Source organism: Haloprofundus marisrubri (assembly GCF_001469955.1).
Taxonomy (GTDB): domain Archaea; phylum Halobacteriota; class Halobacteria; order Halobacteriales; family Haloferacaceae; genus Haloprofundus; species Haloprofundus marisrubri.
In genome coordinates this window covers 109,503-161,568 of record NZ_LOPU01000037.1, presented here as the reverse complement: position 1 = coordinate 161,568, position 52,066 = coordinate 109,503, and the positions used below count along the sequence as shown (strand labels likewise).

General features: G+C 63.4%; 49 protein-coding genes and 1 tRNA gene (1 of these 50 running past the window's edge). 24 read left to right on the top strand and 26 right to left on the bottom strand.

Annotated features, from left to right (window positions below):
* The coding region (locus tag AUR64_RS18445) for an O-acetylhomoserine aminocarboxypropyltransferase/cysteine synthase family protein (RefSeq protein WP_058583433.1) at nt 1–1,226 on the bottom strand (1,226 nt) is incomplete at its 3' end.
* Between the two features lie 240 nt (nt 1,227–1,466).
* Here AUR64_RS18445 and AUR64_RS20175 point away from each other — a divergent pair.
* On the top strand, nt 1,467–2,363 hold the full coding sequence (locus AUR64_RS20175; protein WP_082230852.1) for an ABC transporter permease: 897 nt from the start codon (nt 1,467–1,469) through the stop codon (nt 2,361–2,363).
* A 155-nt stretch (nt 2,364–2,518) separates the two neighbouring features.
* On the opposite strand, the gene metX is transcribed toward AUR64_RS20175, so the two are convergent.
* From metX to AUR64_RS18425, 3 genes are all read right to left on the bottom strand, one after another.
* The gene (gene metX, locus AUR64_RS18435) at nt 2,519–3,814 is read right to left on the bottom strand and encodes a homoserine O-acetyltransferase MetX (protein WP_058583431.1); all 1,296 of its coding nucleotides are present in this window, start codon (nt 3,812–3,814) and stop codon (nt 2,519–2,521) included.
* The gene (locus AUR64_RS18430; protein ID WP_058583430.1) at nt 3,811–5,103 is read right to left on the bottom strand and encodes an O-acetylhomoserine aminocarboxypropyltransferase/cysteine synthase family protein; all 1,293 of its coding nucleotides are present in this window, start codon (nt 5,101–5,103) and stop codon (nt 3,811–3,813) included. The genes metX and AUR64_RS18430 overlap by 4 nt, the downstream gene beginning before the upstream one ends.
* Before the next feature lie 105 nt (nt 5,104–5,208).
* Nucleotides 5,209–6,408 (bottom strand): pyridoxal-phosphate-dependent aminotransferase family protein, encoded by a 1,200-nt coding sequence (locus tag AUR64_RS18425; RefSeq protein ID WP_058583429.1) that lies wholly within the window; start codon nt 6,406–6,408, stop codon nt 5,209–5,211.
* A 168-nt stretch (nt 6,409–6,576) separates the two neighbouring features.
* Here AUR64_RS18425 and ligA point away from each other — a divergent pair, with 168 nt between their 5' ends.
* Nucleotides 6,577–8,640 carry an NAD-dependent DNA ligase LigA gene (ligA, locus tag AUR64_RS18420; RefSeq protein ID WP_058583428.1) on the top strand — a complete coding sequence of 688 codons (2,064 nt, stop codon included), beginning with the start codon at nt 6,577–6,579 and terminating at the stop codon, nt 8,638–8,640.
* Between the two features lie 47 nt (nt 8,641–8,687).
* Nucleotides 8,688–8,903 carry a hypothetical protein gene (locus AUR64_RS18415; protein WP_058583427.1) on the top strand — a complete coding sequence of 72 codons (216 nt, stop codon included), beginning with the start codon at nt 8,688–8,690 and terminating at the stop codon, nt 8,901–8,903.
* Between the two features lie 31 nt (nt 8,904–8,934).
* Here AUR64_RS18415 and AUR64_RS18410 read toward each other — a convergent pair whose 3' ends face one another.
* From AUR64_RS18410 to AUR64_RS18400, 3 genes are all read right to left on the bottom strand, one after another.
* Entirely contained in the window at nt 8,935–9,750 is an 816-nt protein-coding gene (locus AUR64_RS18410) for an ABC transporter permease subunit (RefSeq protein ID WP_058583426.1), read from the bottom strand.
* Entirely contained in the window at nt 9,747–10,673 is a 927-nt protein-coding gene (locus tag AUR64_RS18405) for an ABC transporter ATP-binding protein (RefSeq protein WP_058583425.1), read from the bottom strand. Before AUR64_RS18405 ends, AUR64_RS18410 begins: the two co-directional genes overlap by 4 nt.
* 119 nt (nt 10,674–10,792) lie before the next feature.
* Nucleotides 10,793–11,056 carry a hypothetical protein gene (locus tag AUR64_RS18400; RefSeq protein ID WP_058583446.1) on the bottom strand — a complete coding sequence of 88 codons (264 nt, stop codon included), beginning with the start codon at nt 11,054–11,056 and terminating at the stop codon, nt 10,793–10,795.
* A 449-nt stretch (nt 11,057–11,505) separates the two neighbouring features.
* Here AUR64_RS18400 and AUR64_RS18395 point away from each other — a divergent pair, with 449 nt between their 5' ends.
* Both AUR64_RS18395 and AUR64_RS18390 read left to right on the top strand, forming a co-directional pair.
* Nucleotides 11,506–13,251 (top strand): excinuclease ABC subunit C, encoded by a 1,746-nt coding sequence (locus AUR64_RS18395; protein WP_058583424.1) that lies wholly within the window; start codon nt 11,506–11,508, stop codon nt 13,249–13,251.
* 158 nt (nt 13,252–13,409) lie between these two features.
* On the top strand, nt 13,410–14,669 hold the full coding sequence (locus AUR64_RS18390) for a COG1470 family protein (protein ID WP_058583445.1): 1,260 nt from the start codon (nt 13,410–13,412) through the stop codon (nt 14,667–14,669).
* Between the two features lie 23 nt (nt 14,670–14,692).
* On the opposite strand, the gene AUR64_RS18385 is transcribed toward AUR64_RS18390, so the two are convergent.
* Nucleotides 14,693–15,166: an FxLYD domain-containing protein gene (locus AUR64_RS18385; protein ID WP_058583423.1), complete on the bottom strand. Its 474-nt coding sequence runs from the start codon at nt 15,164–15,166 to the stop codon at nt 14,693–14,695.
* A gap of 150 nt (nt 15,167–15,316) precedes the next feature.
* Here AUR64_RS18385 and AUR64_RS18380 point away from each other — a divergent pair, with 150 nt between their 5' ends.
* Nucleotides 15,317–15,526 (top strand): hypothetical protein, encoded by a 210-nt coding sequence (locus AUR64_RS18380; protein WP_155120660.1) that lies wholly within the window; start codon nt 15,317–15,319, stop codon nt 15,524–15,526.
* Nucleotides 15,527–15,641: 115 nt separating this feature from the next.
* Here the strand turns inward: AUR64_RS18380 and mdh are convergent, their stop codons facing one another.
* Nucleotides 15,642–16,556, bottom strand: a complete 915-nt coding sequence (gene mdh / locus AUR64_RS18375) for a malate dehydrogenase (RefSeq protein WP_058583421.1) — start codon at nt 16,554–16,556, stop codon at nt 15,642–15,644.
* 214 nt (nt 16,557–16,770) lie between these two features.
* Between mdh and AUR64_RS18370 the strand changes: the two genes are divergently transcribed.
* Nucleotides 16,771–17,409, top strand: coding sequence for an Sjogren's syndrome/scleroderma autoantigen 1 family protein (locus tag AUR64_RS18370; protein ID WP_058583420.1), 639 nt, complete (start codon nt 16,771–16,773; stop codon nt 17,407–17,409).
* A 25-nt stretch (nt 17,410–17,434) separates the two neighbouring features.
* On the opposite strand, the gene AUR64_RS18365 is transcribed toward AUR64_RS18370, so the two are convergent.
* The 4 genes from AUR64_RS18365 to AUR64_RS18355 form a co-directional block, all read right to left on the bottom strand.
* The gene (locus tag AUR64_RS18365) at nt 17,435–17,674 is read right to left on the bottom strand and encodes a hypothetical protein (RefSeq protein ID WP_155120659.1); all 240 of its coding nucleotides are present in this window, start codon (nt 17,672–17,674) and stop codon (nt 17,435–17,437) included.
* Between the two features lie 113 nt (nt 17,675–17,787).
* Nucleotides 17,788–17,952: a hypothetical protein gene (locus AUR64_RS20655; RefSeq protein WP_155120658.1), complete on the bottom strand. Its 165-nt coding sequence runs from the start codon at nt 17,950–17,952 to the stop codon at nt 17,788–17,790.
* Between the two features lie 74 nt (nt 17,953–18,026).
* Nucleotides 18,027–20,468, bottom strand: a complete 2,442-nt coding sequence (locus tag AUR64_RS18360) for a DEAD/DEAH box helicase (RefSeq protein WP_058583418.1) — start codon at nt 20,466–20,468, stop codon at nt 18,027–18,029.
* 100 nt (nt 20,469–20,568) lie between these two features.
* Nucleotides 20,569–20,811 (bottom strand): ferredoxin, encoded by a 243-nt coding sequence (locus tag AUR64_RS18355; protein ID WP_058583417.1) that lies wholly within the window; start codon nt 20,809–20,811, stop codon nt 20,569–20,571.
* Between the two features lie 147 nt (nt 20,812–20,958).
* Here AUR64_RS18355 and AUR64_RS18350 point away from each other — a divergent pair, with 147 nt between their 5' ends.
* The 3 genes from AUR64_RS18350 (at nt 20,959) to cgi121 (ending at nt 24,560) form a co-directional block, all read left to right on the top strand.
* Complete coding sequence (locus tag AUR64_RS18350; RefSeq protein ID WP_058583416.1) at nt 20,959–21,600, top strand: GNAT family N-acetyltransferase; 642 nt, start codon at nt 20,959–20,961, stop codon at nt 21,598–21,600.
* A 72-nt stretch (nt 21,601–21,672) separates the two neighbouring features.
* Entirely contained in the window at nt 21,673–24,069 is a 2,397-nt protein-coding gene (locus tag AUR64_RS18345; RefSeq protein WP_058583415.1) for an ATP-dependent DNA helicase, read from the top strand.
* Nucleotides 24,066–24,560: a KEOPS complex subunit Cgi121 gene (cgi121, locus tag AUR64_RS18340; RefSeq protein ID WP_058583414.1), complete on the top strand. Its 495-nt coding sequence runs from the start codon at nt 24,066–24,068 to the stop codon at nt 24,558–24,560. The genes AUR64_RS18345 and cgi121 overlap by 4 nt, the downstream gene beginning before the upstream one ends.
* A 16-nt stretch (nt 24,561–24,576) precedes the next feature.
* Here cgi121 and AUR64_RS18335 read toward each other — a convergent pair whose 3' ends face one another.
* Complete coding sequence (locus AUR64_RS18335) at nt 24,577–25,386, bottom strand: helix-turn-helix transcriptional regulator (protein ID WP_058583413.1); 810 nt, start codon at nt 25,384–25,386, stop codon at nt 24,577–24,579.
* 400 nt (nt 25,387–25,786) lie between these two features.
* Here AUR64_RS18335 and AUR64_RS18330 point away from each other — a divergent pair, with 400 nt between their 5' ends.
* Both AUR64_RS18330 and AUR64_RS18325 read left to right on the top strand, forming a co-directional pair.
* Nucleotides 25,787–26,992 carry an MFS transporter gene (locus AUR64_RS18330; protein ID WP_058583412.1) on the top strand — a complete coding sequence of 402 codons (1,206 nt, stop codon included), beginning with the start codon at nt 25,787–25,789 and terminating at the stop codon, nt 26,990–26,992.
* 152 nt (nt 26,993–27,144) lie between these two features.
* On the top strand, nt 27,145–27,924 hold the full coding sequence (locus AUR64_RS18325) for a hypothetical protein (RefSeq protein ID WP_058583411.1): 780 nt from the start codon (nt 27,145–27,147) through the stop codon (nt 27,922–27,924).
* Between the two features lie 176 nt (nt 27,925–28,100).
* Here AUR64_RS18325 and AUR64_RS18320 read toward each other — a convergent pair.
* A tRNA-Gln gene (locus tag AUR64_RS18320) sits at nt 28,101–28,173 on the bottom strand.
* A gap of 126 nt (nt 28,174–28,299) precedes the next feature.
* On the opposite strand from AUR64_RS18320, the gene AUR64_RS18315 reads away from it, so the two are divergent.
* Both AUR64_RS18315 and AUR64_RS18310 read left to right on the top strand, forming a co-directional pair.
* Complete coding sequence (locus AUR64_RS18315; RefSeq protein ID WP_058583410.1) at nt 28,300–28,875, top strand: IMP cyclohydrolase; 576 nt, start codon at nt 28,300–28,302, stop codon at nt 28,873–28,875.
* Nucleotides 28,876–29,050: 175 nt separating this feature from the next.
* The gene (locus AUR64_RS18310) at nt 29,051–29,710 is read left to right on the top strand and encodes a metallophosphoesterase family protein (protein WP_058583409.1); all 660 of its coding nucleotides are present in this window, start codon (nt 29,051–29,053) and stop codon (nt 29,708–29,710) included.
* A gap of 30 nt (nt 29,711–29,740) precedes the next feature.
* Here the strand turns inward: AUR64_RS18310 and AUR64_RS18305 are convergent, their stop codons facing one another.
* Nucleotides 29,741–31,087, bottom strand: coding sequence for a tryptophanase (locus AUR64_RS18305; RefSeq protein WP_058583408.1), 1,347 nt, complete (start codon nt 31,085–31,087; stop codon nt 29,741–29,743).
* A gap of 184 nt (nt 31,088–31,271) precedes the next feature.
* The gene (locus AUR64_RS18300; protein WP_058583407.1) at nt 31,272–32,450 is read right to left on the bottom strand and encodes an aspartate kinase; all 1,179 of its coding nucleotides are present in this window, start codon (nt 32,448–32,450) and stop codon (nt 31,272–31,274) included.
* Nucleotides 32,451–32,644: 194 nt separating this feature from the next.
* Between AUR64_RS18300 and AUR64_RS18295 the strand changes: the two genes are divergently transcribed.
* Nucleotides 32,645–33,103, top strand: a complete 459-nt coding sequence (locus tag AUR64_RS18295) for a hypothetical protein (RefSeq protein WP_058583406.1) — start codon at nt 32,645–32,647, stop codon at nt 33,101–33,103.
* Nucleotides 33,104–33,125: 22 nt separating this feature from the next.
* Here AUR64_RS18295 and AUR64_RS18290 read toward each other — a convergent pair whose 3' ends face one another.
* Nucleotides 33,126–34,247, bottom strand: coding sequence for an oxidoreductase (locus AUR64_RS18290; RefSeq protein WP_058583405.1), 1,122 nt, complete (start codon nt 34,245–34,247; stop codon nt 33,126–33,128).
* 92 nt (nt 34,248–34,339) lie between these two features.
* Nucleotides 34,340–34,795, bottom strand: coding sequence for a hypothetical protein (locus AUR64_RS18285; protein ID WP_058583404.1), 456 nt, complete (start codon nt 34,793–34,795; stop codon nt 34,340–34,342).
* Nucleotides 34,796–35,036: 241 nt separating this feature from the next.
* Here AUR64_RS18285 and AUR64_RS18280 point away from each other — a divergent pair, with 241 nt between their 5' ends.
* The gene (locus AUR64_RS18280; protein WP_058583403.1) at nt 35,037–35,396 is read left to right on the top strand and encodes a hypothetical protein; all 360 of its coding nucleotides are present in this window, start codon (nt 35,037–35,039) and stop codon (nt 35,394–35,396) included.
* Nucleotides 35,397–35,419: 23 nt separating this feature from the next.
* On the opposite strand, the gene AUR64_RS18275 is transcribed toward AUR64_RS18280, so the two are convergent.
* Nucleotides 35,420–37,270 (bottom strand): DNA-directed DNA polymerase II small subunit, encoded by a 1,851-nt coding sequence (locus AUR64_RS18275; RefSeq protein WP_058583402.1) that lies wholly within the window; start codon nt 37,268–37,270, stop codon nt 35,420–35,422.
* 288 nt (nt 37,271–37,558) lie between these two features.
* Here AUR64_RS18275 and AUR64_RS18270 point away from each other — a divergent pair, with 288 nt between their 5' ends.
* Nucleotides 37,559–38,266 (top strand): S26 family signal peptidase, encoded by a 708-nt coding sequence (locus tag AUR64_RS18270; RefSeq protein WP_155120657.1) that lies wholly within the window; start codon nt 37,559–37,561, stop codon nt 38,264–38,266.
* A 147-nt stretch (nt 38,267–38,413) separates the two neighbouring features.
* Here the strand turns inward: AUR64_RS18270 and AUR64_RS18265 are convergent, their stop codons facing one another.
* A complete protein-coding gene (locus AUR64_RS18265) occupies nt 38,414–40,054 on the bottom strand; it encodes a Cdc6/Cdc18 family protein (RefSeq protein WP_082230850.1) in 1,641 nt (546 codons plus the stop codon).
* A 1,362-nt stretch (nt 40,055–41,416) separates the two neighbouring features.
* Here AUR64_RS18265 and AUR64_RS18255 point away from each other — a divergent pair.
* From AUR64_RS18255 to AUR64_RS18235, 6 genes are all read left to right on the top strand, one after another.
* Nucleotides 41,417–42,058, top strand: coding sequence for an Era-like GTP-binding protein (locus AUR64_RS18255; RefSeq protein WP_058583400.1), 642 nt, complete (start codon nt 41,417–41,419; stop codon nt 42,056–42,058).
* Nucleotides 42,059–42,062: 4 nt separating this feature from the next.
* Nucleotides 42,063–42,446 (top strand): DUF2073 domain-containing protein, encoded by a 384-nt coding sequence (locus AUR64_RS18250; RefSeq protein ID WP_058583399.1) that lies wholly within the window; start codon nt 42,063–42,065, stop codon nt 42,444–42,446.
* A 3-nt stretch (nt 42,447–42,449) separates the two neighbouring features.
* Complete coding sequence (locus tag AUR64_RS18245) at nt 42,450–43,289, top strand: OapC/ArvC family zinc-ribbon domain-containing protein (protein WP_058583398.1); 840 nt, start codon at nt 42,450–42,452, stop codon at nt 43,287–43,289.
* Nucleotides 43,290–43,523: 234 nt separating this feature from the next.
* Nucleotides 43,524–44,993, top strand: a complete 1,470-nt coding sequence (locus AUR64_RS18240; protein ID WP_058583397.1) for an MATE family efflux transporter — start codon at nt 43,524–43,526, stop codon at nt 44,991–44,993.
* Nucleotides 44,994–45,097: 104 nt separating this feature from the next.
* Complete coding sequence (locus tag AUR64_RS21450; protein ID WP_425498495.1) at nt 45,098–45,187, top strand: hypothetical protein; 90 nt, start codon at nt 45,098–45,100, stop codon at nt 45,185–45,187.
* Nucleotides 45,188–45,204: 17 nt separating this feature from the next.
* On the top strand, nt 45,205–45,987 hold the full coding sequence (locus AUR64_RS18235; RefSeq protein WP_058583396.1) for a DUF7089 family protein: 783 nt from the start codon (nt 45,205–45,207) through the stop codon (nt 45,985–45,987).
* A gap of 131 nt (nt 45,988–46,118) precedes the next feature.
* Here AUR64_RS18235 and AUR64_RS18230 read toward each other — a convergent pair whose 3' ends face one another.
* Nucleotides 46,119–46,697 (bottom strand): DUF7090 family protein, encoded by a 579-nt coding sequence (locus AUR64_RS18230; protein ID WP_058583395.1) that lies wholly within the window; start codon nt 46,695–46,697, stop codon nt 46,119–46,121.
* A 124-nt stretch (nt 46,698–46,821) separates the two neighbouring features.
* Complete coding sequence (locus tag AUR64_RS18225; protein WP_058583394.1) at nt 46,822–47,271, bottom strand: DUF2391 family protein; 450 nt, start codon at nt 47,269–47,271, stop codon at nt 46,822–46,824.
* 131 nt (nt 47,272–47,402) lie between these two features.
* Between AUR64_RS18225 and AUR64_RS18220 the strand changes: the two genes are divergently transcribed.
* Nucleotides 47,403–48,083, top strand: a complete 681-nt coding sequence (locus AUR64_RS18220; RefSeq protein ID WP_058583393.1) for a class I SAM-dependent methyltransferase — start codon at nt 47,403–47,405, stop codon at nt 48,081–48,083.
* 27 nt (nt 48,084–48,110) lie between these two features.
* On the opposite strand, the gene AUR64_RS18215 is transcribed toward AUR64_RS18220, so the two are convergent.
* The 3 genes from AUR64_RS18215 to AUR64_RS18205 all read right to left on the bottom strand — a co-directional run.
* Nucleotides 48,111–49,244, bottom strand: a complete 1,134-nt coding sequence (locus AUR64_RS18215) for an ABC transporter ATP-binding protein (RefSeq protein WP_240479633.1) — start codon at nt 49,242–49,244, stop codon at nt 48,111–48,113.
* Nucleotides 49,237–50,964 carry an ABC transporter permease gene (locus AUR64_RS18210; protein ID WP_058583444.1) on the bottom strand — a complete coding sequence of 576 codons (1,728 nt, stop codon included), beginning with the start codon at nt 50,962–50,964 and terminating at the stop codon, nt 49,237–49,239. Before AUR64_RS18210 ends, AUR64_RS18215 begins: the two co-directional genes overlap by 8 nt.
* A gap of 73 nt (nt 50,965–51,037) precedes the next feature.
* On the bottom strand, nt 51,038–52,066 hold the 3' portion of the coding sequence (locus tag AUR64_RS18205; protein ID WP_058583391.1) for a thiamine ABC transporter substrate-binding protein. It continues 102 nt past the right edge of the window; 1,029 of the gene's 1,131 nt are visible here — the last part of the coding sequence; the start codon falls outside the window, past its right edge; its stop codon occupies nt 51,038–51,040.

Sequence of the window (52,066 nt, the reverse complement as noted above, 5' to 3'; positions counted from 1 at the left end):
ACGCCCGCCGCTTCCTGCTCTTCGGCGGTGAGTTGTTGGTGGGTCGTCGACGCGGGGTGGATGACGAGCGTCTTCGCGTCGCCGACGTTCGCCAGAAGCGAGGCGAGTTCGACGTTCTCGACCGTCGCACGCGCCGCGTCGTAGCCCTCGGAGAGGCCGAACGTAATCATCCCGCCGTAGCCGCCGTCCAAGTATTCCGAGGCCTCCGCGTGCGTCTCGTGCGACTCCAGACCGGGGTAGTTCACCCATTCGACGGCCGCGTGGTCGTCGAGATACTCGGCGACGATGTGGGCGTTCTCGCAGTGCCGGTCCATTCTCAGTGGAAGCGTCTCCAGTTTTTCGAGCGTCTGCCAAGCGTCGAACGGCGACTGTTGGTTGCCCAAATCACGCAGACCGCGGGCGATGGCGGCGTAGGTGAACGCGGCGTCGCCGAAGCGTTCGGCGAAGTTGACGCCGTGGTACGCCGGGTTCTCGGTGGCGATTTCGGCGTACTTCTCGGCGTACTCGGTCCACGGGAACGACCCTCCGTCGACCAACACGCCGCCGACGGTGGTCCCCGCACCGGTAATCCACTTCGTCGTCGACTCCCAGACGAGGTCCGCGCCGTGTTCGAGCGGACGGCACAGTGCAGGCGTGGCGAACGTGTTGTCGACGAATAGCGGCGCGCCGTTCTCGTGGGCGATATCGGCGATGCGTTCGATGTCGGGCGTCACCAGCGCCGGGTTGCCGATGGTTTCGAGGTGGACGTACGCCGTGTTCTCGTCGATAGCCTCCGCGTAGGCGTCGTAGTCGAGGGCGTCGACGAACCGCGTCGAGACGCCGCGGCGTTCGACGGTGTGCGTGAGGTAGGTGTACGTCCCGCCGTACAGCGCCGACGACGAGACGATGTTGTCGCCCGATTCGGCGAGGAGAAACGTCGCAAGGTCGAACGACGCCATCCCTGAGGAGGTGGCGACTGCGCCGACGCCGCCTTCGAGCGACGCGAGGCGCTCTTGGAGCATCTCGTTCGTCGGGTTCATCAACCGCGAGTAGATGTGGCCCGGTTTCTCCAGCGCGAACTGGGCGGCGGCGTCGTCGGCGTCGTCGAAGACGTAGGAAGTCGTTTGGTACAGCGGCGGGGCGCGTGCGCCCGTCGCCGGGTCGGGGTCCTGTCCGGCGTGGAGACTGCGCGTTCGGAAGCCGGGACTGTCGGATGCGTCGGGGGTGTCGTCGTTCTCCTCGGACATAGTGAGGTGTTGGCAGCCGACGTGGGTAAAACGGGGTGACGGAGACAGGAACTGCCAAGAGCTGTGACGGGGTGCGAGCGACAGCGTCGTCTCTGTCGAAACAGCCGGCCAGTTCAGTTCGACGAGGCTGTGCTGAATACAGAGGGTGTATGCAGCACCGGTCTCAAACGACGTTACTCAATTTCCCATGGATATCTCCGAACCCGAAATGATAAACAAAACACAACTCAGGTGTACTGTATGCAGTGGCCCCTCCTAGCTCGCACTGAATTCCAACTCTTGGTCCGCTCTAAGGGACAATGGCTGTTGTTCCCGGTTATACTGCTACTCGGACTTCTCATTGGGACCCCTCAACCAGAAGTGGCAGAAGCAATTGGTGCAACTGCAGTAATCGCTGGATTCCAAATCCCAGTAGCAGTCTTTGGAGGGTTTGGAGGGCTATTAGTGTCGTACCGTGCCGTATCGCATGGGCGTGAGTCGGGCCGTATCTTGCTTATTGGCTCACTTCCCTTTGCTCGGTGGGAAATCGTCGTTGGGAAAGTAGTGGGTCGTGCGGTAGCAGTTGCAGTACCGACGCTACTTGCAGTTGTTGTTGGGTATGGCGTTGGTGCGCTTGGTGGACGTGTGGCCTCACCAGTTGTGTTAGTTGGGTTTCTTGCTCTGTCTTTCTGCTATCTTCTGGTTACCGTTGGGATTGGAGTCACTCTCTCAACAGTCTCAAAATCTAGTCGACCTTCTGTTGCTGGTATCATTGTTTACTTTCTCACGTTGACGGTAGCATGGGTTGATCTCGTCTCACCTGTACTCTACCGCGAACTCACCGGGCGTTCAATTACTCCAATACATCCACCGGCAGATGTTGGTCTGTTTTTGTTACAGCGTTCGACCCCGTACGGTGCATTTTCTGTCGCCTCGAATTGGCTATTTGATGTCGGGAACTCAAGTGCGAGTTTCAATTCAGCGGTATTACAGTCACTTCCCAGAATCAATACGAATGCACTTTTGGTAAGCGATGCATTCGGCCCGGCTGTACCGCCGGTTCTCACAGAACCAGTCGCAGTACTGATCTTGAGCATCTGGTTAATTCTTCCCCTCCTCAGCGGGATCGTCTTGTTCAGCCGTGTCGATTTTGTTTGAAATGTCTAAAACTCTTGTCAGGAAGGGGTTCCTACGAGCCACAACTGCAGTCCTGCACATGCTCTCTGTATTCAGCACATAAACCCTCTCAGAGTCCGGGAAGTCCGGCAGAGCCACAGCGTAAAAATCGAGCAGCGACCCAAAGACCGACATCCTCACCGCGAAAAGAGACTAGAGTGAACGGGTGCGAACTCGGTGTCCGTCCCGCCGTCGCTCTCGACTGCCGTATCGGTGACGGCGCGTCCCTCGACGCCATCAGCGAGGAAGTCGGCGACAGGTGGTCCGACGTTCTCGGGTTCGACGAGGAAGGCGTCGTGGCCGTGGTCGGAGTCGACGACGTGGTGAGCGACCGGAATCTCGGAGGCGCGAAACGCCTCCGCGAGCGACTCGGACTGTTCGGTCGTGAAGTGCCAGTCGGCGGTAAACGAGAGGAGAAGGGCTTCGCCCGCGAACGCCGCCAGCGCGTCGGCGTCCGAGTCGTACCCCTCCCGAAGGTCGAAGTCGTCCATCGCCCGCGTGAGGTACAGATACGAGTTGGCGTCGAAGCGGTCGACGAAGTTGTCGGCGTTGTAGTCGAGATACGACTCCACGTCGCGGTACGGGAAGAACGACGCCGCCGGGTCCGTGGGAAACGTCTCGCGATGGGCGTCGCGGCCGGCCGACCGTCTGCCGAACTTCTGGGCCATCGACGACTTCGAGAGGTACATCACGTGGCCCAACTGCCGCGCGAGCGCTAGCCCGTTCTCCGGCCCCGGTTGTCCGTAGTAATCGCCGCCGTTCCAGTCGGGGTCGGTCGTGATGGCACGGCGTGCAACGGCGTCGAGTGCGAGACACTGCGGGTCGAGACGGGCGGCGGCGGCGACGACGACGATTCGAGTGGCGTCGTCGGGGTAGCGCCGCGCCCAGTCGAGCACGTTCATCCCGCCGACGCTGCCGCCGACGACGGCGTGAAGGCGGCCGACGCCGAGAGCGTCCAAGAGACGGCGTTGTGCGCGTGTCCAGTCGCCGACGGTCACGGGGGGAAAGTCGGTCCCCCACGGGTCGCCGTCGGGACCGTCGCTGGCGGGGCCGGAACTGCCGTAACAGGAGCCGGGAACGTTCGCGCAGACGACGTAATAGTCGGAGGTGTCGATGGCTTTCCCGGGGCCGACGACGTCGTTCCACCACGCGCGCGCTTGGCCCGCGGTAGCCGAGTCTCCGTTTTTCTCGTCGCTGTCGGCGCTGTCGGCGTCCTCGTCAGCCTCGTCGACCCCGGTGTCGTCGCGCGACCACGCCGAGCGGTCCACGTCGGCGACGTGTTGGCTGCCGGTGAGCGCGTGACAGACCAAGACGGCGTTGTCGCCGGTGAACTCCCCGTACGCTTCGTAGGCGATTTGCAGGTCGTCGATGGACTCGCCGCACTCGAACTCGAACTCGCCCACGGAGACGGTGTCGCGGTCGACGCCGGTCATGTTTCTCCGTTCGCGCGTGTCGCTCGTTCGATGCCGTGTTCGACGTCCGCGAGGATGTCCTCGGGGTCCTCGATGCCGACCGAGAAACGGAGCATGTCGGGGCGGACGCCCGCGGCCTTCTGTTCGACTTCGCTCAACTGGGCGTGGGTCGTACTCGCGGGGTGGATAACGAGCGTCTTCGCGTCGCCGATGTTGGCGAGGAAGGAGGCGAGTTCGGTCTCCTCGCAGAACGCTTTGCTCACCTCGTAACCGCCTTCCAAGCCGAACGTGACCATCCCGCCGAAGTCGGAGAGATATTTCGTGGCGTTGTCGTGGGTCGGATGTGAATCGAGGCCAGGATGGGTCACCCACGCCACGTCGTCGTGGTCGTCGAGGTACTCGGCGACGATACGGGCGTTCTCGCAGTGGCGGTCCATTCTCAGAGGAAGGGTTTCGAGGCCTTGTAGGGTCTGCCAGGCGTCGAACGGCGACTGCTGGTTCCCGAGCGAGCGGACGGCACGCTGGCGGGCCGCGGTGGCGAACGCTCGGTCACCGAACCGTTCGGAGAAGTCGACGCCGAACGCGGGGTTCTCGCCGGCGAGTTCCGGGTAGTTCTCTTCGTACTCGGCCCACGGAAACGACCCGCCGTCGACGAGAATGCCGCCGACGGTCGTCCCCGAACCGTGGAGCCATTTGGTGGTCGACTCCCAGACGATGTCCGCGCCGTGTTCGAGCGGGCGACAGAGCGCCGGCGTGGCGAACGTGTTGTCGACGAACAGCGGCGCGCCGTGGTCGTGGGCGATTTCGGCGACTCGCTCGAAATCGGGCGTCACCAGAGAAGGGTTGGCAATGGTTTCGACGTGGACGAACGCGGTGTTCTCGTCGATAGTGTCGGCGTAGGCGTCGTAGTCGAGCGTCTCGACGGTTCTCGTCTCGATTCCTCGACGACTGGCCATCTTCGAGAGGTACGCGCTCGTGCCGCCGTAGGCGTCGGCGCTGGCGACGACGTTGTCGCCCGCAGAGGCGAGAATGCTCGTCGCGCTGTCGAACGCCGCCATGCCCGAGGCGGTGGCGACTGCGCCCGTTCCGCCTTCGAGGTCTGCGAGGCGGTCTTCGAGTACTCTCACAGTAGGATTCGAGATGCGCGAGTAAACGTCGCCCTCGGCGTCGAGAGCGTACAAATCGGCCGCGTGGTCGGCGTCGTCGAAGACGTACGACGTGGTCTGGTAGATAGGCGGCGCTCGCGCGCCTGTCACGGGGTCCGGCGCGTGCCCGGCGTGGAGACTCCGGGTTCGGAAACCACGAGTCATGTACGTGAAGCATATTCTCTGAGAAGGATATAACCGTCAGTTACGGCAAATGCTGCAGGGTGTCGTCACTCTCGACAGAGAGACAGAGAAGACACAGAGGGAGGTTCAGTCGTCCGAAGCCGAGACCGCTTTCGTGTCGAGGGCGTCTTCCGCCGTCTCGACACCGGCGTCGATATCCACGTCGACACCGACTTCCTGCATCGCCTCACCCACTGTGCGAATTCCGCGGAGAATCTGTTCTGAGGTGAGGTGGCCCATGTTGCTCACCCGGAAGATTTCGCCGCCGAGGTGGGCCTGACCGCCCGAAATGCTGACGTTGCGGTCTTTGACCGCGTCGAAGAACTTCTCGGAACTGTCGCCGCGAATCTCCTCGGGCAACGCGATAGCCGTGAGCGTGTTCGAGAACTGGGTCGGCCCGTCGGTGTTCGGGAAGGAGTCGAGTCCCATCGCGTGGAAGCCCTCGCGGAACGCCGCGGACTGGCGGCGGTGGCGGGCGATTCGGTTCTCAATCCCCTCGCTCTCGATATCTTCGACGGCGACAGCGAGCGCGCGGAACAGCGGGACGGCGCTCGTAAACGGCGTCTGGTGGCTGTCGGCTTTGCGGAGATGCCAGTCGAGGTCCTCGTAGAACGGTGCGGACTCGCCGTCGAGACGCTCGGCCGCTCGCTCGCGGACGTACATCGCGCTAACTCCCGGCGGCGCGGCCAGTGCCTTCTGTGCGTCCGTGATGGCGATATCGACGTTCCAGTCGTCGAGTCGAATTTCGTCGCCGCCGATGCTCGTCACGCCGTCCATCACGAAGACGGCGTCGTGGTCGGCCGCGATTTGTCCCACTTCTTTCGCGGGGTTCAGGAGACCGGTACTGGTCTCGTTGTGAACCATCGTCACCACGTCGGTGTCGTCGGTGACGGCTTCCGCTACGTCGTCGACCGACAGCGACTCGCCCCAGTCGGCTTCGACGCGGGTCACCGAGGCGTAACGGTCGGCGATGCGGGCGAAACGGCGGCCGAACTTCCCGTTGACGAGCGAGACGACCTCGCCGCCGTCGCCGACGAGATTGGCGACGGCCGCCTCCATCCCCATCGTCGCGGTTCCGTTGAGAATCAACGACGTCCCGTCGTCGGCGGTCGATTCACCCGAGAGCGTCGATTGCGTGAACACGTAGTCGAGGCCGTCCTGCGCTCGCTCGTACACCGCCTCGAACTCGGCGGAGCGATGCGAGACCATCGGTTCGGCCATCGACTGTAACACCTCGTCAGTGACCGGGACCGGCCCCGGGTTGAGAAGCAGGAAGTCCTCGTCCATACGCCGCCGTTGTTTGCCCGTCGGGATAAGCCTCGCGGGATTCGCAAACGTCGCCAGTGCCGCTACCGACGGTATCTCCGGGTGAGTTCGACACGCCGGTCGTCGCACGACGACCTCGAATCGGGTGAATCCGGACCGCTTTACCACCCCGGACGCGAACGACCGCCAATGAGCGAGGAGTCGTCGAACCCCTACCTCCGCGACCCGCCGACCGAGTTCGAGGCCGTCGAGAACCTCTCCGAGGACACCGCCAAGACGCAGGCCGAACAGTTGCGCGAGGCCATCCGCGAACACGATTACCGCTACTACGTCGAAAACGACCCACGAATCGGCGACCGGACGTACGACGCGCTGTTCTCGCGGTTACAGGAGTTGGAAGACGAGTTCGGCCTCCAGACCGACGACAGTCCGACCCGACGCGTCGGCGGCGAACCGATGGACGGGTTGGAGACGGTCGAACACGTCGCCCCGATGCTCTCTATCGAGCAGAGCGGCGAAGCCGACGACGTGCGTGCGTGGGCCGAACGCGTCGAATCCGAAGTCGGCGAGAGCGAGTTCGTCTGCGAACCGAAGTTCGACGGTCTCTCCCTGGAGGTCATCTACCGAGATGGAGCGTACGAACGCGCCGCCACGCGCGGCAACGGCACCGAAGGCGACGACGTGACCGAGCAAGTCCGCCGGATTCGTTCGATTCCGTCGCGCCTCCGCGGCGATTTTCCCGAGTTTCTCGCCGTCCGCGGTGAGGTGTTCATGCCCCGCGACGCGTTCCAAGAACACAACAAGGAGCGCGTCGAACGCGGCAAGGACCCCTTCGCCAACCCGCGCAACGCCGCCGCCGGGACGCTCCGGCAACTCGACCCGAACGTCGTCGCCGAGCGACCGCTCGACTGTTTCTTCTACGATGTGCTCGACGCCTCGGTCGACTTCGAGACGAACGCGAGCGAGTACGAGGCGTTCGACGACTACGGCCTCAAGACGAACGAACGAATCGACGTCGTCGACGACATCGAGGGCGCAATCGACTACCGAGACCGGACGATGGAGGCCCGCGACGACCTGAACTACGAGATTGACGGTGTCGTCATCAAGGTGAACGACCGCGAGAGCTGTGAAGAACTGGGCGCGACGGCCCGCGCCATCCGCTGGGCGTTCGCCTACAAGTTCCCCGCGCGGACCGAGGTGACGACAGTACAGAGTATCGTCGTCCAAGTCGGTCGAACGGGACGACTCACCCCCGTCGCCCTCCTCGACCCCGTCGACGTCGGCGGCGTCACCGTCTCGCGGGCGACGCTGCACAACGCCGACGAGATAGCCGAACTCGGCGTCAGCGTCGGCGACAAAGTTCGCATCAAGCGAGCAGGCGACGTGATTCCGTACGTCGAGGAGGTCGTCGAAAACGGCGAAGACGGACACTTCGAGTTTCCCGAGCACTGCCCGGTCTGTGACAGCGCCGTCGAACGCGACGGCCCCATCGCGTACTGCACTGGAGGGTTGGCCTGCGACGCCCAACTCGAACGCGCCATCGAACACTACGCGAGCAGGGACGCCCTCGACATCGAAGGTCTCGGCGGCGAACGGGTCGAGCAACTGCTCGACTCGGGGCTGGTCGAGAGCCTTCCGGGGCTCTACGACCTCACCCGCGAGGAACTGGCCGAACTCGACGGCTGGGGAGAGATTAGTGCCGACAACCTCGTCTCCGAACTCGACGATGCAAAATCGCCGACGCTCCCGGAGTTCCTGACGGCCATCGGCATCCCCGACGTGGGGCTGACGACGGCGCGTGACCTCGCCCGCGAGTTCGGGACGCTCGATGCGGTGATGGACGCCGACGCGGAGGCACTGGAGGGAGTCGACGGCATCGGGTCGACCGTCGCCGGGAAGATTCGGGAGTTCTTCGAGAGCGAGGAGAACCGCGAGACGGTGGCTGCACTCCGCGAACGCGGCGTCGAACCGCAGGAGTTCGAGACGGAGAACGGCGGCGACGAACTCGGTGGGTTGACGTTCGTGTTCACGGGTGCAATGTCGGTGACGCGCGACGAAGCCGAGACACTCGTCCAGTCACGTGGAGCAAATGCAACCGGAAGCGTCTCCGGGAACACCGACTACCTCGTCGTCGGCGACAGTCCCGGCCAGTCGAAGTTGGACGACGCCGAAGCGAACGATGTCACCGTATTCGAAGAGGACGAGTTCGTCGACTGGCTGGCCGAACGCGGTATCGAGTACGAGTCGTAGCGAAGGGGTAGACTCATCACTCGCCGTCGAACGCTGTGGGATAACCGATGCTCGACGTGACGAATCCCAGACCCACGAAATCGGGCGTGCTTCGAGCCGTTGCGTTCGGCTACTTCGCGGCGCTCCTCGTCGCGGCGGTTGTTCTTCAACTGTTCGCGCCCGACTGGGCTGCCGTGCCGCTGTTTCTGCTCGTCGGTGTGTTCGTCTCAGTGCCCTGTTTTCGGTTGTTCCGCCGTCTCGCCGCGCAGGACCACGAGAACTGAGCGACGTGTGAAAGAGCATCCGACCTCGCCTTCAGAGGTCGCTCGCCTCGAACCGAAGGAAGCCGAGAAGCGGCGGCACCGTCAACCACACCAGAAGCATCCCGACGGCGGCGAGTTGCAGTTGGAGGCTCTGGCCGGTGAACAGTTCACCGTTGAGGAACGCCCCGGAGATGATTTTGAACGCGGCGTTCGGATTCAGCAGTTGGAACGCCGTGAACAGGTCCTGACCGGCGACCGGCAGCCAACCGGGACCGCCGCCCATCACGAGATAGATTTGGAGTGGGAATCGGACTGCGCCCCACAGCGGAACGAACAGGAAGTACAGCGCGATAGCGCCGGCGACAGCGAGACGCTGGGAGGCCATCGCCGCCGAGAAGCCGACGGCGATGGCGACGAAGACGACGCCGAGGAAGACGGTGAGGAGAGTGTAGCCGATGTACGACAGCGCGTCGAACTGCAGCGGGCCGAGGGCGAGCAGCAGCGCTGGGAGGACGAAGCCGACGACGATAGGCACGGCCAACGCCAGCGAGCGACCGGCGACTTTCCCGAACACCACGTCGGCACGCGAGTGTGGCAGCGAGAGCAGCAGTTTCAGCGAACCCGAGTCGCGTTCGCCGACGATGGCGCTGTACGCCATCACGAGCGCGATGAGCGGGATGAGCGTCGTCACGAGTGTCCCGCTGACGAGGCCGAGAAGCTGGTTCGAGCTGAACGTCTGACCGGGACCCGGCCGGACGAAGTACGCGGCGGCGGCGATGAGCAACACGAAGAACGCGGTGAGACCGAGCATCCATCGCGAGCGGACGGCGTCCTCGAAATCCTTCTGGGCGATAGCCTGCCAACTCATGCCGACACCTCCGTTCGCTCCTCGTCTTCGGTGTACGAGAGGAACAGGTCCTCCAGCGACGCCGACTGCGTCTCGAAGTCGTTCACCGTCACGCCCTGGTCTTCGAGGGCGGCGATGACTTTCGTCTTCGCGCCGCTGTCACAGGAGACGGTGACGGTGCCGCCGTCGGTTGTCGCCGCTGAAACCCCGTCGAGAGCGCGAACGGCGTCGAGGTCGTCCTGACTGGCGCTGTCGACGGTGAGCACGAGCGTCTCGTCGCCGCCAGCGGCTTCGCGGAGGCTCTCGATGCTGTCCTCGGCGATGAGTTCGCCCTCGCGCATGATGCCGACGCGGTCGCAGACGGACTCGACTTGGCCGAGGACGTGACTGGAGAAGAACACGGTCGCGCCGCGGTCAGCCTCGCGGCGGACGATGTCGCGCATCTCCTTTGCTCCGGCGGGGTCCAAACCCGAAGAGGGTTCGTCGAGGATGAGGAGGTCGGGGTCGCCGACGAGCGCCATTCCCAGCGCGAGGCGCTGGCGCATCCCCTTCGAGTAGCCGCCGGCCTTGCGGTCTGCGGCGTCGGAGAGGCCGACGCGGGCGAGCATCTCGTCTGGGTCGACGTCGACGTCCTTCGAACGCAACGCGAACTCGATGTGTTTGCGTCCCGTGAGGCGGTTGTACACGTCGAAGCCTTCGGGAAGCACGCCGGTTCGCTGTCGGACGGTGACGCTCTCGCGTTGGGCGTCGTGACCCAACACGCGAACCGTTCCCGACGTGGGGCGGACGAAGTCGAGAAGCATGTTTATCGTCGTCGACTTCCCCGCGCCGTTCGGCCCGAGAAAACCGAACACCTCGCCCTCCGAGACCGTGAGGTCGAGGTCGCGGACGGCGGTTACGTCGCCGTACCGCTTCGTCACGTTCGACAGTTCGATAGCTGGCATGGTCCGGCCTTGCCGCGGTCCAAAATAAAGTGTTTTGGGTTCCGTGATACCGACACTCGTAGGTCGGTCGTCGATAAAGCGGGCATCAGAACCGGTTCAGTCGGGCGATTCGAAGCTACTCAGACTTCGTCGTCGGGGTCGTGCGAGTTCGCCATCCGCTCGGCTTCCGTCGCGTAGCGTTCGCGCCGGTCAGGGTCGTCGATGTGTTCGAGGTTGTCCGGGTCGACGTCGACGGCGGCGGTCACGTCGTAGCGGTCGATGACTGTCACCGAGAGTTCTTTTCTGTAGCTTCGCTCGCCGTCGAGCGTCGCGTACGTGAGGACGATGAGGTCGCGGTCGGTGTAGTCGCGTTCGACGAACCAGCAGCGGACGGCGTCTGTCATGCCGCGACGTTCGGGTGACGGGACTTTGTAGGTGACGGGACGTGAGGAGTGAGCGAGGTATCCGGGATTATCGGTCAGTGCCGGCGAGTCGCTGTCGTCGTCCGACGGCGAGATGGACGTGTGTTCGAGGAGTTCGGTCTCGGTCACTCGCTCGCGCCAGTCCACCGACAGGAGAGGGCCGACGATAGCCAGCAAACCGATGAGTGGGAAGTTCGACCGGAAGGAGTTGAGGCCGGCCGTCGCCGCCTTCTCGAACAGAAGCGGCGAAAGCAGTACGTGCAGAGTGATGTCGATGAGTCTGGCTTCTATTCCGCCGGTTGCCAGCACCGTCGATACCGTTCCTCCAAGCCTCGTACGAGGCTGACGAAAGACAGTCGGACAGCGATTGGGGCGGGTCGTGCGGGTCGAACGCGTCACCCTCAAGCCCCTTGGCACCCAATCGAAACCGAATGGACGCGAGCGGGGTCCGCGAGCGCGCAGGGGAGTTACCGAGGGAGCCGGGCGTCTACCAGTTTCTGGCCGACGACACCGTTCTCTACGTGGGCAAAGCCGTCGACCTCAGAAGTCGTGTCCGGTCGTACGCGGACCCGCGAAGCAACCGTATCAGGCGGATGGTCCGGCGTGCCGAACACGTCGACTTCGCCGTCACCGACACCGAGACACAGGCGTTGTTGCTGGAAGCGAACCTCATCAAGCGCCACCAGCCGAAGTACAACGTCCGACTGAAAGACGACAAATCCTACCCGCTCGTCCAACTGACCGACCACCCCGTTCCCCGAATCGAGGTGACGCGCGACCCCGAGGAGGGTTCGACTATCTTCGGCCCCTACACCGACAAGGGACGAGTCGACGTGGTCGTGAAGGCGCTCCGCGAGACGTACGGCGTCCGCGGCTGTTCGGACCACAAGTACAGCGGCCGTGACAGACCGTGTCTCGACTACGAGATGGGGCTGTGTACCGCGCCCTGTACCGGTGAGATTTCGGAGGAAGCGTACCGAGAGGACGCGAACTCGGTCGTTCGGTTCTTCGAGGGCGAGACGGGTGTGCTCGCGGACCCGCTCCGGCGAGAGATGGAGAGTGCAGCGCAGAATCAGGAGTTCGAGCGCGCGGCGAACCTGCGAGACAAACTCGACGCCGTCGAATCGTTCCACAGCGGTGGCGGCGAGGCGGTGTCGGGCCAAAGTCGCGAACGCGAAGTCGACGTACTCGGCGCAGCCATCAAAGGCGATACGGCGACTGTTGCGCGTCTGCACAGCGAACGCGGACAGTTGGTCGACCGGTCGCGTCACCGTCTGCAAGCGCCCGAGGGCGAGGACAGAGTCGCCGAGGTTCTCTCAGCATTTATTCCGCAGTACTACGCCGAGCGACGGTTGCCGGATGCGCTACTGCTCTCGGAGCGACCCGAGGACGACGAACTGTTGGCGTGGCTGGAAGCCGAAGGCGTCAGCGTCCGCGTCCCCGGCGCGGGCCGGGAGGCGAAACTGGTCGAACTCGCGCTGAAAAACGCCCGACGCGGTCCCGCCCGCGGCGACGAACTCGGCGCGTTGGCCGACGCACTGGGAATCTCGCGGCCGACCCGCATCGAGGGGTTCGACGTGAGCCACGCGCAAGGCAAAGCCGTCGTCGGCAGCGACGTCTGCTTCGTCGACGGCAGTGCGGAGAAATCGGATTACCGACGAAAGAAACTGCCCGACAGAAACGACGACTACGCGAACATGCGCGAGTTGATTCGCTGGCGGGCCGAACGCGCCGTCGAAGGCCGCGACGACAGGCCCGACCCCGACTTGCTGCTCATCGACGGCGGCGACGGACAACTGGGCGCGGCACAGGACGCGCTTCGGGAAGTCGGCTGGGACGTTCCCGCCATCGCGTTGGCGAAAGACGAAGAACTGGTCATCACCGACTCGCAGGTGTACAACTGGCCGAGCGACGCGCCACATCTCCACGTCCTCCAACGCGTCCGCGACGAGGCACACCGCTTCGCCGTTTCGTACCATCAGACGCTGCGTGACGACGTGAAAACCGTCTTGGACGACGTACCCGGCGTCGGACCTTCGACGCGGCGAAGCCTCCTTCGACGGTTCGGCAGCGTCGACAACATCCGCACCGCGTCGGCCGACGACCTACGCGACGTGCCCGGCGTCGGCGAGAAGACGGCGACGGCGCTCAAACAACGGCTCTCGGGCGGGCAGTGAGCGGACTCGCAACGCGGAGGAGAGTTCAGTCCACACGCTGATTAGCCTGTCAAAAATTATTTAATATATTCCAACAAATCTGTAGTCGTAGCACGCTCCGTGCTCTCCAAGCCCTCCACCGCTTGGTCGAGACGCCGAGCCGTGGCTACGACCAAACCATGACACGACGATTCAACCTGTTGCTCGTCGCGCTGGTCGTGCTGAGCGCATTCCCAGCGGCGGCCGCGTTCCCGGCCACCGACGAGCCAGCCGACGTCCCCGCGCCGACGGTCGACTCCGTCGCGGCGGCCGACGAGCGAACCGAGACGAACTACACGCGACTGTACATCGACGTCGACGACAGCTACCGTGACGTGAAACCGGGCGAGAGCCTCGAATACACCGTCACGGTGAAGAACGGCGAAGACGAGTCCGTCGACGTCGACCCGCATCTCGCGGCCGGCCCGATGATGGAGTTCCCGCTCGAAAACGAGTGGGTCGACATCGAGGGTCCGTCGAGCATCGACGCGGGTGAAACGGCCGAGTACACCGTCAGCGTCGAGGTTCCCGAAGACGCCGAGACGGCCGACTACCGCGGTCTCGTCGCGTTCACCGACGAGAAAGTGACCTACCCCGGCCGCCCCGCACAGCCGGTACATTCCGCGCACGTCGCCGCCAACGTCTGGCGAGAACCGACGGTGCAGATTCACTCGGACACCTACGTCCACGCGCAGGTCGAAGCCGGCGACAGCTTCACCCGCCAACTCGTCATCGAGAACACCGGCGACAGCGCGGTCCCGCTGAACCCGGAACTGACCACCGAACGACGACACTGCAGCGGGCACTGCCCGAACCAGCTCAATCCCTCGTGGATAGACATCGACGCACCGAGCCAGATTGCGCCCGGTGAGACGGCGACGGTCACCGTCACGGTGTCGCCGCCCGAGGAAGCCGACCGCGGTCGCTACAACGCCAACGTCAACCTCGGTCTGAACGACCCGAACCGGCAGGCGAACAACGACTACTGGCAGCGAGTCGACATCGGCTTCGTCGTCTGGAAACAGCCCTCGGAAGCGTTCGAGAGCGACTTCGAGGTCAGCGAAGACACCGAGAACGTGACGCTCACGCTCACGCCGAACAGCTACTACGGTGCCGAGGACGCCGACGAGGCCGACTTCGACGTCGAGTTCGTCGACCCCGAGGGCAACGTCGTCGAGGCCGAACGCGTCCGCGTCAGCAGCAGCGGATTCGTCGACCTGAGTGGTGAACGCGCGCGCAACGCCGTCCAACAGGGCGACGACTACGCCGTCCGCAACGGCGGCGAGGAGTTCGTCTACCGCGTCGACGACCCGTCGGTGGGCGACTGGACGCTCCGCGTCACGCCGGAGAACACCATCGGCTTCCAGTACGAACTGGACCGACACGAGTCGAGCGACTAAGAAAAAACAGCAGTCGAACTTTTTTATTCGTCGACCGACGCCACGAGACGGTACTCTGCGACGGCGGCGGCGTCTGCCCCCGCGCGGGGATACGTCGACTCGAACGCCCACGACCGACCGGCAGCCAGTTCGCGGACGTCTATCGTCGTCGCGGTCAGCATCTCGCCGTCAGTGTCGAGAAACTGCACTCGAAGCGCGAGGCCGGTGATGGACTGCTCGCCGGTGTTTTGGACCGTCCCGGAGACGGCGACCAGTTCACCGGCCTCGCCGTCGTTCGTCCGGACGAGTTCGTGGTCGACGAGTTCGACATTCGACGACCCGCCGTCGAACGTCGGTGCGGGCGTCGGTGTCGATGTCGACGTCTCGGTTCCGTTTCGATTCTTGGCGTCGGACGCGTCGTCGACGGCGTTCGACCCGTCGGAGAACGCGTCCGAACAGCCTGCGGTGGTGGTTGCGACGATGGTACCCGCTATCGAGAGGAGGGCGCGGCGGCGCATATCGACTCGTTAATGTCTACGTTACTAACTGTTTCGACGCGGAGAGAGTATCGACTCCGAGAAAGACGAGTAGGCAGTGGTTTCGGTCCAGTCAGGGCTACTTACCGTCCTGTTAGTCGGTGTATATCGTTATACCCGGTCGACGTAGCTGTGAGCGTGATTTCGATGCTCCACGCCGCAGTCGTCGTCCCGCTTCTCGGAGTCGTCACCGGCCTCGAGCTGACGGTCCAGACCGGGGTCGAGTTGGCAATCGGTGCGAGCGTACTGATGTTCTGTCTACTGATGTGCGGTCACACTGCCGTCGGCTACGTCCGTGCCCGACGCCGACACGAGCGGCTGTTGGAGCAACTGATTCGGTAGACTGTCGGCATACTCCGGTTGCGAGACTCGGAAACGATGAAAGAAGGTGTGAGAATCGGTCGCCGCTGCGGCACTATCGGAAGGCCGCGTAGTGCGGTCACGTAGTCGCGCGCAGTTACGCGATTTTGTTGTACTGGTCGCGGAGTTTCTCGGCAGCGTCGTCCATCAGTTCCGCTTCGTACTCGTCGAGGTCCCAGTCGACGACTTCCTCGATACCGTCGGAGCCGAGTCTGACGGGAACGCCGAAAGCGGTGTCCTCGTAACCGTACTCGCCGTTCAACACGAGGCTGCCGGGCAGCACTTCACCGGTGTCGTGGAGGACGGCCTCGACCATGTGGGCGACGCCCGTCGCCGGACCCCACTGCGTCGCGCCTTTTCGGCTGATGACGTCCATCGCCGACTCTTGAAGGTCGCCGAGAATCTCCTCTCTCTCGTCCTCGCTGAACTCGGGGTCGCGCCCGTCGACACGAACTTTCGAGAACACGGGCACCTGTGCGTCGCCGTGTTCGCCGAGAATCGTCGCCTCGACGTTCTTGACGGGGACGCCGAAGCGCTCCGAGAGCACGTAGCGGAAGCGAGCGGAGTCGAGGCGGCCGCCGAAGCCGATGACTTTGTGGCGGTCGCGGTCGCCGGCCTCGTAGAGGTGGCGGTTGAGCAGGTCCACCGGGTTCGAGGTGGTGATAGAGACGAAGTCGTCGTTGTACTCGGCGAGCGAGGAGCCGATATCCGCCATGATAGGCGCGTTGTCGCCCGCGAGGTCGATACGGGTCTGGCCCTCCTTGCGCGGGATGCCCGCCGTGATGACGACGACGTCGGAGCCTTCGGTGTCCTCGTAGCCGCCCTGTCGGACGACGGTGTTCGAGTCGTAGGCGATGCCGTGGTTCGTGTCGGCTGCCTGTCCGACCGTTTTATCCTCCATATCCGGGATGTCGACGAAGACGAGTTCGTCGGCGATGTCCCGCAGCGCGATGTTGTACCCAGCGGCGGCGCCCACCGTCCCGGCGGCACCGACCACGCTCACTTTCGTCATACCACGTAAATCGAACCGCGGAACGTGATTAAACGCTTCGGAACCCCCCGAAATACGCGACTAACCCGAATTTGGGGTTCGTCATCTGTCGAAACTTTCGCGTGGTGACGACAGTTTACGGTCACGATAGACACCCCGACGCGCCGGGTTTCGGACGCCGAAACGACGGCTACCCCCGGTGACTTTTTCGGCACAGCTACCCTTGTGCCGCGATATGAGCGAGTTCGACAAGGAAGCCGAACGCGAGAAACTTCGGGAGAAGTTCGCCCGCGACGAGGAGAAGCGCAAATCCACCCAGCGGATGAGCGAACTCCTCCTGAAGGGTGCGACGATGACGAACAAACACTGCGACACCTGCGGCGACCCCATCTTCCGATACCAAGGCCAAGAGTTCTGTCCGACGTGTCAGAACGCGCAGGTCAGTCAGGGCGCTCAGTCCAGTCAGAATGCCCAGTCCGCCGAGTCGGCGGAGGCGACACGAGCGCAGAACGCGGCCGGCGAATCCGAAATGGCGCAGTCGCCGGAAACCGACAACGAGGGCGGCGATATCGAGGTCACGCCGGAACCGCCGCAGTCCAACGAGGCGTCGCAGTCCAACGAACAACCGCCGGCCCAGCAGACACCGACCAGCGAACGTGAAGAGACGACAGTCGTCGACCAGTCCGTCTCGACGGCGACGACTGCACGGCCACAGTCCACGTCGGGTGACCTGAGCGAGGCGCGCGCGGCGCTCACTCGAACGGTGACGCGCTACGCGACGGCCGCCGAAGACGCTGACGACCCACGACGTGCCAAGGAACTGCTGTCGGCGGCCAGAGAAGCGGCCGAGACGCTCTCGGCGCTGAATCGATAGCCGAAGCTCGGCGGACTATGGCCGGTTAGCTACTCACCGAGACGTTTCGGGTCGCCCGTTCGGGTTCCTCTGCGGTCCGACCCCCGTCGGTGTCGCGGCCGGGTTCGTCGTCGAACTCGGCGACGACGGTGGGGCGCGCGAGTTCGCTCCCGGAACACGGGTACGGTCCCGACATCGACTCGTGTTGTGGCGACCCGTACAGTCGGTCGGGTCGTCCATCGCTCGGGACGTCCGAGTCGTGCTGTGCGCTGCCGTACAATGCCATCTCGCTGTCCGAACCGGACGAATCGTGAGACGCCATCTCCGTAGTTGTCTGAAGGGGTTGTAGTTCGTAAAGCGCTGGGCCCGACAAATGAGCGGCGAGTGTGGCACTCACACTCACGTCACTATCGTTCTCGGCTCGCAGTAGTGGGGTGCGAGGGTGTACCGACGCCGCTCTGTCGGTCGGGTCGACTCGCTGCCGCCGTAGAGGACGCGCTCGTCCGAACGATGGTGTTCGTGTTGCGGCGGTCCGTACCGATGAACGTCGTTCGACCACGCCATGTCACGGAGTCCCAGAGCGAGCTATTTGAGCCTTACTCCGGACGGCTATATGCTCACTAGAGAACCTAGTACGCCTAATAGTCACTGCCGATGACTTCTCGGATTCTGTCGGCGGTCACCTCGCCGACGCCGTGGACTTCGAGCAACTCGTCTTTCGACGCAATCATCACCGCTTCGACGGAGCCGAAGTGTTCGAGCAGGGCGCGCGCCGACACCGGCCCGATGTCGGCGATAGCGCTGACGACGTACTCCTGCTGTTCGTCGAGCGTCTTCGCGCTCTTCTCGCCGTGGACGTTGACCGAGCGTTCGGCGCTGACCTGTTCGCGCGTGGCGATGACCTCGAACAGGTCGGCGGTGTCTTTCTCGTCTTCGGTTCGGAGGACACTCACCCCGAAGTCGACGGCGAGACTCGAAAGCGCACCCCGAATCGCGTTCGGGTGGACGTTTCGCTCCTCGTACAGTCGGTCGCCCTCGATGACGACGATGGGCCGCGAGTAGTGTCTCGACATATCGGCGACCTGCTCGAACAGCGAGCGGTCGCCGCCGGTGAGCGTGTCGAGGAAGTCCGAGACCGACTTACGTTCGACAGCGACGCGGTCGGAGAGCACGTAGTCGCCGACGGCGAGCGTTTCGAGTCGCGTCCGGATTCCCTCGCGCGTCGAGAGGTCGCGGGCGATAGTCGAGTCGAGTTCGCGCTGGTCGGCGACGATTTCGACGAGGTCCTCGTCGTCGCTGCTGTCGGCGGCCGCGACGACGCCGTCGGATTCGGCGGCGTCCGTCTCGTCGGCCTCGTCGTCTTCGTCTGCCGCGCCCGAATCGGTGGCTTCGTCGGCCGTGTCCTCTTCGGACGACTCGGAGAAATCGGCCAGTCCAGGTTGCATCCGCTTCTCGCGGGCGCTCGGGCCGTCGCTTCCGCCCGCACTGCCCTCGAAGGCGTCGAGGCTCTGTTGGGAGTCGTCGAGTTCGTCTTCGACTTCGTCGGCGACGCCTTTCAGTTTCTTCAGTTCGTCTTCCATCTGGCTCTCCTTGCGCCGGGAAATCCAGAAGTACGCCTCGTCGCGGGTGTCCTCGGCCATGAGGACGACGACGCGGCCCTCGGTCTGTCGTCCCGTCCGGCCTTTCCGCTGAATGGAGCGAATCGCCGTCGGCACGGGTTCGTAAAACAGTACGAGGTCGACTTCCGGCACGTCCAGTCCTTCCTCGGCGACGGAGGTGGAAACGAGCACCTCGAACTCACCCGCCCGGAAGGCGTCGAGCGTCTCCTGTTGTTCCTTCTGGGTCATCCCGTCGGAGCCTTCCTTGTCGCCTTGGCCGACGAACCGTCGGGCGTCGAAACTCCCCGACAGAAACTCGGTCAGCGCCTCGGCGGTGTCGCGGGACTCGGTGAACACGATGACGCGTTCGCCCCCACCGAGACCGAGCGTTTCGGCCAGAAGGATGCGCGTTTTCGAGAACTTCGGGTGGAGTTCGTCGAACGATTCGGCCAGACGCATCGCCTCTCTGACTTTGGGTTCGGCGACGAGTCGCTGACTCGCCTTCGACGCCCCCGACGACCGGGCGGCGTTGCGCTGCCGTTCGAAGTATCGACGGACGGATTCGACGCTCTGGGTCTCGACGAGTTCGACCGCTCGCCGGAGTTTCATCACCTCCGCGTGGACGGACATCCCTTTGTAGCCGTCGCCGTTGTCGGCGTGTATCATCTTCTGCAACTCGGCGCGGATGCCGTTGAGTTGCTTCTGGGAGATGTCCGGACTCGTCGCCCGCGTCACGCCGAGCGATTTCAGCTTGCTCAGTCGGTCTTTGATGACCTCGTTGAGCGCGTTTCGGATGGTCAGAATGTCGTCGGGGAGGCTGATTCGCTCCCACTCGACTTCGGTGTCGTAGGTGTACTCGGCGACGTCGGCGTCGTCTTCGGTCATCACCGTCACGTCGACGAGGCCGAGGTTCTCACAGACGGTGAGGATATCCTCCTTGTCGCCGCCGGGCGACGCGCTCATGCCCGTCACGAGCGGATTTTCGGCGTCTTGGTGGTAGCGCTCGGCGATGTAGACGTACGCGTAATCGCCGGTTCCGCGGTGGCACTCGTCGAAGGTGAGGTGGGTCACGTCGGCGAGGCTCACTCTGCCGCCGACGAGGTCGTTTTCGACGACCTGTGGGGTGGCGATGACGATTTGGGCGTCGTCCCACAGCGCCGCCCGGTCGTCGGGGCGGACGTCGCCGGTGAAGACGACGATGTCGTCGTCGGGGATGGAGAGCGCTTCGCGGTAGAAGTCGGCGTGCTGTTGGACGAGCGGTTTCGTCGGCGCGAGGAGGAGGGATTTGCCGCCGACTTCCGAGAGTCGTTCGGCCGTGACGAGGAGGCTGACCGTCGTCTTCCCCAACCCGGTCGGAAGGCAGACGAGCGTGTGACCGTCTCGGGACCGTCCGGCGAGTTGTATCTGGTAGAGACGACGCTCGATGAAACTGGGGGCGAGAAGCGGGTGTTCGACGTAGGCGACCTCGTCGGTGGCGGCCATCGGGTCGGCTTCGTCGTTCTCTCAGATAAGGGTTCGTGAAGCGTGGTGAAAGTAAAAACGCCATCGGAGACGGCGGGGATGCCGGGACGGAGACCGGTCGTTACACCACTTGTTCGCCGTCGTCGTCGAACAGTTTGATAGCATCGACAGGACAGACCCGGGCGGCGAACTCCGCGTCGAACTCGGCGTCCTCGGGCACCTCGCGGACGAACAGTTGGTCGTCGACTTCCTCGCTGTCTTCGAGGTCCGCTTTCCCGTCGTCCATGTTCTTCTCGAAGGCGTCCCACTCATCGACGCACTGATACATTCCGATACAGGTGTCGCGGTCGTACTCGATTCGCATACCGGGAGTTCGGCAGTCGGTTACATAGAAATGACGACGCGGCCGTCGGGGTGGAGTACGAGCGACCGGGTGGACCTCCGTTCGACGGCGGCGTGACCGTCGGCGCGGCCCCGCACGACAAAGTCACCGCGAGTCGTCGATACCGGTATGTCGACGCCGCTGTTCCCCGAGCGTCTCGAAACCGACCGCCTCGTCTTCGAGCGTGTCTCGCACGACCACACGGACATCTTCGAGTTGTACGACCTCGCGCAGGCGGAGACGTGGCAGTCGCAGGTGACAGAACACATGCCGTGGTTTCGCTTCGAGACGCTCGACCAAGTTGCACAGTTCGTCGACGACGCCGAGCGCCAGTGGAAGGAACGGACGTTCGCACGGTACACGATTCGGCCAAAAGCGGACGAAGACGACGCGGGCGAACTCGCCGGCCTCACCTCGTTTCGACCGCAGTGGAAACTCCGAAGCGGGAGTTCGAGCGTCATCCTCGCGGAACGGTTCTGGGGTCGTGGCTACGGCACCGAACGCGCCGAGAAGATGGTCGAACTCACCTTCGAGCGGTTCGACCTCGACTGCTACTACACGACTGCCGCCGCGGGCAACGACCGTTCACAGCGGATGATTTCCCGATATATCGAGTCGTTCGGCGGCACGCACGAGGGCCTGTTGAGACAGTTCAAGACGCGGCCAACTGGGGAAGTGACCGACCAGCACCGGTACACGATTACGCGCGAAGAGTACGAGTCGGCGACGAAAGAGGGGTCGGCGGCGAGAGAGGAGTCGGCGACGAGGTAGTCGAGCCGGTATCGCCTTCACTTCCACCACGCCTCCGACAGTTTAAACCGGAGGACGCGCCAACTCCGTCCAATGAAGACAGCGGACCTGACGGGTCTGCCGGCGGGCGTTCCCGAGTTCTTCCACGAGGAGGGCGTCGAGGAACTGTACCCGCCGCAGGCCGAAGCCGTCGAGGCGGGCGTCACCGACGGCGAGAGCCTCGTCGCCTCCATCCCCACCGCCTCGGGGAAGACGCTCATCGCCGAACTGGCGATGCTGTCGAGCGTCCAGCGCGGCGGCAAAGCCCTGTACATCGTCCCGCTTCGAGCGCTCGCCTCCGAGAAGAAGGCCGAGTTCGAGCGGTTCGAGCAGTTCGGCGTCGACGTCGGCGTCTCGACGGGCAACTACGATTCGACGAGCGAGTGGCTTGCGACGCGCGATATCATCGTCGCCACCAGCGAGAAAGTCGACTCGCTCGTCCGCAACAACGCCTCGTGGATATCCGAGCTCACCTGCGTCGTCTCCGACGAGGTCCACCTCGTCGACGACCGACACCGCGGGCCGACGCTCGAAGTCACCTTGGCGAAGCTCCAGAAGATAAATCCCGGTCTGCAGGTCGTCGCGCTCTCTGCGACCGTCGGCAACGCCGAGGAGGTCGCAGACTGGCTCGACGCGAGTCTCGTCCGCTCGGACTGGCGACCCATCGACCTGAAGACGGGCGTCCACTACGGCAACGCCATCAACTTCGACGACGGGAGTCAACGAGAAGTGAGAGTCGAGGGCAGCGAGAAACAGGAAGCCGCGCTCGTCGCCGACACCTTAGAGGAGGGCGGGTCGTCGCTCGTGTTCGTCAACTCCCGACGCAACGCCGAGGCCGCCGCGAAACGCCTCGCCGACGTATCGGACGCGGCGCTCACCTCCGGGGAACGCGACGAACTCGCAGAGTTGGCCGCCGAGATTCGAGACGTCTCCGACACCGAGACGAGCGCGGATTTGGCGCGCACCGTTGCCAAGGGCGCGGCGTTTCACCACGCGGGCCTCGCCGCCGACCACCGCAGCATCGTCGAGTCCGCGTTCCGCGACCGACTCATCAAGGTCGTGAGCGCGACGCCGACGCTCGCCGCCGGCGTCAACACGCCGAGTCGCCGCGTCGTCGTCCGCGACTGGCGCCGCTACGACGGCGAGTTCGGGGGGATGAAGCCGCTCAACGTGTTGGAAATCCACCAGATGATGGGCCGCGCGGGGCGACCCGGCCGCGACCCCTACGGCGAGGCCGTTCTCTTGGGAAAGAACGCCGACGAGATGGACGAACTGTTCGAGCGCTATCTGTGGGCCGACCCCGAACCCGTGCGCTCGAAACTCGCCGCCGAACCCGCACTCCGGACGCACGTGCTGGCTACCATCGCTTCCGGGTTCGCCAACAGTCGGGAGAGCCTGCTCGAATTTCTCGACCGCACGCTGTACGCCACGCAGACCGACGACGAAGGCCGGTTGGAACAGGTAACCGATTCCGTGCTTCGGTATCTGGAAGTCAACGAATTCATCGAACGCGACGACGGCACGTTGCGGGCGACGAACATCGGTCACACCGTCTCACGGCTCTACCTCGACCCGATGAGCGCCGCCGAAATCATCGACGGTCTGCGCGACTGGGAGCGAAAAGGCGGAGAGACGCAGGACGCGAGTGCGAGCGAAGCGGAGTCGGGCTTCGTCTCCGCGAGCGACCTGCGAAAGGACGAGAATTCGGAGTCGCCATCGACCGGCGAGGTTCCGAAACCGACGGCGCTCGGTCTCTACCACCTCGTCTCGCGCACGCCGGACATGTACCAACTCTACCTCAAATCCGGCGACCGCTCTACGTACACGGAACTCTGCTACGAACGCGAAGGCGAGTTCCTCGGCCACGTTCCCTCGGAGTACGACGACGTCGCCTTCGAGGACTGGCTGTCGGCGCTCAAGACCGCAAAGCTCCTCGAAGACTGGTCGATGGAGGTCGACGAGGACCGCATCACCGAGCGATACGGCGTCGGTCCCGGCGATATCAGGGGAAAAGTCGACACCGCAGAGTGGCTGTTGGGGGCGGCCGAACAGCTCGCCGGAGAGCTGAATCTGGCGTCGAACGTCGCCGTCCGCGAAGCGAAAAAGCGCATCGAGTACGGCGTCCGCGAGGAACTGCTCGACCTCGCCGGCGTCCGCAACATCGGTCGAAAGCGCGCCCGTCGCCTGTTCGAGGCCGGCGTCGAGAGTCGCGCGGACCTCCGCGAAGCCGACAAATCGGTCATCCTCGCGGCGCTTCGCGGACGGCGGAAGACCGCCGAAACGGTGTTGGAGAACGTCGGTCGCCGAAACCCCTCGATGGACGACGTGGAAGCCGACGAGTCGGCGGCACCGGTCGAGTTCACGTCCGCGGGCGGCACTGCGTCTGCGGCCGGCGGGGCGGGTGCCGGAAGCGGAGACGACGACCAGTCGAGTCTGGGTGATTTCGGATGAGAGTCGTCGACGGCGTTGCGGAGATAGCCGACGTAGACAGCACCGTTGCCGTACTCGGAGAAGTAGCCGAGGAGTACGAGACGACCGTGCAAGCGGTCGACGCCCGCTACGTCGTCGACCGAGCACATCTCGAACGGGCGGTCGAACTCGCCGACCGAGCCATCTCGCGCGGTGAGAACGTCGCTCACGACCGAGGCGTCGAAGTCCTGTTGTACGCCGCCGGTCGTCGGCAAATCGACCAAGCGTTCGAGATGGGACTACAGGAAGGTCGCGTTCCGCTGGTCGTGCTCGTAGACGGAGGGGACGAATCCGCTGCGGCCGACGCTGTCGTCGAAGAACTGAGTCTCGACGACACGCCGACACTCGGCGAGTACAACAGAGCGCGCGTGTTCGAGTTCTTCGAGATTTCCGAGCGAGAGTTGGCGGCGATGGACGGAACGCTCTCGGACGCCGTTCGTGAGCGGGTCGCGCTGCTCGACGTCGAGAAGTGAGCGAGTCACGCCTTCTTCAGGATGCCAGTTCCGAGAGACGCTCGGGCGTGAGCAACTCCGCATGGGCGCGGTAGTCGTCAATCATCGCTGTAACCCAGTCTCGAATCGTCTCGTTTCTCGTTTCGATGAGCGCACACGGGAAGTCCTGGTCGTCGTACGGGAGAATCGTCGCCACGTCGTCGAGCAGTCCGATTGCGACGGGAAGCGGCCCCCGATACAGATACAGCGTCATGTTGTCGGTTGCGAGCAGTTCCCGGACGATATCGGCGACCGAGGAGTTTTCGAAGAGAACCGAAAACGCCGCCTCGGAGATGATTATCTCCTGTCGTTGGCCGTGGTCGAGAATGAGCGTGCGCTGTTCGGGAATCGAGTCCAGATACACGTTCTGTGTGACGTAGTGGACCTCGGCCGCGTTCTGAGTGAGTTCTTCGACGCGACGGATGTGGGCGAACACGTCCGGAGCGTGCGGCACCGTAATCGTCGCGTCGGCGAACAGACGAAAGTCGAACTCCATGCAGTCGGTCGGCAGTCGTGGTTCGAGTTTCGCCAGTTGCTGTATCGTCTCGACGGTCTTCAAGAGACGGCCGAACTCGTCGGCGAGGAGCGCACCGAGGCGCGTAATCTCGTACCGTCGGCCCGATTTCACTATCCAGCCACGGCGCTCGAACCCCTCGAGCACACGGCCGAGCGTCGGCCGCGAGATACCGGTCGACTCGTACAGTTCTGTTCTGGTGTGTGCGTCGGCAGCGAGCGCTTGCAGCACGGTGACGCGATTAGGTGAGGCGGCGAGAAACTCGACGTCGTCGAGCGGTGTTGGTGTCGGCATCGGTAGGTGACAGCGTGGTGGTGAGACGGCAGTTCGAGACGTGTTCGGATAGTCGGACGTATGTCAGTAGTACGTCATCCGAGAAGATGAATCTCTCCAGTGCAGAAAGTGGCCCGACTTCGAACACATATAAAGAATTTCGGTTTCGAACAACCCCTTCGTTTCGACTGGAAACCGCAACACTGCGTCGGGCGATTCCCCCGGCTTCCTCTCCCAGACGAGCGATTTTCTGGTACTCACTCACGAGAATTACGCCCGGGTTACCACCGGATACGACGCTCAGAACCTCCCGGAAAACGACACCGTGGAACGACAGTCGTATTTCCGTCGCGGGGGTACTGACCGGAGAGTCAGTCATGTACTCGACGAACCCGTCTTCGCTCGGAGGTCGGCGTCCGCAGTGAGACGGCCGCAGACAGTCGTCCTCGCGGTCATCGCCAGCACGTTTTTCGTCGGCTTCGGTGGTGGCGTCATCTTTCCGATCCTCCCGAATCTCGGGAGTGTACTGGGCATCTCGCCGTTTCTCGTGGGGTTGATTCTCAGCGCGAACCGCTTCGCCCGGATTCTCGCCAACGCGCCCGCGGGGTCGCTCGTCGACCGCATCGGCACGCGGAAACCGTTCGTCGCCGGGTTGTTCGTCGAAGGGTTCGCCACCCTCGGCTACGTCGTCGCCATCGACTCGTCGGCGCCCGAACTGTGGTTTCTTTTCGCGCGCGTTCTCTGGGGACTCGGTAGTGCGGCGGTGTTCGCAACGGCGTACACCATCGCCGCCGACGTGAGCGACGGCAGTTCCCGGGGGACGAACATGGGCGTCGTCCGTGGCGGCATCACACTCGGATTTCCTGCTGGGCTCATTCTCGGCGGTATCGTGAGCGACGCCTACAGCATCGAGGCCGCCTTCGTCGTCGCCGCCGCGTTCGCGCTGTTCGCGGGTGTCATCGCCTACTGGCAGGTGCCGGAGACGCACGTGACGACCGAAAAGTCGAGAGCGGCACCGTGGGAACTGGATACGAGTACGCCCGCGCTCACCGTCGGATTCGTCAACTTCGGACTCTTCTTCGCGTACCTCGGCGCGCTGTTTGCGACGCTCGTGCTGTTCATCGACGTCAACGAAATCGAACTGCTCGGCTACGGGCCGCAGGGAATCTCGGGCGCGTTGATGGCCGTAACCGTCGTCTCCGCTTCGATATTCATGCTCGCCGGCGGGAAACTGAGCGACGACTACGGCGCTCGCGTTCCGGTCCTCTTGGTGTTTCTCGTCGTCTCCTTCGTCGGCTTCATCCTCCTCTCACGGGCCTCGTCGCTGTCGACGCTCGTCGTCTCTTGTGTCTGTATCGGTGCGGGCCAAGGCGGCACCAGTGGTCCGTTGATGGCGCTTCTGGCCGACCTCACGCCCACCGAACGAATGGGACGGGCGACGGGGACGAACAACGTCCTCGGCGACTTGGGCGGTGGCATCGGACCGATGGTGTCGCTTCCACTGGTCGAAACGGTCGGCTTCGAGGCGGTGTACGCCGCGTGTGCGGTGATTCCGTTGCTCGCCGGATTCGTGCTTCTGGGCGGAGTGTACGCGAAGACGGGCAGTGTGAATCCGCAGACGGAGTGAGGTGGGTGCTGGATGCCGAAGTCCCTCTCACGACTGTCGTCTCCTATCGTTCCGAGTGTCGTGCGACCAACTCGAATCCATTAGCACGCTGCCGTTCGAGCGGGAACTGAACGGGAGCGCTTATTGGAGACAGTTCGCTGTTATCGCATAGAATGAGCGACGACGCCGACGGGTCATCCTCGCAGACGACTCTCACGGGCGAGGTCCCGGAGGAGTTGACGACCGACGACCTGATTCTCTCCGCACATCGGGCTGACAACGACGCCGTGTTTCCCAAGGTTCTCGACTTGCACGTGGAGACGGGTGCGAAGGTAGCCGACGTAACGTACGGCAAAGGCGTGTTCTGGAAGAACGTTCCCGACACCGCGTTCGACCTTCACGGCACCGACCTCGACCCCGAAAAATCACCGACCGGCGAGAGCGTCGACTGTCGTGACCTCCCGTACGACGACAACTCGTTCGACGTGGTCGTTCTCGACCCACCGTACGCAGAAGGGTTCTTTCGGCGCAACAAGGAGATGCTCGCCGGCGGCGACGGGTCGCACTCGACCTTCCGCGAACACTACAGTAACGGCGAGGTCGTCGACACACGAGGCTCGAAGTACCACGGCGCGGTCATCGACCTCTACTGTGCGGCAGGGGCCGAAGCCAAGCGCGTGTTGAGAGACGACGGAACGCTCATCGTCAAAACACAAGACGAAGTCTCCGCGAACACCCAAGAGCTCACTCACGTCCAGATAATCAACTTCTACGAGTCGCAGCTCGGCTTGTACACCAAAGACCTGTTCGTGACGGTCCGCTCGAACACGCCCGCAGTGTCCGGCGTCCACACTCAAGTCCACGCCCGAAAGAACCACTCGTACTTTCTCGTCTTCACTTTCGAGAAGAAGCCAGCCAACGTCCAGTACGCCGGAGTCGACGCCGAAAAGTAGGCTGCCGTTCCGTGGCAGTCACTTCGACGAGCGGCCAGGTGCTCTCACTGTAGATGCTATCCTCGGTAAGTGGATACGCGATATTGTGAACACTCGATGCCGGCTATCGTCTTTATTACGAGCGAAACCAGTTCGCCGACTCCGGCGCAGTTGCTCGAACGGCAGAAACGAGAGAATAGTCCCACACGGATTCGAACCGCGGTCGTTGCCCCCAGAAGGCAACAGGATTGGCCACTACCCCATGGGACTGCATCGCTTCGTAACCCCCGTGAATATGTAAACGTTGCGCGTTGGAGTCGCCCTGCGACCGCGAGACACAGGAACGATACTGCATAAACCGTCAGCTATTTCAGCGCGAGATATGCACTTTCGTGCATGTACGTCGGACGCTTCATCGTCGTCGGACCCGGAATCGCCGCCTACCGAGTCTCCTCGCGGTCGTTCCCCAACAGACAGATAGTCGAACGCGAGAGCGCGCTCACCGTCTCGCCGAAACCCGACGCGCCGGAGACGGACAACCCCTACATCTCCTACAACTGTGTGCGAGAGACGGAATCGGGCGACGTCGTCGTCGGCAACGGCTCGCAGGTCGACCCCATCACGGAGAAACTGGACCTCGGTTACCCCGCCCGCGACGCCCTCGTCGAGAGTCTTCTCGCGCTCGATTACGAGAAGGACGACTACGACACGCCGCGAATCGCCGGCGTCGTCGGCGCGGAGTCGGCGACCATCGGCATCGTCCGCAAGGACGCCGTGCTCGTGGAGTCCGTCGAGGAACCGACGCTCGTCGCCACCTACGAGGAGGACAGTCCACGAGCGTTCGATTTCGCGGCGACGACGGCCGAAGACGCCGCCCGCGAGGCGTACGACCTCGACTTCGAACACGCCGTCTGTGCGGCGGGCGTCGCCGTCTCCGAAGAGGGCGTCGAGACGGCCGTCGCCAACGAGTGAAGACACGAGATACGAGACACGAGCAGTGAGTCGGTAGTCGGCGAGAAGGCGAATCCGAGCGGGCGGAGAACGCGAATAGAGAACGCGAGTGAACGGCACGAACGGGCGGCGCGACTGGTCAGCACCGGTGAACGTGGCCGTCGAACACTAATGCCCTCGTGTTGTACCCGGGCGTATGCGGCTGGGTGTGCTCTCCGATATCCACGGCAATATGGTCGCCCTCGACGCGGTTCTGTCCGATATGTCACCGGTCGACGCCATCGTCTGTGCGGGTGACATCGTCGGCTACAACCCCTGGCCCGTCGAGTGCGTCGAACGACTCCGCGAGCGAGCGGTCCCCACAGTACAAGGAAATCACGACCGCGCCGTCGCCGAGGGGACGGCGTTTCGGTTCAACGAGATGGCGCGCGCCGGCGTCGAGTACGCCCGTGAGCGACTCGACGGGGCCCAACTCGACTGGTTGGCGAGCCTTCCACAGCAACGACTCACCGCCGACCGCCGCGTTCGGTTGGTCCACGGCCATCCGGACAACCCCGACCACTACACCTACCCCGACGAGTTCATCCCCGAACTACTCGACGAGGAAGACGTCCTCGTGATGGGCCACACGCACGTTCAGGCCCACGAGGTGTACGACGAGGGTATCGTGATGAACCCCGGCAGCGTCGGCCAACCCCGAGACGGCGACTCGCGGGCGGCGTACGCCATCGTCGACTTGGACGCGATGACCGTCGACGAGCGACGCGTCGACTACGACATCGACGAAGTCGTCCGCGCCGTCGAAGCCAACTGTCTCCCCGAGCGTATCGGGACACGGTTGTACGAAGGCCGGTAGAACGCGGAGACGAGAAGGCGGTGGTGCGTGCTACTCGGTGACCGGCCGGAGCGTCGCCGAGAAATGTCGCAGTTCCGGAACCGGCGGTTCGCCGGTGATTTCGAGGCCGGTCACGTACTCGCTGCGGTCAGCGACTGCACCCGCCGTCTCCGCGACGTGTTCGAGGTGTTCGCGCGAGTAGGTGCGGCGCGGAACCGCGAGACGGACGAGTTCGAGTCGGTTCGCACCGGGGAACGCGAAACTGCCGAGTTCGACGGCGCGAACGCCGCCCTCGCGGTAGAGTTCGCAGACGAGCACCTGTCCGGGGAACTGCTCTCTGGGTAGCTGTGAGAACAGTTGCCCAGCATCGAGATAGACGGCGTGACCGCCGACGGGTTTGTAGACGGGGACGCCCTCGGCTTCGAGCATCTCGCCGAGTTCTTGGACCTGCTGGACGCGCTCTTCGACGTACGGCGGTTCGACGGCTTCGCGGAGACCGACGGCCATCGCCTCGATGTCGCGGCCGGCCATGCCGCCGTAGGTCGGAAAGCCCTCGTAGAGAATGGCGCGCTGTTTGGCGGCCTCGAAGAGTTCGGCGTCGTGCATCGCGGCGAAGCCGCCGATGTTGACGAGCGCTTCCTTCTTGCCGCTCATCGTGACGGCATCGGCGTACGACAGTTGCTCGCGGACGATGTCGGCAATCGAACTTCCATCGAACTCGGCTTCGCGCTGTTGGACGAAGTAGGCGTTCTCGGCGAAGCGGCAGGCATCGACGACGAACGTCGCGTCGATTTCGGCGGCGAAGTCCGCCACCTCGCGCGTGTTCTCCACGCTGACTGGCTGTCCGGCCGTCGAGTTGTTCGTGATGGTGAGCACGACGACCGGAATCGCGTCCGCGCCGACGTCGGCGACGATTTCGCGGGCGCGCTCGACAGAGAAGTCGCCTTTGAACGGGCCGTCGACGCTCGGGTCCTTCGCGCCCTCGATGGGGCAGTCGACGGGGTCCGCGCCCTGATTGGCGACGTGTGCGCGGGTCGTGTCGAAGTGTGCGTTGTTGAGGACGATGTCGCCCTCGTCGACGAGACAGCCGTAGAGGACGTTTTCGGCACCGCGACCTTGATGCGTCGGAACGACGTGCGGGAAGCCCATCACGTCCTCGACGGCCTCGCGGAGTTTGGCGAAACTCGTACTGCCGGCGTAGGACTCGTCGCCGCGGAACAGCGCCGCCCACTGTTCGTCGCTCATCGTGCCGGTGCCGCTGTCGGTCAGGAGGTCGATGTAGACGTGTTCGGCCGGGATGTTGAACGCGTTGTAGCCGGCCTCGTCCAGAATCGCCTCGCGTTTCTCGCGGGAGGGAAGCGAGATGGTCTCGACCATCTTCGCTTTGTAAGAGCGCATGGTCGGCGTCGTCGCTCGGGTCTCTTAATACCGCCACGAGAGCGTCCGTGCGTTGCTGTGCAACAGTGCCCGTCAGTCGCCGGTCCTGCGCAGGTGGAGTGAAATCTGTGCATCGTCAAAAAGGGAAGACTGCGAGAAGACAGACCACCAGTCTCGTCGAGCGATTCGGCGCGATAGAAGGGAGCTACAACCCTTTCTGGACGATTTCGAGCGTCCGTTCGCGGTCCTCCCAGTCGACGAAGACAGCCACAGAGGTAGCGCTGGTGATGAGGTCGTGGATGTTGATGCCGGCTTCCGCCAGCGGCGAGACGATGCCGCGGATGATTCCCGGCTGATTCGGCAACTCGCCGCCCGTGATTCGGATGACGGCGACGGCTTCGTCGACGGTGACGCTGGAGAGCGACTGGTCGGCGACCACCGAGTCGTGCAGCAGGCTCTCGGCTTCTTCGGCTTCCTCGGTGGCGACGTAGAAGGTGACCGAATCCATCCCGCTGGCGACGGCTTCGATGTTGATGTCGGCGGTTCGAAGCGACTCCGAGAGGTCGGCGAGGATTCCTGGACGATTTCGAATCGCCCGCCCGGCGACGGTGAGACAAGCCAACTGCGTCTCCTGAAGGTCGATGAGGTTGCGGAACTGGCCTTCGATTTGAGTGCCGCCGGTCAGCAGGTCACCGTGTTGGTAGTGGACAACGCGGACCGCGAGGTGGTCGTCTTTGTAACTCAGTGCGCTCGGCGCGACGACTTCCGCGCCGCGAAACGAGAGGTTTCGGAGTTCGTCGACGGTGATGCGGCCGACGTTTCGCGCCCCTTCGACGACGCGGGGGTCGCCGGTCATGACGCCTTCGACGTCGGTGACGATGACGACTTCGTCGGCGTCCATGTACTTGCCGAGCATGACGGCGCTGGTGTCGCTGCCGCCGCGACCGAGCGTCGTTATCTCGCCGTCGTGGTTCTGTGCCAAGAAGCCGGTGATGACGGGGACGACGCCGTCGAGTTCCGCGGCGAGGTCGGCGGCGCGGCGCTTCGTCTCCTCGACGTCGACTTCGCCGAGGTCGTTCGTGATGATGGGCCACTCCTCGGTACCGGGTTCGACGAACAGCGCGTCGACGCCGCGAGCGGCGAGCGCAGCCTTCAGCATCCGGACACTGGTCCGCTCTCCCATGCTGACGATTTCGGCGCGGTCGCGGTCGTCGGCTTCGAACTGAATCTCGTCGAGCAGGTCGTCGGTCGTGTTGCCCATCGCGCTGGCGACGACGGCGATTTCGTGTCCCTGTTCGACCGCTGCGGCGACGGAGTCGGCGGCGCGGTTGATTCGGTCGCCGCTGCCGAGGCTGGTCCCCCCGAACTTGGCGACTACTCGCATACGAGCGTCACCTCTCGAAGTCGGATTGTCCCGTGGTGCTCAGACATGGGGTGCGATTGCGGTGGAGCACGCATAACTGTGTTCACTCTCCCAACGGTTGCCGGTCTTCGAATGCGCAGGCGGAGCGGCCGCCGACCCAAAACTGTGCGAAACGTACCCACGGGCTTAAGCGCGCCGCCGCGGAATCTGCGTTCATGGAGATACGCGATGCGGTCGAAGCCGACGCCGAGGCCCTCGCCGGTATCGCCGACGCGCCGACCGACGTGATGCGGAATCTCGTCCACGACAGAACCGTCCACGTCGCCACCGAGGCCAACACCGTCTCGGGACCGAACGAGGACGCCGACGGCGAGGAGACAGCCGAGACCGACCGACCGGACGACACCGACGAGCCAATCGTCGGCTTCGTCAGTTACGACGCGAAGGAGCGAACCGTCCACGTCACGCAGTTCGGCGGACAGGCCGAGGCCGTCGAGCGACTGCTCGAGGAACCGCTTCGGTTCGCACGGACCGAAGGCATGGAGACGGAACTACTCGTCGGGGCCGACGACGACAGTCTCCGCGGGGCCGCAGAGCGTGTCGGCTTCGAAGAACAGGGGACGGGTCCGATGTTCGACGGTCAGCGGACCGTCAGATACCGGCTTCGACCGTAGACGGAGGCGAGCAGACGGCGGTTCAGTCGTCGGCCGGTGTCGAGACAGCGTCGTCGGGGAGTTCGTTGTCGCCGATGCTCGCCTCGGGAACGAGAATCGCACCGGGGTCGAACTCGTCGAGTTCCTCGCCGTTTCGGACGCGTTCGGGCCAGTCGGCGTTGGCGAGCGCGCTCGTGCCGAGCGTCAGCAGGTCCGCGCCGTCGTCGAGGGAGGCACGGGCCGACTCGGGGTCACCGAGTCCGCCGTTTGCGATGACCGTCGTGTCCGCGTGTTCTGCGGCGAGTTCGGCGAACGTCGGGCCGTCGTCGCCAAACGCCGGTGCAAGCGCGTCGCCTTCGGTGGTGTGGATGTAGTCTGCACCCGCTTCGGCGAGTTCTTCGAACACCGTCGCGGCGTACTCCTCGCCGGGCCACTCGTAGGTTTCGTCGTTCACCTTCGTCTGCGAGACGCGGATGCCGACGACGAACTCGTCGGGTAGCGCCGCGGAGACGGCTTCGACGACTTCGGCGGGGAACCGTGCGCGGTTCTCGGCGTCACCGCCGTAGCGGTCCTCGCGCTGGTTCGCGTCGGGTGCGAGGAACTCGTTGAGCAGGTAGCCGTTGGCGGCGTGCAGTTCGATGCCGTCGAAGCCGGCTTCCTTAGCATTTTTCGCCGCGTCGACGAACGACGCCTCGATGTCGCCGAGTTCCTCCAGTTCCAGTTCGCGCGGTGTGTCGAACGCGCCACTGCCGCCGTACAGTTCCGATTTCTCGCCGTCGGGTTGAATCGCGGAGGGAGCCACCGTCTCGTCCTCGTAGCGATTACCCTGCGAAATCGCGCCGGCGTGCATCAACTGCGCGAAGATGGGTTTGCCCTCCTCGTGGACCGCCTCGGTCACCTGCTGCCACGCTTCGGTCTGTTCCTCGGTGGCGAGACCGGGTTGGTTCAGGTAGCCTTGGCTGTACTCGGTGTCGGGGTAGACGCCCTCGGAGACGAGAAACCCGAACCCGCCGCGGGCGAACTTGGCGTAGTACTGCGCCATTCGTTCAGTGGCGCGGCCGTCGTCTGTCGCACTGGTTCGGGTCATCGGCGCGAGGCCGACTCGGTTGTCGAGCGACACTCCCTCGAACTCGTACGCCTCGAACAGCGCGTCGGATTCGGACATACCCACATCCTGGAACGCCTCGCTAAAAGGGAGACGGCGGTGGTGCACGCCGAGTACACGCGATGGGTGGTACCGAGACGCAAGCGTCGCGCTCAGGCAGTCGGCTCGGGGCGCGAACCCCCTTCAGTTCGCTTGGAGACGACCAGATACGCGAGCGGAATCGTCACGAGCATCGTCGGGACGGCGTAGAGAATCTGCGTAATCGGGTCCGGCGGACTGACGAACGCACCGACGAGGAACGCCGCGAGAACACCGAGCGGTACCGCGGCAGCGACGAGTTCTCGCTTCGACGGCGACGGGTTGCGGTCGGGGATGCGCCAGAGACGGAGGAGATAGACGAGTGCGAACGGGCCGAACAGTGGAGCGAAAAACGCCAGCGCGGCCTGTGTCTCCGGACTGCTGCGCCCTCGGGCCACTGAGTCGGAGTAGAGTGCGTACGCGAAGCAGAGTTGCGAGGCGATGACGAGGCTGACGAAAACCGCGGCGGCCGCGAGAAACTCCGGAGGCCACGTCGCTACGTCGTTGACGACGGAGATGAGGGAGGGCATCGAACGTAGCTGTCAGTGTGACGTGAAATACGTGTCGGAGCGGTCGGTGTTCATTGAGTGTTCGTAGTCCGAAGAAGTCGTGTACGGTGTTCGTCTCTGCGTCTTCGGAAATCGCGGATTGACTGTCAACGAACGGTTCGTACGTCAGTTGTGGAATGAGTCATTTCGTCCGCCGAGTTAGTGCTCGGAATGGTTCGACGTGGAACAAACACTTTTTGACATAAGTCGAACCACGATGCGTATGCGACGTTCCATCCGCTACGCCCTCTCGATTTTCGTCGGGATGACTGTGACGATAATCACTCTGCGGTTCACCAAAACGAACAGTCTGGTCGTACTGTCGATTCTGCCGCTCTACGGGGTATCGACTGCGTTCTTGCTCGGGTGTAAAGATAGCTGGTATCGGCTGCTTCGACCCGAAACAAAAGAGCAAGTGTCCCGAAAACGAGGCGCGATTGGTGGCGGTATCGGAGCGTTCACCTGTTCGTTACTCCTTGCGGTTTCAGTTCCGGTCGGTGTCGCAGGGATTGGACTCATGCTGTTTGGACAGACGCTGGCTGTTGCTGATTTCGCAGCGTTGCAGCCAGAGGACTCCATCTGACGATAGAGAAAACAAGCGCACTCCTACGCGAACTTACGGACCGTCATATCCAACGTATCCAAGTCGAGAATCGGCGCGTAGCCGGAGTCCGGGTTTATGTTGACGCTCTTCTGGAAGTCGGTCTGTTCCTGCCAACAGCCCGAATTGACGGCCAAAACGTTGTGGTACTTCCCCCAGCCGAGTTTGTGGACGTGACCCGTGTGGAACACTTCGGGAACGTCGTCGATGACGAGATAGTCGCGCTCCTCGGGGGCGAGGCGCATGTGACCGCCGTACTGCGGGGCGACGTGGCGTTTCTTCAGCAGTTGGTACATCGCCTTGTGCGGTTCGTCGTAACTCGCTTTTTCGGATGGGAGTTCGGCGATGACCTCGTCGAGCGAGACGCCGTGATACATGAGAACGGAGACGTTCTCGATAGTGACGGTGGAGGGGTTCGAGGTGATGCGCGCGTCGTGGGCGGTCATGATGTCGCGGAGTTCCTCGTCGAAACCGGGTTGCGGTTCGGCGAGGCGGACTGCGTCGTGGTTGCCCGGAATCATGACGATTTCCGTGTCGGCGGGCACTTCTTTGAGATGTTCGGAGAACTCCTCGTACTGGTCGTAGATGTCGACGGTGTCGAGTTCCTCGTCTTGGTTCGGGTAGACCCCGACACCTTCGACCATGTCGCCGGCGATGAGGAGATACTCGACGGGTTCGGCCTCCTCGGTGTGGAGCCAGTCGGTAAACGAGTGCCACGCGTCGGCCATGAACTCCTGACTGCCGACGTGGACATCCGAAATCAGGGCGGCTTGAACGTGTCTGTCGGCGGTTTTCGGTCGGAACGTTCTGGGGACGTCCGGGAAATGCAGCGTGTCGACGAAGACGATACCCGAGTCGTCCGAGAGCGTCCCTTGGATGGCGATACACTCGTCCATCAGGAGTTCGGCGACGTTGTCGGCGATTCCTTTGTCCTTCATCACCAAGCAGGGAAACGTCCCCGTGGTGTCTTCTAGCTCGACGAGCCAGTGACCGCTCGCCGTCGAGCGCACGTCGTTGACGAGGCCGATGAGGTCGACTTCGCTGCCGCCGACCATGTCACCGATGGCTTTCGTCGGCCGGTGATTGACTCGACCGCGGAGCAGTTTCGACAGGCGGTCGTAGCGGTCCCGGAACGTCGTGACGAACTGCTTGTACTCGCCGGTTCCAGTGCTCGCACCGGTCATGTCGTTGGTGATTTCCAACGAGCGTTTGGCGGGGTCTCGGACGTGCGAAGACTCCGAAGCAGCGTCGGTCGAACTCACAGTTCGAGGGTCGACTGACTCAGATTCGGTTCCGGTAGCTGTTCCCGCCGACGGTGTTGTTGACCCCTCTGTTTCCACTGGAGAACCCGACGGTGTCGACGAGTTTTCGTCGGTGTGTGCAGTGGAAACAGACGGGTTGTCGGTGGACGGGTTCTCGGCGGGCATATCGGCAGTGTTCGTCGGTGTCGACCGGTCTGTGGCGGCGTTCGTCGTGTTTTCCGAATCCGTCGACGTTCGAGTAGATGTCGCGGGAGTTGCGCTCGAACGACTCGACTCGTCGGAAGGGCTCGAACTCGACGACGCACGCGAACCATCCGAAACGGCGGTCCCATCCGAAGCGGACAAATCGCCGGAACCAACGGGTTCCGAGTTCGTCTTCGTCGGCGCGTCCGCGGCGTTGGCTCCGCCGTCGAGCACCGCTCTGACGTGTTCGGCCGTGAGTCGAAGCGCGTGGTCGGGTGCGGCGTCGAGCGCACGTTCCATCGCCTCGGCGGGGTTCGCTGCGCTGGCGAGTAGCGTCACGGCTTCGCGTTCGGCGTTGTAGCCGCGGCTGGCGAGCGCTTTCACGATGCGTGACGGTGTCTCCAGCGGCACAGAGGGAGATACACAGGTCGGAAGAAAAGCGTGCCGGAGACGCACGAGACGAGCATCGGTGTCGAACCGGAGTCAGAGTCCGAGTCGGCGGGCGCTCCAGAAAGTTGAAACGCGGACAGGCCGAATCGAAGCGCAATGAGTGCCGGAGATAGCCGCCCACCCTCCGATAGTTCCGAACCGTCTGGAGGGGGCGGAACCTCCTCTTCCTCCGAGCGACCCGACACCGATGGCTCGGCCAGTAGCCGAGGTCCAGTAGACAGGTTCCTTCACGACCAAGATGGCCCGTTCATGTTCGTCCGTGAAGTGTTGAGCAGCGCAGCCATCGTTCTCGCTATCGGTCTGCTCCTGTTCGGCGTCGCCGGCGTCTGGCCGCCGATGGTCGCCGTCGAGAGCGGAAGTATGGAACCGCACATGGAGAGAGGTGACCTCATCTTCATCACCGAACCGGGTCGGTTCGCGCCCGACGCGGGAGACGACTCGGGCGTCGTCACCTACGCCGAAGGTCAGGAAGCGGACTATCGGTCGCTGGGGTCGTACGGTTCCGTCGTCGTCTACGACAACCCCAACAGCGCCGGTCCACCGATTATCCACCGAGCGATGTTCCGCGTCGAAGCGGGCGAAAACTGGTACGAGAAGGCGAACCCCGACTACATGAGTGCGGACAACTGCGAGGAGTTGGAGTTCTGTCCCGCTCCGTACGACGCCTACATCACGAAAGGCGACAACAACCCGACGTACGACCAGACGAGTACTATCAGCGCGCCGGTCAGAGAGCAGTGGGTGACCGGCGTCGCACGGGTTCGCATCCCGTATCTCGGGTGGATTCGTCTTGCGTTCGCCAGTACGGCCCCCGACCCAACGGCGTTGCTCCAGACAGCGGCCCCTCAAACGACTCCGGTCAACCTGCCGGTGAGCGAATCGGGAGCGCTCGCAGGCGACTCGGTTCCGACACCACCTGCGACAGCAATGGAAATCCAGGCAGTTCCGGCCGTATAGCAGTCGCTCGATACAGCAGTGAGCGGTCGAGAATAACCAATATTTCGTGTGGAACTGATTATCCTGATAAACAGTCTCAAAGAGCCTGTGTGAGAGTCTTACAGTCGAAACAGTAGGGGTAGGAAACCACTCGCTCACTCGGTTCGGTCAGTTGTCAAATCGTGCCTGCACGAACGGTTGGGCGTTCTCGATGTCGCCGAGGCGTGAGTCCGAGAGGAGAACCGCCTCGGTTTCGTCGATAGGTACCGAGAGACTGATTTCCTTCGTCCGCCCGTAGCGACCCTTCGAGACGACGACGGCGTTGACGATGCCGAGCATGTCGAGTTCGCTGATGAGGTCGGTAACGCGGCGCTGCGTGAGGATGTCGGCGTCTATCTCCTCGCAGAGGCGTTTGTAGATGTTGAACACCTCGCCGGTGTTGATGTTGTGGACGCCGTTCTTTTCGAGGAGAATAATCGAGAAGAGGACGATTTTACTCTGGGTCGGAAGCGTCCGGACGACTTCGACGACACGGTCGAGTTCTATCTTGTCCTGCGCTTGACGGACGTGGGTCTCCGCGACGCCGTCGGCTTGGCTGCGCTCGGCGAGTTCACCCGCGGTTCGGAGCAGGTCGAGTGCGCGGCGGGCGTCACCGTGTTCTTGCGCGGCGAACGCCGCACACAGCGGGATGACGTGTTCGGAGAGCGCGTGGCCTTTGAACGCCACGTCCGCGCGATGTTGGAGGATGTCGCGGAGTTGGTTGGCATCGTACGGCGGGAAGACGATTTCCTCTTCTCCGAGCGAGGATTTGACCCGCGGGTCGAGGAAGTCGGTGAACTTCAGGTCGTTGGAGATGCCCATAATGGAGATACGCGAGTTGTCCAACTCCGAGTTCATCCGCGAGAGGTTGTACAGCGTGTCGTCGCCGGATTTCTCGACGAGTTTGTCGATTTCGTCGAGCATGATGACGACGACGCGTTCGTTGTAGTCGACGGCGTCGAAAAACGTCGAGTAGACGCGGTCGGTTGGCCACCCTGTCATCGGCACCGTCTCCATCTCCTCGCGGTCGCGTTCGAGTTCCGAGATGCGGGCGTCGACGTCGGCGACCGTCTCGAACTCCGTTTCGTCGAGCACGCTCTCGTCTTCGCCGGCGTGTTCGGACACGGTTTCGAGCGAACGAATCCGTTCGTCGATGACCGCGTGGTTCTTCTCGATGAACTTGTTGGCGAGCTGCGCGAGCACGCGGTACTGCGTGTCGGTCACCTCACAGTTGATGTACTCGACCTCACAGGGGACGTCGTACTTCTGGGAGGTACGTTCCAGTTCTTGACTAACGAACTTCGCGCTTGCAGTCTTTCCCGTCCCCGTCTTGCCGTAGATGAGGATGTTCGACGGCGTCTCGCCGCGAAGTGCGGAGACCAGAATCGTCGCCATCTGGTTGATTTGGTCGGTTCGGTGCGGGAGTTCGTGTGGCGTGTACGACGGCCGAAGCACCTCCTTGTTCTCGAAAATCGGTTCGCCCGAGAGTAAGTCGTCGAACAGGCCACGACTGTTTTCGTCGTCACCACCGAGGGTGACGTCCGACAGTGCGCGCGAGGGGTTCGTCGCGCCGGACCGGCGGACGCTCGACGTATCGGAGCTGTCGGGTCCCCCATCGGTTCCGGTGGAGTTTCCCTCAGTAGAGTCCGACGGACGTTCCTCGGACGCGTCGTCGGGGCGTGTTCTACTGGTCTCTTCGTCACCGGCGTGTCTCCGTCGCTCCGACGCCGCGTCGGGTTCGTCGTCGGAGTGTGAGTCGTCTTCGGTCATCCTTGAGCCCCTTTGTTTCGATTGGAACCGCGCCGGCGATGCTGGAAATTCGGGTGTAGAACCGACGAGAAGCCAATATCGAACTCGTCGGCCGCCGGCGTTCGTCCAGGTGATGCAGAAGAAACGAATGAAGAGGAGGAACAAAAAAGTTACCGCTTCGTGACGAGTTCGGTTGTCCGAAGGGCTCGAATCGGCTGATTCGAGCCGAAATAACGGAGTCAGTCGGCGGTTCTCTGGCTTTGCGACCTGTCTCGTGGTTCGGGAATCATCAGAAACCAGTAGGGTCGAATCGCGCTTGGGTCCGTATAAATCTTCGAAACATTCGTAGAGTAGTTCTTGGGAGTTCTCAGTGTTTTATTCAATCATTTTACGTTGGGTTTCGTCTCGCTGCTGGCGAACCCCTTTGTTTCGACTGGAAACGAGCGGTGGCGTCGTGTGCTCCTCCGAACGACCCTCAGTTCTCTCTCTCGATGCCTAAATTGGAGATATCGACGGTCATGAAGGGAGGTGTGCTCGGCGAGAGACCCCCCCACCCCTTTGTTTCCGGTGGAACAGAATTCACGAGGGAGAGGGAGGAGGAGAGCAGTTCGAAGAGACGGGTTTTATGACCTAATAGAGCTTATTGGACCGTAGCCTCGAAAAACGTTTGTTTGTGGTTATTTTCTTTGTTGTTTTATGCTATACTCGTTGATGAGATAACCGGTTTCTCACACGATTTCTCTTCACCGTCCTTCGGGCACCTCTTTCGTACACCGTCTCCACCCGAAACGAAGGGGTGGGGGTGGGGATACTCGGGATGACTTTCGAGAACATATGACACTGACCTCAAATCAGAGCCGAGAACAGTCCATCGAACCCGTCGATACCACTCGCCGTTCCTCGACGACTCTGTCCCACCTGTTTCACCTATGTCACTCCCCCTTCTTCGCCTGGAGAGACACGTTGGTACTTCAGGTTTTGCGGTAGACCTCTCGACGAAACGACGGCGAACTCTCGGCAAGCGGCGTAGCGGGGGTCATCCGACGAGCGCCACGACGAGAGTCGCCGACGAAGGTCGTCGTAGATCGCAGTACGGTCGCGGTACGAAGCGTGGTCTGTGAACGGAAGCACAGTCGACGAACGAGGACCGACTCGACACCTGTTATGAACGAGGATCGACTCGACACCTGTTATGAACGAGGGCCGACTCGACAGTAGTTATTCTTCACGCGCTCGCGCGAGCGACCACCGCTGTTTGTCCTCGGTTGCAACTACTTGTCGGGTAATGTGACCGTTGTCTGACGCAGTACTTAAGTTACCCCGGGGATGTTCTACCCGCATACGCCCCTCCACGAGCGGTGTTCGGAGGTGCAGGAGTCTAGGATGGGACTGCTCACAGAACTCAGAGACAGCATATCACGGGTCACCGACCGGTTGTTCTCGGCCTCGGAGCCGAAACGCATCGGCATCTACGGACCGCCGAACGCCGGAAAGACGACCCTCGCAAACCGTATCGCCCGCGATTGGACCGGCGACGCCATCGGCCCGGAGAGCCACATTCCGCACGAGACCCGCCGTGCCCGCCGGAAAGAGAACGTCGAAATCGAACGCAACGGCCGCGCGGTCACCATCGACATCGTCGACACACCCGGCGTGACGACGAAAGTCGACTACAAGGAGTTTCTCGACCACGATATCGGCAAGGACGACGCAGTACGTCGCTCCCGAGAGGCCACCGAAGGCGTCGCCGAAGCCATGCACTGGCTCCGCGAGGACGTCGACGGCGTCATCTACGTACTCGACAGCGCCGAAGACCCGTTCACGCAGGTGAACACGATGCTCATCGGCATCATCGAGAGTCGCGAACTGCCGGTGCTCATCTTCGCCAACAAGACGGACCTCGAAGACTCGAACGTCAAGCAAATCGCCAACGCGTTCCCCCAACACGAGACGGTCCCGCTGTCGGCGCTCGAAGGCGAGAACATGGACGAAGTGTACGACAAAATCGCGGAGTACTTCGGGTGAGACAATGCCCGAAGTAAAACGCGGCGACCACGACGGCATTCAAATCGACCTCATCAGCGGCGCGCGGATGGAGAACATGCGGAGCATGGAGAAAATCCGCCTCATCCTCGACAGCGTTCGCGACGGGAAAATCGTCATCCTCGAAGACGGCCTCTCACCCGACGAGGAGTCGAAGCTCATCGAGGTGACGATGACCGAGATTAGCCCCGACAACTTCAGCGGCATCGAAATCGAGACGTACCCGCACAAAAGCAGCGACAGCGGGTTCCTCGGGAAGCTGATGGGCCGTGACTCGACGAAGAAGCTCACCGTCATCGGGCCGGCCAACCAGATAGAGACGCTCCACAAGGACGAAACACTCATCAGCGCGCTCATCTCCCGGAAGTAGCGTATGCCGCACGAGTGTACGAACTGCGGCGAGACGTTCGAAGACGGGTCGAAAGAGATGCTCTCGGGCTGTCCGGGCTGTGGTGGCAACAAGTTCCAGTTCCGTCCGTCGTCCTCGTCGTCATCGTCGTCGCCATCGACGAAGTCGGCCGCCGACTCGGAGCCTCCAGCGTCAGGCACGTCGACGTCGGCGACATCGCAAACTGCAACGAGAACCGATTTCGACCCTTCGACCGACCGCAGACAGTCGAACTCCGCCGCAGAGACCAGCAACACCGAATCGACCCGAGCGTGGCCCGGTCAGGAGACGTCCGAGGACACCGACTCGGGGTCGCAGAAACCGTGGCCGGAAACGGCCCGCGAACCCGCGAACCGTAGCGGGTCGAGTACGTCCGCCGACTCGGACGTAACCGTCGACCCTCGGCGCTCCGGAGAGACCTCGCCTGCGGCTCCCACCAGCAGTCAGTCGCGTCCACCAGCGGAGGCGTCGTCGACCACCGACCCCTCTGCAGTCGAAACCGGTGCCTCGGCGGCCGAATCACGGGAAGACCGCGCGCAGGCCGACGCCCGAAGCGGGACCGTCAGTCCGGACGAAATCTCGCGCGCCGCACCCGCGGACGCAACACAGTCCGCAGCCGAATCCGCAGGTGCCGACGACAAACCGGACCTCTCGACGCTCCGCGAGGAACTCAACGAGCAGTTCGAGAGTATCAGAATCGTCAGTCCCGGTCAGTACGAACTGAATCTGATGGAACTGTACGACCGCGACTCCTACATCATCTCGCTGCAGGAAGACGGCCACTACGTCATCGAGGTACCCGAGACGTGGAACCGAGACGACTGACTCCGTCTGTCTGACTTTCTCCGACTCCGCTTCTCCGTTCTCCATTTCCGGCTCCGCTCTTTTTGTCCAGTTCCGACCGCTTCTCCGTTCTCCACTGCTCCTCTCTATCCACGTTTTGGTCCGTCGTCACCTCCAGCGTGCTCGGCGTTAGTAGCACTCGCCAGCAGCGTCCGATACCGGCAGCGCTCCCGGATGGCCGAAACGGTTTGTTCGCACGGCCCTTGCGTCCGATAGATGTTGGCCATCCTCCGAGAGCGTACTCACCGCCTGTTGATGTTGTATCCGGCGTTGCTCGCGCGACTCGGCCTCGTCGACCGGAAACGGGGGGCCGAAGCGTTCGACTTGGCGATTCCGGTGATGGTCTCCGGTGGGATGCGGACGCTTCTGCGCATCGCCGACTTCTTCATGGTGAGTCTCGCACTCGGCGGCACCGCCGTTGCGGCGCTCGAACTCGGCTTTCAGTACTACTTCGTCGCCTTCGGCCTCGCACTCGGTCTCACGAGCGGGACCATCAGCGTCGTCTCGCGGGCGACCGGCGAGGGCGACAAAACGGGTGCTGATTTCGCCGTCAAGCAGTCGCTGTGGCTCTCGCTTCTCGTTTCGGTCCCACTGACTCTCGTCAGTTGGGTGTACGCCGACGTGCTCGTCGGATTGCTCACGAACGACTCGCAAGTGGTGGAACTCGGTGCGACGTATCTCCGTATCGTCATGCTCTCGGCGGCGTTTCGCTTCTGGAACATGACCGCCTCGCGGGGACTCGCGGGCGCGGGCGACACCCGGACGCCGATGTACGTCCGTCTGCTCACGCTGCCGACGAACATCGGCCTCAACGCGGTGCTCATCTTCGGTCTCCTCGGATTTCCGGAACTCGGCGTCGCCGGCGCGGCGTGGGGAACGGTCATTGCGAACACGCTCGCGTCGGTCATCTTCTTCGCACTCCTCGTGTCGGGGCGTTACTCGGTTCGTCTCCGTCTCGACGGGAAACAGTGGGATACGGGCGTCGCACGCGAACTCGTCCGCGTCGGTCTGCCACTCGCCGGCACCCGTCTCTCGCGGACGTTCGGTCGGTTTCCGTTTCTGTTCATCCTCGGCGTTCTCGGCACCGACATCGTCGCGGCGTACGCCATCGGCCGGCGCGTCATGCTGCTCGCGTTGATGCCCGCGTGGGGCTACTCGACGGCGTCGAGCACGCTCGTCGGCCAACATATCGGCGCGGGCGACGCCGAGGAGGCCGACGCCTACGGCTGGCAGACGCTCAGAATCGCGCTCGTCACCCAACTCGCTATCGCAGCGGCGCTGTTCGTCGGGGCACGACCGCTCGCGGAACTGTTCGGCGCTGGCGACGTCGGTCTGACGGTGACGTTCATCCACGTGTTCGGCCTCGGCGTCGCCGGATTCAGCGTCGCCCGGACACTCCGCGGTGGCCTCCGCGGGGCAGGTGATACACGCTGGCCGCTGTACGGCGGTCTCGTGGGCACGTACGCCGTTCGACTCCCGTTGGCGGCGCTTGCGCTGCCGGTCGGGTTCGGCGTCTCGCTGTTCGGATTCTCGTTCGCACCGGGAATGGGACTCGGACTCACCGCGGTGTTCGCGGCTATCACCGCCGACTTCTACGCTCGCGCGGCGGTCAACGGCTTCCGCTACTGGAGCGGCGCGTGGAAAGACGTCGCCCAGCGCTCCGGCGTCGGCGCGTCGGCGGACTGACCCGGCGTTCTCGCGTTCTCACCCATCCGGCCCCCAGCAGAGAGGTTCCGACAAGCCACGCCTTTTCAGCACGTTTTAAGCGCACGCGGTGACACGCTATCGCCATGAGCACGGCGACGAAAATCGTTCTCGGCACCGTTGGCATCTCGGTCGTACTCGGCGTGAGTATCCTCGCGTTCACCGTCTTCGGCTGACGCGACGACACCGAACGATGTTCCAAAAAAGGCAACTCAGCGACGAGCTTCGAGCGGTTAGAGACGAGTACGCCCCGGAGACGCTCGTCGTCGACGCCGACGCTGACTTCGAGACGATTCCACCGGCGGCCGCCGAAGACCTCGGTCTGCTCGCGGACTCACTGGACCCGGCGACGTACCCCTCCGAGTGGATCCCGGAAGACTCACCCGTCCTGCTGCAGCGATACGCGGGTGGCACGTTCACCATCGGGATGCCCGGCGACGGCACTATCGTCTGGACGCGACAGACGAGCCCCCCGACTGTCATCGCCAAGAAGCGCGCCGAGGGGACGCCCGAAGCGTTCCTCGAATTCCTCTTTGCAGAGGCGTTCGTCCAGATTCACCTCGACGCCCCTGAACACTTTCTCCCGTTCTTCGGCGAACGCTACCGCGAACTCGACGGGGCAGTGTCGCTGACGCCGGCGGAACTGTATCAGGTCGCGGCCGCGCTGTACGAGGGGTGGCTCGGCGTCCAGAGCCGTGAGGTGTTCGCGGCGTTCGAAGACGACTACCCCGACCTGTACGACGGGTGGCTGGACGCGGGGACCCGCCTCGAAGGCCGAATCGAGGGACTTCCCGGCGAAGTCGCTCGCGGAGACACCTCCTTCGTCGATGCGACGGAACTGGCGTGTTCGGGGCTGAAACACGCTCTCGAACTCCCTGCACCCTTTGCGGCGTTGGACACGACGGCGTACCGAGACCACGGCGCGGCGTACGCAGTCCGCTGGGCCGAGAAGACGTTCGCGGCGCTGCGCGACTGACTGGACACGTGATTGACCGAACACGCGACTATCCGTGACTGACTACGACTATCCGTGACTGACTACGACTATCCGTGACTGACTGTCGCTGCCCACGAGCTTCCCTTCGCTTCTGACCGACTGTCGAGCCGTCAGCCTTCGTAGCTGACGCTGCCGTCTTCTGCGAGGTCGACGACGCCGTCGAACAGTTCTCGGAACCGTTCGAGCACGTCCGCGTCGTGAACCTCCTTCGAGAGGTGGAAGATGCCGACGGCGTCGTTCTCTTCCAGCAAGTCGAGCAGTTGTTTCGACGCCTCGTAGACGCCGTCTTCGTCGGCGTAGTACGCCATCTCGGTGAGCGAGTCGACGCTGACCCGGAGCTTTCCGGGATGGCCTTCGAGGAACTCACGCGTCTGCGCGACGATGCCGTCGAGGTCGTCCGGTGAGGAGACGTAGTGGACGTGGTCCGATTTTCGCCGTGAGTAGCCACGCTCGACCGAGAGCGTGTCGAGAATGACCGCGCGGGCCTCGTCGACGTCGTAGTGTTCGAGTTTCTGTTCGACCTCACGGGCGGTCGTCCGCGTCGAGATGACGAGGAAGTAGTCGGTGTCGGTCTTCAGAAAGTCGGTGTCGATGCGGTCGGTCTCGCCGATGCTCGGATGCAGAAGAAGCAGGCCAGTCCCCGCAGGGATGGTATCTGGAGCGTTTTCGATGGCGAGGCTATAATCCATATCGGAGAAACCAACCGAACTGACTTAACAATGCGGGCTGGCACCCCGGCGCGCGACTTGAGTCGGTGAGTACCTCGGCACGCGACTCGGTCGGCAACCTCCAACACACTCCATCGGACGGTGTTCAGAACACGCTGTCGGCGGTTGCCGCGCCGATAACGCTGAACACGGCACCGATGCTCGTCGCCTTGAGCGTCGTCAGTACCTGCAGTCGAAACGTGATGTCGGCGGCGTCGACGTGGTTCGGGATGAGCGTCGCCGGCGCGTCGAACGACAGTGCGAGGATGAACACCGAGAGATACGCGACGAGGATGAGCGAGACGAACCGCAGCGGAATCCCACCCACTTCGGCCTCACGGTCCGGGTCGCGGTCGTCGTCGGCTTTGTACAGCGTCCCGTAGCCGATAGCGAGCACCATCCCGATAGTCAACACCGCCTGATACCACGCCATCCCGACGGCGAGCGCCCAGACCTCGTCGGTGACGACGAACGGTCCCGCGAGCAGGAACCCCCCCACAACCTGCTGTGCGATGTCCGTTAGCTTGAATCGGCGGTGCCGACCGACGCGAACCATGGCGACCTGTTGCGGTCACTGAATGTAAACGTCACGCGTTCGACCGACGAGCGACGTTGGACACCGGACGCTGTCCGCTCACACACCGCCGACTCCGAATCGACTTTACCCACCCCCGCCGACGTACCGCCATGAGTGTCCGCGAGGAGTTCGACACGTGGGCGGCCGACGGCCGCGACAAGGGGATGGAGGAACGCCACTGGCACACCGCGAAACACGTACTCGCTCGGATGCCCGTCGAAGCGGGCGAGACGGTTCTCGACCTCGGAACCGGCAGCGGTTACGCGCTTCGTGCGCTCCGCGACACCAAGAACGCGGGCCGCGCGTACGGACTCGACGGCTCACCGGAGATGGCCCGAAACGCCCGCGAGTACACCGACGACCCGAACGTCGGCTTCGTCGTCGGCGACTTCGACGAACTCCCGTTCGCCGACGACTCGGTCGACCACGCCTTCTCGATGGAGGCGTTCTACTACGCGGCCGACCCCGAGCATACGCTCGAAGAACTCGCACGTGTCGTCCGCCCCGGTGGCACGTTCTACTGCGCGGTCAACTACTACGAGGAGAACGTCCACAGCCACGAGTGGCAGGAGAACATCAGCGTGGAGATGACCCGCTGGAACCGCAGCGAGTACCGCGACGCCTTCAGAAACGCCGGGTTCTACGTCGCCGAACAGGACAACGTCCCGGACCTCGACATCGAGATTCCGCCTGCAGCGGAGTTCCCGACCGATAGCTGGCAGACCCGCGAGGCGATGGTCGAACGCTACCGAACACTCGGGACGCTGTTGACCGTCGGCGTGGTTCGGTAGCCGTCGTCGACCTCCGACGCAGTACCGCTACAGTTGGTCCTCGAACACGTGGCCGTCACCGGGGTCGAACCCCAACTCGACGGCCGTGCCCGCTTCCGGCGGCTCCGCCGCCCGAACCGTCACCTCACGACCCTCCCAGTCGAGGTGGACGCGCGTCGTCTCGCCGAGGAACTCGGTCTCTCGGACCGTCGCGGTGAACCGGTTCTCGCCGCCGTCGATTTTCAACTGTTCGGGTCGAACACAGAACGCGACGCTCCCACCGTCGGAACGAGGCGACTGTGACGCCTCGACCCCTGCGATTTCGCCTGTAGACCCCGAACCTTGACTCGATGCCTCCACCTCGAACACCGTCTCACCGACCCGTACGTGAAGCCGTCGCAACCCCTTCGTTTCGCGTGCAACCTCCGGTCTGTCGCGCACGTCGACCAGTTCACCCTCGAACAGGTTGTTGTCGCCGACGAACGACGCGACGAACCGCGTTTTCGGGCGCTCGTACACCTCTCGCGGCGGTCCGACCTGTTCGACGCGGCCGTCGTTCATCACGGCGACGCGGTCGGAGACGGCCAACGCCTCCTCTTGGTCGTGAGTGACGTACACCGTCGTGATTCCCAGTTCCGACTGAATCTTCTTCACTTGCAGTCGAAGTCGCTCGCGCAGACGAGCGTCGAGCGCACTCATCGGTTCGTCCAGAAGAAGTAGTCGCGGACCGGGTGCGAGCGCCCGGGCGAGTGCGACACGTTGTTGCTGACCGCCCGACAGTTCCGTCGGGTCGCGGTCGCCCGTCCCCGGGAGGTCGACGAGTTCCAAGAGTTCTGCAATCCGCTCGTCGCGCCCGCGGCGGCGCTCCTCGTCGGCAAACCGCAGGCCGTAGCCGACGTTCTCGGCGACGCTCATGTGCGGAAACAGCGCGTAGTTCTGGAAGACGACGCCGACGTTGCGGTCTTCGGGAGGTACCCCCGAAACGTCCTCGTCGCCGAATCGAATCTCTCCCGCCGTCGGCGACTCGAACCCCGCAATCAGTCGAAGCGTCGTCGTTTTCCCACATCCAGAGGGGCCGACGAGCGTGAAGAACTCGCCGTCGCGGACGTGGAGGCTCACCTCCTCGAGCGCCGTCGTCCCGGCGTACTGCTTGCGGACGCCGTCGAGGTGTATCTCAGACACCGCGAGACCTCCCACCGAACCGCTCGATGACGACGAAACTGAGACTGGTCACGAAGAGCAGAATACAGCCCATCGCGGTCGCTGGGCCGAGGCGACGACCGAGATAGCGTTCGACGGCGACTGGCATCGTGTAGCTGTTCGACCCGGTCGCCAAAATCACCGTCGCGTCGAACTCGCCGATGCTGATAGCGAACGCGAACGCTGCGCCGGCGACGACGCCCGCAGCGACCAGCGGCAGTTCAATGTCCCACAGCGCCCGCGTCCGCGACGCGCCGAGACTCCGCGCGGACTCGACGAGTTTGGCATCTAGATTCCCGAGCAGCGGCGCGACGTTGCGGGTGACGAACGGGTACGCACTCACGGCGTGTGCGGCGACGATGGCGATAGCACCGGCGACGGTGAAGCGGTAGCCGAACGCCTCGAAGCCGAACACCAGTCCCCGAAGCAAGCCGAGACCGACGACGATTCCGCTGACCGCCAACGGAGCCATCGAAAGCGCGTCGACCACTTTCCGGCCGCGGTAGCGACGCGTCGTCAACACCGCCATCACGACGCCCATCGGCAGCGCTAGAAGCAGCGTCCCGACCCCGAACAGAAGCGAGTTGAGAACCGCCGGCAGCGGTTTCACCTGAAACGCGGCCGCCGTCGCCTGTCGCTGAAGCAAGAACTCGTAGTAGCGCGTCGTCAGCGAGCCGTCCGGGGCGGTGACGCTCGAAAGCAGCATGCTGACGATGGGGGCGACGAAGACGAGCAGCACGACGACGCCGTAGCCGGAGACGGCGACACGCGAGAGAACGTCGCGCGCGGAGAGTCCTCGAAGCGACTCCGGAAGCAGCCGTTTTCGAGGGGCGGGTTGTGCACCCGCGCCGAACGCCGCGGTCTGCTGTTTGGCTTCGTAACGAAGATACGCGTACGTCAGCCCCAACGAAACGGCCGTTTCGACCACCGCGAGCGCCGCGGCGTCGGCGTACGCCAACTGCTGGACGCGGTAGTAGACGAACACCTCGATGGTCGCGTACTGCAACCCGCCGAGCGCCAGCACGATGGGGAACGATGCGAACGTGAACACGAACGTCAGCGTCGCAGAGACGAGAATCGCCGGAACCAGTTGTGGAAACACCACGTCGAGAAACGCCCGCGCCGGCGATGCACCGAGACTCCGCGCCGTCTCGACGGTTCGGGCGTCGACGCTCTCCCACGCCGCCGTCGTCATCCGGGTCACGAGCGGCGCATTGTAGAACGCGTGTGCGACGATAATCGCCGGCAGCGTGTACAGCAGGTTCACCGGGCCGAGGCCGAAAAGTGAGAGAAGACGATTGAGCGTGCCGTTCGCGCCGAACGTGGCGACGAAGCCGATAGCGACCATGATGGAGGGAAGGACGAACGGGAGAATCGTCAGCGAGCGAACCGTCTCTCGGCCTCGGAACTCGAAGCGCGACAGCACCCACGCGCCCGGTAGACCGAGCGCAACGCTGGCGACGGTCGACAACGCGGCCTGATACGCGGTGAACCCGATGATTTCGACGAGATAGAATCGGGAGGTGAGCACGCCGGCCAGCGGCGCGAACGTCAGTTCGCCGTCGTCGACGACGGCTTCGACGAGCACCGTCGCAATCGGGTAGTAGAACAGAACGAGAAGAACGACACCGGTGACGACGGCGACGAGCGTCAGTGCGTGGGCTTCGACCCACCCGGAGGCCGTTTGCTGTCGACGACTGATGCCCGAGAGGGACTCGCCGCCGTCAGTGCGTTTCTCTCCCCTCTCGTCTCCGCCCGCAGTCGCGTCGCTCACGTCAGTTGCTGGCGAACTGTTGGGCCCACGCGTCGGTCCACTCACTGAGGTTGCCTTGGAGTTCCTCGTAGGTGAAGGTGACCGGCGTCTCGGGTTCCTTCGCGTACTGTGCGAAGTCTTCGGGGAGCGGTGCGTCCGAAATCGCCGGGAACGCAACGTTTCGGACGGCGATTTCCGCCTGCACTTCGGGCCGGAGCATGAACGAGAGGAACTGGTTTGCGAGGTCCGGACTGGGTGCGTCGGCGAAGCGGGCCATTCCCTCGGGGTTGGCGTACGCCTCGCCGTTCAAAAAGCGAATCTGGTGTTCGCTGAGGTCTTCGCCCTCCGCGTTGGCGAACACCTGGTCCGTCGAGTAGGAGACGACCATCGGTGCCTCGCCGTTCGAGTAGGCGGCGTACGCGTCTTCCCACTTCCCGAGCACGCGGACGCCGTTGTCCTGTAACTGGCTCCAGTAGTCGAGATAGCCGTCCTCGCCTTTCGCTTTGATAGTGTGAAGCAGGAACGCCTGCCCGGTCGCACTCGACTGCGGGTCCTGTGCGAGGAGGTCACCTTCGAACTCCGGGCGCAGGAGGCCGTCGAACGTCTCCGGGGCCGTCGCTTGGTTCTCGTTGTAGACGAGACTGATGTAGCCGGTATCGTACGGAACTGCCCGCTCTTGCGGGTCGAACTCTAACCCCGACTTGACGGCGTCGCGGCCCTCGACAGCACCGGAATCGACGGACGCGAACAACTCGCCGTCGACGTTTTCGTCGACGCGGATGAGCATGTTCGTGTCGAGGCCGACGTAGGCGTCGGACTCGATATCGACGCCTTGGGCGGCGCGTTCGATGAAGTAGTTGATTTCGTTTTCGGGGGTCTGCCACTCCAACGTGGCGTCGAACTCGGACTCGAACTGCTCTTTTATCCACGGTCCGGGACTCGAACTCGGTGCGTCGACGAACGACGTGTACGTCGCTACGCGGAGCGTCGCGGAACCCGACGGTGTTCCGGTGGTCGTGCCGGTTTCGGTTCCCTCCGTGCTCTCGTTCGA

Coding starts and splice junctions, on each gene's coding strand:
- AUR64_RS20175 (WP_082230852.1), top strand. CDS start 1,467: ATGCAGTGGCCCCTCCTAGCTCGCACTGAATTCCAACTCTTGGTCCGC.
- metX (WP_058583431.1), bottom strand. CDS start 3,814: ATGACCGGCGTCGACCGCGACACCGTCTCCGTGGGCGAGTTCGAGTTC.
- AUR64_RS18430 (WP_058583430.1), bottom strand. CDS start 5,103: ATGACTCGTGGTTTCCGAACCCGGAGTCTCCACGCCGGGCACGCGCCG.
- AUR64_RS18425 (WP_058583429.1), bottom strand. CDS start 6,408: ATGGACGAGGACTTCCTGCTTCTCAACCCGGGGCCGGTCCCGGTCACT.
- ligA (WP_058583428.1), top strand. CDS start 6,577: ATGAGCGAGGAGTCGTCGAACCCCTACCTCCGCGACCCGCCGACCGAG.
- AUR64_RS18415 (WP_058583427.1), top strand. CDS start 8,688: ATGCTCGACGTGACGAATCCCAGACCCACGAAATCGGGCGTGCTTCGA.
- AUR64_RS18410 (WP_058583426.1), bottom strand. CDS start 9,750: ATGAGTTGGCAGGCTATCGCCCAGAAGGATTTCGAGGACGCCGTCCGC.
- AUR64_RS18405 (WP_058583425.1), bottom strand. CDS start 10,673: ATGCCAGCTATCGAACTGTCGAACGTGACGAAGCGGTACGGCGACGTA.
- AUR64_RS18400 (WP_058583446.1), bottom strand. CDS start 11,056: ATGACAGACGCCGTCCGCTGCTGGTTCGTCGAACGCGACTACACCGAC.
- AUR64_RS18395 (WP_058583424.1), top strand. CDS start 11,506: ATGGACGCGAGCGGGGTCCGCGAGCGCGCAGGGGAGTTACCGAGGGAG.
- AUR64_RS18390 (WP_058583445.1), top strand. CDS start 13,410: ATGACACGACGATTCAACCTGTTGCTCGTCGCGCTGGTCGTGCTGAGC.
- AUR64_RS18385 (WP_058583423.1), bottom strand. CDS start 15,166: ATGCGCCGCCGCGCCCTCCTCTCGATAGCGGGTACCATCGTCGCAACC.
- mdh (WP_058583421.1), bottom strand. CDS start 16,556: ATGACGAAAGTGAGCGTGGTCGGTGCCGCCGGGACGGTGGGCGCCGCC.
- AUR64_RS18370 (WP_058583420.1), top strand. CDS start 16,771: ATGAGCGAGTTCGACAAGGAAGCCGAACGCGAGAAACTTCGGGAGAAG.
- AUR64_RS18365 (WP_155120659.1), bottom strand. CDS start 17,674: ATGGCATTGTACGGCAGCGCACAGCACGACTCGGACGTCCCGAGCGAT.
- AUR64_RS20655 (WP_155120658.1), bottom strand. CDS start 17,952: ATGGCGTGGTCGAACGACGTTCATCGGTACGGACCGCCGCAACACGAA.
- AUR64_RS18360 (WP_058583418.1), bottom strand. CDS start 20,468: ATGGCCGCCACCGACGAGGTCGCCTACGTCGAACACCCGCTTCTCGCC.
- AUR64_RS18355 (WP_058583417.1), bottom strand. CDS start 20,811: ATGCGAATCGAGTACGACCGCGACACCTGTATCGGAATGTATCAGTGC.
- AUR64_RS18350 (WP_058583416.1), top strand. CDS start 20,959: ATGTCGACGCCGCTGTTCCCCGAGCGTCTCGAAACCGACCGCCTCGTC.
- AUR64_RS18345 (WP_058583415.1), top strand. CDS start 21,673: ATGAAGACAGCGGACCTGACGGGTCTGCCGGCGGGCGTTCCCGAGTTC.
- cgi121 (WP_058583414.1), top strand. CDS start 24,066: ATGAGAGTCGTCGACGGCGTTGCGGAGATAGCCGACGTAGACAGCACC.
- AUR64_RS18335 (WP_058583413.1), bottom strand. CDS start 25,386: ATGCCGACACCAACACCGCTCGACGACGTCGAGTTTCTCGCCGCCTCA.
- AUR64_RS18325 (WP_058583411.1), top strand. CDS start 27,145: ATGAGCGACGACGCCGACGGGTCATCCTCGCAGACGACTCTCACGGGC.
- AUR64_RS18315 (WP_058583410.1), top strand. CDS start 28,300: ATGTACGTCGGACGCTTCATCGTCGTCGGACCCGGAATCGCCGCCTAC.
- AUR64_RS18310 (WP_058583409.1), top strand. CDS start 29,051: ATGCGGCTGGGTGTGCTCTCCGATATCCACGGCAATATGGTCGCCCTC.
- AUR64_RS18305 (WP_058583408.1), bottom strand. CDS start 31,087: ATGCGCTCTTACAAAGCGAAGATGGTCGAGACCATCTCGCTTCCCTCC.
- AUR64_RS18300 (WP_058583407.1), bottom strand. CDS start 32,450: ATGCGAGTAGTCGCCAAGTTCGGGGGGACCAGCCTCGGCAGCGGCGAC.
- AUR64_RS18295 (WP_058583406.1), top strand. CDS start 32,645: ATGGAGATACGCGATGCGGTCGAAGCCGACGCCGAGGCCCTCGCCGGT.
- AUR64_RS18290 (WP_058583405.1), bottom strand. CDS start 34,247: ATGTCCGAATCCGACGCGCTGTTCGAGGCGTACGAGTTCGAGGGAGTG.
- AUR64_RS18285 (WP_058583404.1), bottom strand. CDS start 34,795: ATGCCCTCCCTCATCTCCGTCGTCAACGACGTAGCGACGTGGCCTCCG.
- AUR64_RS18280 (WP_058583403.1), top strand. CDS start 35,037: ATGCGACGTTCCATCCGCTACGCCCTCTCGATTTTCGTCGGGATGACT.
- AUR64_RS18270 (WP_155120657.1), top strand. CDS start 37,559: ATGTTCGTCCGTGAAGTGTTGAGCAGCGCAGCCATCGTTCTCGCTATC.
- AUR64_RS18265 (WP_082230850.1), bottom strand. CDS start 40,054: ATGACCGAAGACGACTCACACTCCGACGACGAACCCGACGCGGCGTCG.
- AUR64_RS18255 (WP_058583400.1), top strand. CDS start 41,417: ATGGGACTGCTCACAGAACTCAGAGACAGCATATCACGGGTCACCGAC.
- AUR64_RS18250 (WP_058583399.1), top strand. CDS start 42,063: ATGCCCGAAGTAAAACGCGGCGACCACGACGGCATTCAAATCGACCTC.
- AUR64_RS18245 (WP_058583398.1), top strand. CDS start 42,450: ATGCCGCACGAGTGTACGAACTGCGGCGAGACGTTCGAAGACGGGTCG.
- AUR64_RS18240 (WP_058583397.1), top strand. CDS start 43,524: ATGTTGGCCATCCTCCGAGAGCGTACTCACCGCCTGTTGATGTTGTAT.
- AUR64_RS21450 (WP_425498495.1), top strand. CDS start 45,098: ATGAGCACGGCGACGAAAATCGTTCTCGGCACCGTTGGCATCTCGGTC.
- AUR64_RS18235 (WP_058583396.1), top strand. CDS start 45,205: ATGTTCCAAAAAAGGCAACTCAGCGACGAGCTTCGAGCGGTTAGAGAC.
- AUR64_RS18230 (WP_058583395.1), bottom strand. CDS start 46,697: ATGGATTATAGCCTCGCCATCGAAAACGCTCCAGATACCATCCCTGCG.
- AUR64_RS18225 (WP_058583394.1), bottom strand. CDS start 47,271: ATGGTTCGCGTCGGTCGGCACCGCCGATTCAAGCTAACGGACATCGCA.
- AUR64_RS18220 (WP_058583393.1), top strand. CDS start 47,403: ATGAGTGTCCGCGAGGAGTTCGACACGTGGGCGGCCGACGGCCGCGAC.